This window comes from Staphylococcus sp. EG-SA-17 (assembly GCF_017151845.1).
GTDB lineage: Bacteria > Bacillota > Bacilli > Staphylococcales > Staphylococcaceae > Staphylococcus > Staphylococcus aureus.
Genome location: NZ_JACVZO010000023.1, coordinates 1 through 42,614, shown reverse-complemented (window position 1 = coordinate 42,614; position 42,614 = coordinate 1). Strand labels below are relative to the sequence as shown.

At 33.6% G+C, this 42,614-nt stretch carries 36 protein-coding genes; 28 read left to right on the top strand and 8 right to left on the bottom strand.

What is annotated here, in order from left to right:
• Positions 1–324: 324 nt before the first annotated feature.
• From capA to cap8P, 16 genes are all read left to right on the top strand, one after another.
• The gene (gene capA / locus IDG65_RS10525) at positions 325–993 is read left to right on the top strand and encodes a capsular polysaccharide type 5/8 biosynthesis protein CapA (RefSeq protein WP_000446297.1); all 669 of its coding nucleotides are present in this window, start codon (positions 325–327) and stop codon (positions 991–993) included.
• A 15-nt stretch (positions 994–1,008) separates the two neighbouring features.
• Positions 1,009–1,695 carry a type 8 capsular polysaccharide synthesis protein Cap8B gene (gene cap8B, locus IDG65_RS10520; protein WP_000037319.1) on the top strand — a complete coding sequence of 229 codons (687 nt, stop codon included), beginning with the start codon at positions 1,009–1,011 and terminating at the stop codon, positions 1,693–1,695.
• A 2-nt stretch (positions 1,696–1,697) separates the two neighbouring features.
• Positions 1,698–2,462, top strand: coding sequence for a type 8 capsular polysaccharide synthesis protein Cap8C (cap8C, locus tag IDG65_RS10515; protein ID WP_000565293.1), 765 nt, complete (start codon positions 1,698–1,700; stop codon positions 2,460–2,462).
• 19 nt (positions 2,463–2,481) lie between these two features.
• Positions 2,482–4,305, top strand: a complete 1,824-nt coding sequence (gene cap8D / locus IDG65_RS10510) for a type 8 capsular polysaccharide synthesis protein Cap8D (RefSeq protein WP_000940774.1) — start codon at positions 2,482–2,484, stop codon at positions 4,303–4,305.
• Complete coding sequence (gene cap8E, locus IDG65_RS10505) at positions 4,295–5,323, top strand: type 8 capsular polysaccharide synthesis protein Cap8E (RefSeq protein ID WP_000459060.1); 1,029 nt, start codon at positions 4,295–4,297, stop codon at positions 5,321–5,323. Before cap8D ends, cap8E begins: the two co-directional genes overlap by 11 nt.
• Before the next feature lie 12 nt (positions 5,324–5,335).
• Positions 5,336–6,445, top strand: a complete 1,110-nt coding sequence (gene cap8F / locus IDG65_RS10500) for a type 8 capsular polysaccharide synthesis protein Cap8F (RefSeq protein ID WP_001028298.1) — start codon at positions 5,336–5,338, stop codon at positions 6,443–6,445.
• Positions 6,446–6,448: 3 nt separating this feature from the next.
• A complete protein-coding gene (gene cap8G, locus IDG65_RS10495) occupies positions 6,449–7,573 on the top strand; it encodes a type 8 capsular polysaccharide synthesis protein Cap8G (protein WP_000413171.1) in 1,125 nt (374 codons plus the stop codon).
• 2 nt (positions 7,574–7,575) lie between these two features.
• Positions 7,576–8,202 (top strand): CatB-related O-acetyltransferase, encoded by a 627-nt coding sequence (locus IDG65_RS10490; protein WP_001216898.1) that lies wholly within the window; start codon positions 7,576–7,578, stop codon positions 8,200–8,202.
• Between the two features lie 4 nt (positions 8,203–8,206).
• Complete coding sequence (locus IDG65_RS10485) at positions 8,207–9,316, top strand: glycosyltransferase (RefSeq protein ID WP_001221645.1); 1,110 nt, start codon at positions 8,207–8,209, stop codon at positions 9,314–9,316.
• Between the two features lie 13 nt (positions 9,317–9,329).
• Positions 9,330–10,496 (top strand): O-antigen ligase family protein, encoded by a 1,167-nt coding sequence (locus tag IDG65_RS10480; protein ID WP_000668182.1) that lies wholly within the window; start codon positions 9,330–9,332, stop codon positions 10,494–10,496.
• Positions 10,489–11,694 (top strand): capsular polysaccharide biosynthesis protein, encoded by a 1,206-nt coding sequence (locus tag IDG65_RS10475; protein ID WP_000239645.1) that lies wholly within the window; start codon positions 10,489–10,491, stop codon positions 11,692–11,694. Before IDG65_RS10480 ends, IDG65_RS10475 begins: the two co-directional genes overlap by 8 nt.
• Complete coding sequence (gene cap8L / locus IDG65_RS10470; protein WP_001291020.1) at positions 11,695–12,900, top strand: type 8 capsular polysaccharide synthesis protein Cap8L; 1,206 nt, start codon at positions 11,695–11,697, stop codon at positions 12,898–12,900.
• 10 nt (positions 12,901–12,910) lie between these two features.
• Positions 12,911–13,468, top strand: a complete 558-nt coding sequence (gene cap8M / locus IDG65_RS10465; RefSeq protein ID WP_000825098.1) for a type 8 capsular polysaccharide synthesis protein Cap8M — start codon at positions 12,911–12,913, stop codon at positions 13,466–13,468.
• Positions 13,468–14,355 carry a capsular polysaccharide type 5/8 biosynthesis epimerase CapN gene (gene capN / locus IDG65_RS10460; protein WP_001230675.1) on the top strand — a complete coding sequence of 296 codons (888 nt, stop codon included), beginning with the start codon at positions 13,468–13,470 and terminating at the stop codon, positions 14,353–14,355. Before cap8M ends, capN begins: the two co-directional genes overlap by 1 nt.
• Positions 14,356–14,408: 53 nt before the next feature.
• Positions 14,409–15,671 (top strand): type 8 capsular polysaccharide synthesis protein Cap8O, encoded by a 1,263-nt coding sequence (gene cap8O / locus IDG65_RS10455; protein ID WP_000779499.1) that lies wholly within the window; start codon positions 14,409–14,411, stop codon positions 15,669–15,671.
• Between the two features lie 76 nt (positions 15,672–15,747).
• Complete coding sequence (cap8P, locus tag IDG65_RS10450) at positions 15,748–16,893, top strand: type 8 capsular polysaccharide synthesis protein Cap8P (RefSeq protein ID WP_000723440.1); 1,146 nt, start codon at positions 15,748–15,750, stop codon at positions 16,891–16,893.
• A gap of 64 nt (positions 16,894–16,957) precedes the next feature.
• On the opposite strand, the gene isdI is transcribed toward cap8P, so the two are convergent.
• Together isdI and IDG65_RS10440 are read right to left on the bottom strand one after the other, a co-directional pair.
• Entirely contained in the window at positions 16,958–17,284 is a 327-nt protein-coding gene (gene isdI / locus IDG65_RS10445) for a staphylobilin-forming heme oxygenase IsdI (RefSeq protein WP_000480603.1), read from the bottom strand.
• A 6-nt stretch (positions 17,285–17,290) separates the two neighbouring features.
• Positions 17,291–17,674: a YbaN family protein gene (locus IDG65_RS10440; protein ID WP_001237004.1), complete on the bottom strand. Its 384-nt coding sequence runs from the start codon at positions 17,672–17,674 to the stop codon at positions 17,291–17,293.
• A gap of 425 nt (positions 17,675–18,099) precedes the next feature.
• Here IDG65_RS10440 and IDG65_RS10435 point away from each other — a divergent pair, with 425 nt between their 5' ends.
• The gene (locus IDG65_RS10435) at positions 18,100–19,587 is read left to right on the top strand and encodes an aldehyde dehydrogenase family protein (RefSeq protein ID WP_000290404.1); all 1,488 of its coding nucleotides are present in this window, start codon (positions 18,100–18,102) and stop codon (positions 19,585–19,587) included.
• 646 nt (positions 19,588–20,233) lie between these two features.
• Positions 20,234–21,193: a cation diffusion facilitator family transporter gene (locus tag IDG65_RS10430; RefSeq protein WP_001013475.1), complete on the top strand. Its 960-nt coding sequence runs from the start codon at positions 20,234–20,236 to the stop codon at positions 21,191–21,193.
• A 61-nt stretch (positions 21,194–21,254) separates the two neighbouring features.
• Here IDG65_RS10430 and IDG65_RS10425 read toward each other — a convergent pair whose 3' ends face one another.
• Positions 21,255–21,458, bottom strand: a complete 204-nt coding sequence (locus tag IDG65_RS10425; RefSeq protein ID WP_052997581.1) for a hypothetical protein — start codon at positions 21,456–21,458, stop codon at positions 21,255–21,257.
• A gap of 178 nt (positions 21,459–21,636) precedes the next feature.
• Between IDG65_RS10425 and IDG65_RS10420 the strand changes: the two genes are divergently transcribed.
• The 10 genes from IDG65_RS10420 to ausB all read left to right on the top strand — a co-directional run bounded on the left by IDG65_RS10420 (position 21,637) and on the right by ausB (position 37,710).
• Positions 21,637–22,149 (top strand): DUF4242 domain-containing protein, encoded by a 513-nt coding sequence (locus tag IDG65_RS10420; RefSeq protein ID WP_000171919.1) that lies wholly within the window; start codon positions 21,637–21,639, stop codon positions 22,147–22,149.
• Positions 22,150–22,490: 341 nt separating this feature from the next.
• Positions 22,491–23,231 (top strand): ABC transporter ATP-binding protein, encoded by a 741-nt coding sequence (locus IDG65_RS10415; RefSeq protein WP_000590844.1) that lies wholly within the window; start codon positions 22,491–22,493, stop codon positions 23,229–23,231.
• Positions 23,232–23,244: 13 nt separating this feature from the next.
• Entirely contained in the window at positions 23,245–24,219 is a 975-nt protein-coding gene (locus IDG65_RS10410; protein WP_052997582.1) for an ABC transporter substrate-binding protein, read from the top strand.
• Entirely contained in the window at positions 24,216–24,977 is a 762-nt protein-coding gene (locus IDG65_RS10405) for an ABC transporter permease (protein WP_000197965.1), read from the top strand. Before IDG65_RS10410 ends, IDG65_RS10405 begins: the two co-directional genes overlap by 4 nt.
• Before the next feature lie 12 nt (positions 24,978–24,989).
• Entirely contained in the window at positions 24,990–26,021 is a 1,032-nt protein-coding gene (locus IDG65_RS10400; protein ID WP_000171647.1) for an acyl-CoA/acyl-ACP dehydrogenase, read from the top strand.
• Between the two features lie 216 nt (positions 26,022–26,237).
• On the top strand, positions 26,238–26,597 hold the full coding sequence (locus IDG65_RS10395) for a Na-translocating system protein MpsC family protein (protein ID WP_001092004.1): 360 nt from the start codon (positions 26,238–26,240) through the stop codon (positions 26,595–26,597).
• A 172-nt stretch (positions 26,598–26,769) separates the two neighbouring features.
• A complete protein-coding gene (locus tag IDG65_RS10390) occupies positions 26,770–27,795 on the top strand; it encodes an NAD-dependent formate dehydrogenase (RefSeq protein ID WP_000706137.1) in 1,026 nt (341 codons plus the stop codon).
• Positions 27,796–28,180: 385 nt separating this feature from the next.
• Positions 28,181–29,431, top strand: coding sequence for an MDR family MFS transporter (locus tag IDG65_RS10385; RefSeq protein ID WP_000826857.1), 1,251 nt, complete (start codon positions 28,181–28,183; stop codon positions 29,429–29,431).
• 446 nt (positions 29,432–29,877) lie between these two features.
• Positions 29,878–37,053, top strand: coding sequence for an aureusimine non-ribosomal peptide synthetase AusA (gene ausA, locus IDG65_RS10380; protein WP_061736928.1), 7,176 nt, complete (start codon positions 29,878–29,880; stop codon positions 37,051–37,053).
• Between the two features lie 12 nt (positions 37,054–37,065).
• Positions 37,066–37,710 (top strand): aureusimine biosynthesis 4'-phosphopantetheinyl transferase AusB, encoded by a 645-nt coding sequence (ausB, locus tag IDG65_RS10375; protein WP_000215724.1) that lies wholly within the window; start codon positions 37,066–37,068, stop codon positions 37,708–37,710.
• A gap of 327 nt (positions 37,711–38,037) precedes the next feature.
• On the opposite strand, the gene IDG65_RS10370 is transcribed toward ausB, so the two are convergent.
• From IDG65_RS10370 to IDG65_RS10350, 5 genes are all read right to left on the bottom strand, one after another.
• Complete coding sequence (locus IDG65_RS10370) at positions 38,038–38,517, bottom strand: YagU family protein (RefSeq protein ID WP_001802886.1); 480 nt, start codon at positions 38,515–38,517, stop codon at positions 38,038–38,040.
• A gap of 267 nt (positions 38,518–38,784) precedes the next feature.
• A complete protein-coding gene (argB, locus tag IDG65_RS10365; RefSeq protein WP_000668884.1) occupies positions 38,785–39,549 on the bottom strand; it encodes an acetylglutamate kinase in 765 nt (254 codons plus the stop codon).
• A 15-nt stretch (positions 39,550–39,564) separates the two neighbouring features.
• On the bottom strand, positions 39,565–40,806 hold the full coding sequence (gene argJ / locus IDG65_RS10360; protein WP_000682605.1) for a bifunctional glutamate N-acetyltransferase/amino-acid acetyltransferase ArgJ: 1,242 nt from the start codon (positions 40,804–40,806) through the stop codon (positions 39,565–39,567).
• A gap of 11 nt (positions 40,807–40,817) precedes the next feature.
• Positions 40,818–41,849: an N-acetyl-gamma-glutamyl-phosphate reductase gene (gene argC, locus IDG65_RS10355; protein WP_000598477.1), complete on the bottom strand. Its 1,032-nt coding sequence runs from the start codon at positions 41,847–41,849 to the stop codon at positions 40,818–40,820.
• 38 nt (positions 41,850–41,887) lie between these two features.
• Positions 41,888–42,614 (bottom strand): aminotransferase class III-fold pyridoxal phosphate-dependent enzyme (locus IDG65_RS10350; protein WP_206174099.1); only part of this gene is annotated, 727 nt, incomplete at its 5' end.

Here is a 42,614-nt window from a genome sequence, read left to right as displayed (position 1 = left end):
GTAACCCTTTAGGGTTGCTGGAATAGTAGTGCAGTTGGCTGACTTGTCAGTGCCCTTTTAGGGCTGGCCAGTAAGGAAGGCTTATAGCCGCAGAACAAACCACCCGTTCACACGGGTGGTTTTGATTAAATAAAGAAAATATTAAGATTGATACTCATTTCACAAACTATTACTACTTTAGAGTATAATTATTTTTAATTTCATATAAATGAATATGCGTAAATAATGCGATTTAAAAGTAATTAATTGTTTAAATGGTATGTAATATGTAAATACTATATATATAATACCAATTTTAATGAAAATTTTTAAGGGAGGTAAATAATGGAAAGTACATTAGAATTAACAAAAATTAAAGAAGTATTACAAAAAAACTTGAAAATTTTAATTATTTTACCGCTATTATTTTTAATAATTAGCGCTATTGTTACATTTTTCGTCTTATCACCTAAATATCAAGCTAATACTCAAATCTTAGTGAATCAAACTAAGGGTGACAATCCTCAGTTTATGGCACAAGAGGTTCAAAGTAATATTCAACTTGTAAATACGTATAAAGAAATTGTTAAAAGTCCTAGAATTTTAGATGAAGTGTCAAAGGACTTAAATGATAAGTATTCACCATCTAAATTGTCGAGCATGTTGACAATTACGAATCAAGAAAATACACAACTTATCAACATCCAAGTTAAAAGTGGTCATAAGGAAGATTCGGAAAAAATTGCGAATAGCTTTGCCAAAGTGACAAGTAAACAAATTCCGAAGATTATGAGTGTAGATAACGTATCAATTTTATCTAAAGCAGACGGTACAGCAGTTAAAGTCGCGCCAAAAACTGTAGTGAATCTAATCGGTGCATTCTTTTTAGGATTAGTTGTCGCGCTTATATATATCTTCTTCAAAGTAATTTTCGATAAGCGAATTAAAGATGAAGAAGATGTAGAGAAAGAATTAGGATTGCCTGTATTGGGTTCAATTCAAAAATTTAATTAAGGATGGTTGCTACTTATGTCAAAAAAGGAAAATACGACAACAACACTATTTGTGTATGAAAAACCAAAATCAACAATTAGTGAAAAGTTTCGGGGTATACGTTCAAACATCATGTTTTCAAAAGCAAATGGCGAAGTAAAGCGCTTATTAGTTACTTCTGAAAAACCTGGTGCAGGTAAAAGTACAGTCGTATCCAATGTAGCGATTACGTATGCACAAGCAGGTTATAAAACGTTAATTATCGATGGGGATATGCGTAAGCCAACACAAAACTATATTTTTAATGAACAAAATAATAATGGATTATCGAATTTAATCATTGGTAGAACGACTATGTCAGAAGCTATTACGACGACAGAAATTGATAATTTAGATTTACTAACAGCTGGTCCTGTACCTCCTAATCCAACAGAATTAATTGGTTCTGAAAGATTTAAAGAGTTAGTTGATCTTTTCAATAAACGTTACGACATTATTATTGTCGATACACCGCCAGTTAATACCGTGACTGATGCACAACTATATGCGCGTGCTATTAAAGATAGTCTGTTAGTCATTGATAGTGAAAAAAATGATAAAAATGAAGTTAAAAAAGCTAAAATACTTATGGAAAAAGCAGGCAGTAACATTCTGGGCGTCATTTTAAATAAGGCAAAAGTAGATAAATCTTCTAGTTATTATCACTATTATGGAGATGAATAAGTATGATTGATATTCATAATCATATATTGCCTAATATCGATGACGGTCCGACAAATGAAACAGAGATGCTAGATCTTTTAAAACAAGCGACAACACAAGGTGTTACAGAAATCATTGTAACATCACATCACTTACATCCTCGATATACCACACCTATAGAAAAAGTGAAATCATGTTTAAACCATATTGAAAGCTTAGAGGAAGTACAAGCACTGAATCTAAAGTTTTATTATGGTCAGGAAATAAGAATTACCGATCAAATCCTTAATGATATTGATCGAAAAGTTATTACCGGTATTAATGATTCACGCTATTTACTAATAGAATTTCCATCAAATGAAGTTCCACACTATACTGATCAATTATTTTTCGAATTACAAAGTAAAGGCTTTGTACCGATTATTGCACATCCAGAGCGGAATAAAGCAATAAGTCAAAACCTTGACATACTATACGATTTAATTAACAAAGGTGCTTTAAGTCAAGTGACAACGGCGTCATTAGCGGGTATTTCCGGTAAAAAAATTAGAAAATTAGCAATTCAAATGATTGAAAACAATCTGACACATTTCATCGGTTCAGATGCGCATAACACAGAAATCAGACCGTTCTTAATGAAAGACTTATTTAATGATAAGAAATTACGTGATTATTATGAAGATATGAACGGATTTATTAGTAATGCGAAGTTAGTTGTTGATGATAAAAAAATTCCTAAACGAATGCCACAACAAGATTATAAACAGAAAAGATGGTTTGGGTTATAAACAGCAAATGAGGGGTTTTATGGCACATTTATCTGTGAAATTGCGGCTTTTAATACTAGCATTAATCGATTCACTGATAGTGACATTTTCAGTATTCGTAAGTTATTACATTTTAGAACCGTATTTCAAAACATATTCTGTCAAATTATTAATATTGGCAGCTATATCACTATTCATATCGCATCATATTTCAGCATTTATTTTTAATATGTATCATCGAGCGTGGGAATATGCCAGTGTGAGTGAATTGATTTTAATTGTTAAAGCTGTGACGACATCTATCGTTATTACGATGGTGGTCGTGACAATTGTTACAGGCAATAGACCGTTTTTTAGATTGTATTTAATTACTTGGATGATGCACTTGATTTTAATAGGTGGCTCAAGGTTATTTTGGCGTATTTATCGGAAATACCTTGGAGGTAAGTCATTTAATAAGAAGCCAACTTTAGTTGTTGGTGCTGGCCAAGCAGGTTCAATGCTGATTAGACAAATGTTGAAAAGTGACGAAATGAAACTTGAACCGGTATTAGCAGTCGATGATGACGAACATAAACGCAATATCACAATTACTGAGGGTGTAAAAGTCCAAGGTGAAATTGCGGATATTCCAGAACTAGTGAGGAAATATAAGATTAAAAAAATCATCATTGCAATTCCAACTATTGGTCAAGAGCGTTTGAAAGAAATTAATAATATTTGCCATATGGATGGCGTTGAGTTATTGAAAATGCCAAATATAGAAGACGTCATGTCTGGTGAGTTAGAAGTGAACCAACTTAAAAAAGTTGAAGTAGAAGATTTACTAGGCAGAGATCCTGTTGAATTAGATATGGATATGATATCAAATGAATTGACGAATAAAACTATTTTAGTTACGGGTGCAGGTGGTTCAATAGGATCAGAAATTTGTAGACAAGTTTGTAATTTCTATCCAGAACGTATTATTCTACTTGGCCATGGTGAAAACAGTATTTATTTAATCAATCGTGAATTGCGAAATCGCTTCGGAAAAAATGTTGATATCGTTCCTATTATAGCGGATGTGCAAAATAGAGCGCGTATGTTTGAAATTTTGGAAATGTATAAACCATACGCAGTTTATCATGCAGCAGCACACAAGCACGTGCCGTTAATGGAAGACAACCCTGAAGAAGCAGTACGTAATAATATTTTAGGTACGAAAAATACTGCTGAAGCTGCTAAAAATGCAGAGGTAAAGAAATTCGTTATGATTTCGACGGATAAAGCCGTTAATCCGCCTAATGTCATGGGAGCTTCAAAGCGAATTGCAGAAATGATTATTCAAAGTTTAAATGATGAAACACATCAAACAAATTTTGTTGCAGTGAGATTTGGTAATGTACTTGGATCGAGAGGGTCTGTGATTCCACTTTTCAAAAGTCAAATTGAAGAAGGTGGGCCAGTTACTGTGACACATCCTGAAATGACACGTTACTTTATGACAATTCCTGAAGCTTCTAGACTAGTTTTGCAGGCAGGGGCATTAGCAGAAGGTGGCGAAGTATTTGTGCTAGATATGGGAGAACCAGTGAAAATTGTAGATTTGGCACGTAATTTAATTAAGCTAAGTGGTAAAAAAGAAGACGACATACGCATTACTTATACAGGGATTAGATCCGGCGAAAAAATGTTTGAAGAGCTTATGAATAAAGATGAAGTTCATCCTGAACAAGTATTTGAAAAAATTTATCGTGGCAAAGTACAACATATGAAATGTAATGAAGTTGAAGCCATTATTCAAGACATCGTCAATGACTTTAGTAAAGAAAAAATTATTAACTATGCCAATGGCAAAAAGGGAGATAATTATGTTCGATGACAAAATTTTATTAATTACTGGGGGCACAGGATCATTCGGTAATGCTGTTATGAAACGGTTTTTAGATTCTAATATTAAAGAAATTCGTATTTTTTCACGCGATGAGAAAAAACAAGATGACATTCGAAAAAAATATAATAATTCAAAATTAAAGTTCTACATTGGTGATGTGCGTGATAGTCAAAGTGTAGAAACAGCAATGCGAGATGTTGATTACGTATTCCATGCAGCAGCTTTAAAACAAGTGCCGTCATGTGAATTCTTTCCAGTTGAGGCAGTGAAGACAAATATTATTGGTACAGAAAATGTCTTACAAAGTGCTATTCATCAAAATGTTAAAAAAGTCATATGTTTATCTACAGATAAGGCAGCGTATCCTATTAATGCTATGGGTATTTCGAAAGCAATGATGGAAAAAGTATTCATAGCCAAATCAAGAAATATTCGTAGTGAACAAACGCTTATTTGTGGTACAAGATACGGTAATGTGATGGCTTCAAGAGGATCAGTAATTCCTTTGTTTATCGACAAAATCAAAGCTGGAGAACCTTTAACGATTACAGATCCTGATATGACAAGATTTTTAATGAGTTTAGAAGATGCCGTGGAACTAGTTGTTCATGCATTTAAGCATGCAGAGACAGGCGATATCATGGTTCAAAAAGCACCAAGCTCAACAGTAGGGGATCTTGCGACCGCATTATTAGAATTGTTTGAAGCTGATAATGCAATTGAAATCATTGGTACGCGACATGGAGAGAAAAAAGCAGAAACATTGTTGACGAGAGAAGAATACGCACAATGTGAAGATATGGGTGATTATTTTAGAGTGCCGGCAGACTCCAGAGATTTAAATTATAGTAATTATGTTGAAACCGGTAACGAAAAGATTACGCAATCTTATGAATATAACTCCGATAATACACATATTTTAACGGTGGAAGAGATAAAAGAAAAACTTTTAACACTAGAATATGTTAGAAACGAATTGAACGATTATAAAGCTTCAATGAGATAGGAGAGATTGACGTTGAATATTGTAATTACAGGAGCAAAGGGTTTTGTAGGAAAAAACTTGAAAGCAGATTTAACATCAACGACAGATTATCATATTTTCGAAGTACATCGACAAACTAAAGAGGAAGAATTAGAGTCAGCGTTGTTGAAAGCAGACTTTGTCGTGCATTTAGCAGGTGTTAATCGACCTGAACACGACAAAGAATTCAGCTTAGGAAACGTGAGTTATTTAGATCATGTACTTGATATATTAACTAGAAATAAGAAAAAGCCGGCGATATTATTATCGTCTTCAATACAAGCAACACAAGATAATCCTTATGGTGAGAGTAAGTTGCAAGGGGAACAGCTATTAAGAGAGTATTCCGAAGAGTATGGCAATACGGTTTATATTTATCGATGGCCAAATTTATTCGGTAAGTGGTGTAAGCCGAATTATAACTCAGTGATTGCAACATTTTGTTACAAAATTGCACGTAACGAAGAGATTCAAGTTAATGATCGGAATGTTGAACTGACGCTAAACTACGTGGATGATATCGTCGCTGAAATAAAACGTGCTATTGAAGGAACTCCAACGATTGAAAATGGTGTACCTACAGTACCAAACGTATTTAAAGTGACATTGGGAGAAATTGTAGATTTATTATACAAGTTCAAACAGTCACGTCTCGATCGAACATTGCCGAAATTAGATAACTTGTTTGAAAAAGATTTGTATAGTACGTATTTAAGCTATCTACCTAGTACAGACTTTAGTTATCCCTTACTTATGAATGTGGATGATAGGGGTTCTTTTACAGAATTTATAAAAACACCGGATCGTGGTCAAGTTTCTGTAAATATTTCTAAACCAGGTATTACTAAAGGTAATCACTGGCATCATACTAAAAACGAAAAATTTCTAGTCGTATCAGGTAAAGGGGTAATTCGTTTTAGACATGTTAATGATGATGAAATCATTGAATATTACGTTTCTGGCGACAAATTAGAAGTTGTAGACATACCAGTAGGATACACACATAATATTGAAAATTTAGGCGACACAGATATGGTAACTATTATGTGGGTGAATGAAATGTTTGATCCAAATCAGCCAGATACGTATTTCTTGGAGGTATAGCGCATGGAAAAACTGAAATTAATGACAATAGTTGGTACAAGGCCTGAAATCATTCGTTTATCATCAACGATTAAAGCATGTGATCAATATTTTAATCAGATATTAGTACACACTGGTCAAAATTATGATTATACATTGAATCAAATTTTCTTTGATGATTTGGAATTAAGACAACCGGACCACTACTTAGAGGCAGTTGGAAGTAACCTTGGAGAAACGATGGGGAATATTATTGCGAAGACATATGACGTTTTATTACGCGAACAACCAGATGCACTTTTAATTCTTGGTGATACAAATAGTTGTTTAGCAGCAGTATCTGCTAAACGATTAAAAATTCCTGTATTCCACATGGAAGCGGGTAATAGATGCTTTGATCAGAATGTACCTGAAGAAATCAATCGTAAAATTGTTGACCATGTCAGTGATGTGAATCTACCTTATACGGAACATAGCAGACGTTATCTATTAGATGAAGGCTTCAATAAAGCGAATATCTTTGTGACAGGATCACCGATGACAGAAGTGATAGAAGCGCATCGAGATAAAATTAATCACAGTGACGTTTTAAATAAACTAGGATTAGAACCGCAACAATACATTTTAGTATCTGCGCATAGAGAAGAGAATATCGATAATGAAAAGAATTTTAAATCATTAATGAATGCGATAAATGATATTGCCAAAAAGTATAAAATGCCTGTGATTTATTCAACGCATCCAAGAAGTTGGAAGAAAATTGAAGAAAGTAAATTTGAATTTGATCCACTAGTTAAACAGTTAAAGCCATTTGGTTTCTTTGATTATAATGCATTGCAAAAAGATGCATTTGTTGTGCTATCAGATAGTGGAACATTGTCAGAAGAGTCGTCTATTTTGAAGTTCCCTGGTGTCCTTATTCGAACTTCCACAGAAAGACCGGAAGTACTAGATAAAGGTACGGTTATTGTAGGTGGTATTACCTATAACAATCTAATCCAATCCGTTGAACTAGCAAGAGAGATGCAAAACAATAACGAACCGATGATTGATGCTATTGATTATAAAGACACTAATGTTTCGACAAAGGTAGTTAAAATTATTCAAAGCTATAAAGATATTATCAATCGAAATACTTGGAGGAAATGACGATGAGGATAGCGATTGAAAAGATAATTGGTTTGCTGAAAAACCAGTCCTCTAAAGAATCGAATGTTAAGATTCATCGCTTGGCGTATATTACAAACTCAAAATTTGATGGCAATAACTATATAGATAGATGGTGTAAAATCAGGAATTCTCACATTGGTGAATACAGTTATATTGGATTTGGTAGTGATTTTAATAATGTAGAAGTAGGAAGATATTGTTCGATATCTTCGGATGTAAAAATTGGGTTAGGAAAACATCCTACACACTTTTTTAGCTCATCACCGATTTTTTATTCTAATAATAATCCATTTAACATAAAGCAAAAGTTTATAGACTTTAATGACCAACCAAGCCGTACAACAATTAAAAATGATGTGTGGATTGGTGCAAATGTAATTATTATGGATGGATTAACAATAAATACTGGTGCAGTCATAGCAGCCGGCTCAGTTGTTACTAAAAATGTAGGAGCATATGAGGTTGTTGGTGGGGTTCCTGCAAAAGTGATTAAGAAGCGATTTGACAATAAAACAATTGAAAAACTTTTGGAAAGCAAGTGGTGGGAGAAAACGCCTGACAAACTAAAAGGATTTTCGGTTGAATATTTAAATAAAAAGGATACTTAATGATATGAGAATTTTAAATATTGTATCGAGTAATATTGTTCAAGACCCAAGGGTACTTAAACAAATAGAAACAATTAAAGGCGTTACGAATGATTATAAAATTGTTGGAATGAATAATTCACAAGCTACTAATAAGCGATTGGAAAATTTAGATTGTAATTATCGTTTGTTAGGTAGCAAGGTAGATCCAAAAAATATTCTTTCTAAATTAATTAAGCGTATAAGATTTGCAACAGGTGTTATCCGAGAAATTAAAGCTTATAAACCTGACGTGATACATGCAAATGATTTCGACGTATTATTAATGGTCTATTTAAGCAATTATAAAAAAGCTAATATTGTTTATGATGCGCATGAAATATATGCGAAAAATGCCTTTATTAATAAAGTTCCACTTATTTCAAAGTTTGTAGAAAGTATAGAAAAACACATTGTAAAACATCGTGTTAATGCCTTCGTAACAGTAAGTCATGCAGCAAAAGAATATTATCAATCTAAAGGATATAAGAAGGAAGCGAATGTTATTACGAATGCACCTATTTTAAATGATAGCAGAGAATTTAAAGAAATCGAAAACTTTAAATCAATCGTATATCAAGGTCAAATTGTAATGGACAGAGGATATGAAGAGTTTATTATAGCTTCATCAGCTTTTAAACAAAATGCCCCTTCATTCATAATTCGAGGGTTTGGTCCGCATGAAGAAGTGATAAAAGAACTGATTAGTTATAACCCGGAAAATATTAGGTTGGATAAACCAGTTGAAGTAAAAGAATTGGTTGATAAGTTAGCAGAAAGTAATGTTGGTGTTGTCTTGACGAAACCTGTATCTATTAATTTTGAATATACAGTATCTAATAAAATTTTTGAATGTATACATGCTGGTTTACCAGTAATTTTATCTCCTGTCAAAGAGCATATTTATCTCAATGAAAAATATAAATTTGGCATTGTTCTAAAGGAAGTTACGCCGTTAGAAATTGAAAAGGCGGTTAGAAAATTAAGAGATAATCACGATTTGTTTAATCATTTACGTCAAAATGCAATTAAGGCGTCTAAAATTTTGAATTGGCAAATAGAAAGTGAACGATTAGTAAAATTATATAAATTTTAAAGAGAGGTAAACTATGAAATTTTTTGTACTTTGTGCAATTATCAGCATGAACATATTTATAGTAATCTCTACATTTACTAAAGAAGTATTAGGGTTCCCTATAGAGCCGGTGTATTACTCAACCATGGTTGGTATAGCATTAATTACTACGGTGTTTGCTATTTATAAGATAATTGTCACGCAAGAAATTCCGCGAGGGTTAATATTATTAATTGCTATATGTTTGCTTTATCTAGCTTTTTATTATTTTTCACCAGATAAGGAAGAGAAACTAGCTAAAAATAATATTCTATTCTTTTTAACATGGGCAGTTCCAGCGGCAATTAGTGGTATTTATATTAAATATATAAACAAGGCTACGGTAGAAAGATTTTTTAAATTAGTATTTTTCATATTTTCTGTTTCATTTATTTTTGTAATTTTAATACCAAAACTTACAGGTGAGATACCTAGCTATATCAATTTTGGACTTATGAACTATCAAAACGCTTCGTACCTTTCAGCATTTACTGCCGGATTAGGCATTTATTTCATTATGAAAGGTTCAGTGAAACATAAGTGGATATATGTTCTATTTACAATAATTGATATCCCTATTGTGTTTATACCAGGAGGGCGTGGAGGTGCTATTTTATTAATTCTTTACGGCTTATTTGCATTTATACTTATTACGTTTAAAAGAGGAATACCTATTGCAGTAAAAAGCATTATGTATATTTCTGCATTAAGCATATCTAGTGTATTGATTTACTTTCTTTTTACAAAAGGTTCGAATACTAGAACATTTTCATATCTACAAGGTGGAACACTTAATTTAGAAGGTACTTCTGGAAGAGGACCGATTTATGAAAAAGGTATTTACTTTATTCAACAAAGTCCGTTATTAGGCTATGGGCCATTTAACTATTATAAACTAATCGGAAATATACCACATAACATCATTATTGAGTTGATTCTATCATTTGGCTTATTAGGGTTTTTTATCATAATGATTTGCATTTTGCTACTAGTTTATAAAATGATTAGGAACTATGATCCAAACACTATAGATTTACTCGTTATGTTTATAGCAATCTATCCAATCACATTATTAATGTTTAGTTCAAATTATTTAGTTGTAAGTGAATTTTGGTTTGTGTTGTTCTATTTTATTACAAAAGGACGGCGTCATCATGGTTAAGAAAGTTTTTATTATGGATAGTGTAAAGACAATAATTGGTACGTTGCTTATAGCTTTAGGATTACAATTTTTAGCTTATCCAATTATTAATCAACGAGTAGGTAATGAAGCGTTTGGTTCTATTTTAACGATTTATACAATAATAACAATCACGAGTGTTGTATTAGGCAATACGCTTAACAATATACGATTGATTAATATGAATCTATACAAATCCAATCATTACTACTGGAAATTTGTGTTGATACTTTTAATTTCAATTCTGATTGAGAGTATAGCTTTAATTATTGTATTTCTTTACTTTTTTAATTTGAACACCATCGATATTATCTTTTTAATTCTACTTAATATTTTAATGTGCTTAAGGATTTATCTGAATGTATTTTTTAGGATGACTTTAAAATATAATCAGATTTTGTATATTGCTCTTATTCAATTTTTAGGTTTGTTGATAGGACTACTTCTATATTATTTAACCCAAAACTGGATTGTTTGTTTTATTACCAGTGAATTGTTTGCAACGATATATACATTGGTTAAATTACGGGGATTAACTATAGGCGCGTATCAAAGTGAAGATAATAATGTGGTAAAAGATTATGTGATGCTACTGAGTACAAATAGCCTTAATAATTTGAATCTCTACTTAGATAGATTAATCTTATTACCAATTATAGGTGGAACAGCTGTAACTATATCATTTCTTTCAACATTTATTGGGAAAATGTTAGCTACATTTCTGTATCCGATTAATAATGTAGTGCTTTCACATATTTCTGTAAATGAAAGTGACAATATAAAGAAACAATATTTGAAAACTAATCTATTTGCTATAGCTGCCCTATGTTTAGTCATGATTATATGTTATCCAATTACAATAATTATTGTCTCTTTACTGTATAACATTGATTCAAGTTTATATTCGAAGTTTATTATTTTAGGTAATATAGGTGTTTTATTCAATGCAGTGAGTATTATGATCCAAACTTTAAATACAAAACACGCATCAATAACATTACAAGCGAATTATATGACGTTTCACACGATTACATTTATATTCATAACTATTTTAATGACAATTGCGTTTGGTCTAAATGGATTCTTTTGGACAACGCTGTTCAGCAACATTATTAAGTATGTGATTTTAAATATTATAGGTTTAAAGTCTAAATTCATTAATAAAAAGGACGTCGATTAGATGAGTGAAAAAAAGATTTTGATTTTATGTCAGTATTTTTATCCGGAATATGTATCTTCTGCGACGTTACCAACTCAATTGGCGGAAGATTTAATTGCGAATCACATTAATGTCGATGTCATGTGTGGATGGCCATATGAATATAGTAATCATAAACAGGTTTCTAAAACCGAGATGCATCGTGGTATTCGCATTCGACGTCTCAAGTATTCGAGGTTTAATAACAAAAGTAAGGTTGGAAGGATCATCAATTTCTTTAGTTTATTTTCAAAATTCGTGATTAATATACCTAAAATGTTGAAATATGATCAGATTCTTGTTTACTCTAATCCACCAATCTTGCCATTAATACCAGACGTTTTACACAGACTGCTTAAGAAAAAATATTCTTTTGTGGTGTATGATATAGCACCTGATAATGCGATTAAGACAGGTGCAACTCGTCCAGGTAGCATGATTGATAAGCTGATGCGTTACATTAATAGACATGTCTACAAGAATGCTGAAAATGTCATTGTCCTTGGTACGGAAATGAAAAACTACTTACTAAATCATCAAATTTCTAAAAATGCTGACAATATCCATGTGATTCCTAACTGGTATGACATGCGTCAATTACAAGACAATCGTATCTATAATGACACATTTAAAGCTTACCGTGAGCAATACGACAAAATTTTATTGTATAGCGGTAATATGGGGCAGTTACAGGATATGGAGACACTTATCTCATTTTTAAAATTAAATAAGGATCAGCCTCAAACGTTAACAATACTTTGTGGTCATGGTAAGAAATTTGCAGATGTCAAAACGGCAATAGAAGACCATCGTATTGAAAATGTTAAAATGTTTGAGTTTTTAACAGGTACAGACTATGCTGACGTATTAAAAATTGCGGATGTATGTATTGCATCGCTGATTAAAGAAGGCGTCGGTTTAGGCGTGCCGAGCAAGAATTATGGCTACCTTGCAGCTAAGAAACCGTTGGTACTCATCATGGATAAGCAATCTGATATCGTTCAACATGTTGAACAATATGATGCGGGTATCCAAATTGATAATGGCGATGCACATGCCATTTATAACTTCATCAACACTCACTCGAGTAAGGAATTGCACGAGATGGGTGAGCGCGCACATCAACTGTTTAAAGATAAATATACGAGAGAAATTAATACTATGAAGTATTACAATCTGTTGAAGTGAGGAGATAATTATGAAGCGATTATTCGATGTAGTGAGTTCAATATATGGTTTAGTAGTTTTAAGTCCGATTCTGTTAATTACAGCATTACTAATTAAAATGGAATCACCTGGACCAGCCATTTTCAAACAAAAAAGACCGACGATTAATAATGAATTGTTTAATATTTATAAGTTTAGATCAATGAAAATAGACACACCTAATGTTGCAACTGATTTAATGGATTCAACATCGTATATAACAAAGACAGGGAAGGTCATTCGTAAGACCTCTATTGATGAATTGCCACAATTATTGAATGTTTTAAAAGGAGAAATGTCAATTGTAGGTCCTAGACCAGCGCTTTATAATCAATACGAATTAATCGAAAAACGTACAAAAGCGAACGTGCATACGATTAGACCAGGTGTGACAGGACTAGCTCAAGTGATGGGGAGAGATGATATTACTGATGATCAAAAAGTAGCGTATGATCATTATTACTTAACACATCAATCTATGATGCTTGATATGTATATCATATATAAAACAATTAAAAATATCGTTACTTCAGAAGGTGTGCATCACTAATGAGAAAAAATATTTTAATTACAGGCGTACATGGATATATCGGTAATGCTTTAAAAGATAAGCTTATTGAACAAGGACATCAAGTAGATCAAATTAATGTTAGGAATCAATTATGGAAGTCGACCTCGTTCAAAGATTATGATGTTTTAATTCATACAGCAGCTTTGGTTCACAACAATTCACCTCAAGCAAGGCTATCTGATTATATGCAAGTGAATATGTTGCTTACGAAACAATTGGCACAAAAGGCTAAAGCTGAAGACGTTAAACAATTTATTTTTATGAGTACTATGGCAGTTTATGGAAAAGAAGGTCAGGTTGGTAAATCAGATCAAATTGATACACAAACACCAATGAACCCTACGACCAATTATGGTATTTCCAAAAAGTTCGCTGAACAAGCATTACAAGAGTTGATTAGTGATTCGTTTAAAGTAGCAATTGTGAGACCACCAATGATTTATGGTGCACATTGCCCAGGAAATTTCCAACGGTTAATGCAATTGTCAAAGCGATTGCCAATCATTCCAAATATTAACAATCAGCGCAGTGCATTATATATTAAACATCTGACAGCATTTATTGATCAATTAATATCATTAGAAGTGACAGGCGTGTATCATCCTCAAGATAGTTTTTACTTTGATACATCGTCAGTAATGTATGAAATACGTCGCCAATCACATCATAAAACGGTATTGATCAACATGCCTTCAATGCTAAATAAGTATTTTAATAAGTTGTTGGTCTTTAGAAAATTATTCGGCAATTTAATATACAGCAATACGTTATATGAAAATAATAATGCACTTGAAGTTATTCCTGGAAAAATGTCACTTGTTATTGCGGACATCATGGATGAAACGACAACCAAAGATAAGGCATAAGTCATCTATTAAATAAAATCAACATACAAATCGTTTTATTTGGAGGTTATAGTATGAAGTTAACAGTAGTTGGCTTAGGTTATATTGGTTTACCAACATCAATTATGTTTGCAAAGCATGGCGTCGATGTGCTTGGTGTTGATATTAATCAGCAAACGATTGATAAGTTACAAAGTGGTCAAATTAGTATTGAAGAACCTGGATTACAAGAGGTTTATGAAGAGGTACTGTCATCGGGAAAATTGAAGGTATCTACAACGCCAGAAGCATCTGATGTTTTTATCATTGCCGTTCCGACGCCGAATAATGATGATCAGTACCGGTCATGTGACATTTCGCTAGTTATGCATGCATTAGATAGTATTTTACCATTTTTAGAAAAAGGAAATACCATTATTGTAGAGTCGACAATTGCGCCTAAAACGATGGATGATTTTGTAAAACCGGTCATTGAAAATTTAGGGTTTACAATAGGTGAAGATATTTATTTAGTACATTGTCCAGAACGTGTACTGCCAGGAAAAATTTTAGAAGAATTAGTTCATAACAATCGCATCATTGGCGGTGTGACTAAAGCTTGTATTGAAGCGGGTAAACGTGTCTATCGCACATTCGTTCAGGGAGAAATGATTGAAACAGATGCACGTACTGCTGAAATGAGTAAGCTAATGGAAAACACATATAGAGACGTGAACATTTCTTTAGCTAATGAATTAACAAAAATTTGCAATAACTTAAATATTAATGTATTAGATGTGATTGAAATGGCAAACAAACATCCGCGTGTTAATATCCATCAACCTGGTCCAGGTGTAGGCGGTCATTGTTTAGCTGTTGATCCGTACTTTATTATTGCTAAAGACCCTGAAAATGCAAAGTTAATTCAAACTGGACGTGAAATTAATAATTCAATGCCGGCCTATGTTGTTGATACAACGAAACAAATCATTAAAGCGTTGAGCGGGAATAAAGTCACAGTATTTGGTTTAACTTATAAAGGTGATGTTGATGATATAAGAGAATCACCAGCATTTGATATTTATGAGCTATTAAATCAAGAACCAGACATAGAAGTATGTGCTTATGATCCACATGTTGCATTAGATTTTGTAGAACATGATATGTCACATGCTGTCAAAGACGCATCGCTAGTATTGATTTTAAGTGACCACTCAGAATTTAAAAATTTATCGGACAGTCATTTTGATAAAATGAAGCATAAAGTGATTTTTGATACAAAAAATGTTGTGAAATCATCATTTGAAGATGTATCGTATTATAATTATGGCAATATATTTAATTTTATCGACAAATAAAATGTGTCAAACTAGGGCATACATGATTAAGGAAAGATAAGCTGTTATGTGTTTGAACTTCAGAGAGGATAATGTTATGAAAAAAATTATGGTTATTTTCGGTACGAGACCCGAAGCAATAAAAATGGCACCATTAGTAAAAGAAATTGATCATAATGGGAACTTTGAAGCGAACATTGTGATTACAGCACAACATAGAGATATGTTAGATAGTGTGTTAAGTATATTTGATATTCAAGCTGATCATGATTTAAATATTATGCAAGATCAACAAACGTTAGCGGACCTTACCGCGAATACGCTTGCTAAACTTGATAGCATCATTAATGAGGAACAGCCGGATATGATTTTAGTACATGGTGATACTACAACGACTTTTGTAGGAAGTTTGGCAGCATTTTATCATCAAATTCCGGTCGGACATGTAGAAGCCGGACTTCGAACACATCAGAAATACTCGCCATTTCCTGAAGAGTTAAATCGAGTCATGGTAAGTAATATTGCTGAATTGAATTTTGCACCAACAGTAATTGCAGCTAAAAATTTACTTTTTGAAAACAAAGACAAAGAGAGTATCTTTATTACTGGAAATACAGTTATTGACGCATTGTCAACAACAGTTCAAAATGATTTTGTTTCAACGATTATTAATAAACATAAAGGCAAGAAAGTTATTTTACTAACAGCGCATCGTCGTGAAAATATTGGGGAACCGATGCATCAGATTTTTAAAGCAGTAAGAGATTTGGCAGATGAATATAAAGATGTTGTCTTCATTTATCCAATGCATCGTAATCCAAAGGTAAGAGCGATTGCCGAAAAATATTTATCTGGGAGAAATCGGATTGAATTAATTGAGCCATTAGATGCGATTGAGTTCCATAATTTTACAAATCAATCGTACCTCGTGCTGACAGATTCTGGTGGTATTCAAGAGGAGGCTCCTACATTTGGAAAACCTGTGTTGGTATTAAGGAATCATACAGAGCGTCCCGAAGGCGTTGAGGCGGGAACATCGAGAGTAATTGGCACAGATTATGACAATATTGTTCGAAATGTGAAACAATTGATTGAGGATGATGAAGCGTATCAACGTATGAGTCAAGCGAATAATCCATATGGTGATGGACAAGCATCACAACGTATTTGTGAAGCAATAGAATATTATTTTGGATTGCGCTCAGACAAGCCGGATGAATTCATACCTTTACGTCACAAATAATAAAAAACCCCTAATCATGAAGTTGGTTTAGACAACCAGCGGTGACTAGGGGTTTTTAATATATTTATTTTTGATAGTGGTAGCCAATATCATATTTGAATACTTTATTTGATAATATTGGACTTTGCTGTCCATCGTCATCACTTTTTAAACGTACATTTTTATGAGCTTCTTTAAATACATCGGAATTCAACCAATTATTAAAGCTATCTTCAGATTCCCAAATAGTTAAGATTTTAACTTCGTCTGTATCCTCGGTATTTAATGTTTTAGTGACAAACATTTGTTGGAAGCCTTCAATAGTTTCAATACCTTGTCTATTGTAAAAACGTTCAATCGTTTCTTCCGCACTGCCTTTTTGTAATTGTAATCTATTTTCTGCCATAAACATGGGCAATCACTCCTCTATTTTATGATTTGATTTGGGTAATGTTTTTACAAATGTAAAGAGTACAGCGGTCTGTATGATAACCATGATGATTAATCCTACACGGACTGCAAGAACATCCACCATATAAATTGAAAAACCTATTACAATGTATAAGCTAATTAAAATTTTAATTTTCTGTTGTAGCGTGTAGCCTCGATGTAAATAAAAGTTTTCTACATATTCTTTATAAATTTTTTGATTAATAAGCCAATTGTAAAAGCGATCTGAACTTCGAGCAAAACAAAAAACTGCTACGAGTAAAAAAGGGGTCGTTGGCAGTAAAGGTAATACGGCACCTGCAATACCAAGCGCTGTAAATATTAAGCCAATGACGATTAAAATAAGTCGCATTGAAAAAACTCCATTCTAGTACTATTGCGCATGTAATATTATTTTAGTAATATAACTCATGCTAAATATAATGTGTATGATAAGTGCAATGACTCAGTAAAATGAAACGTTGTTGAATTATCCTTGTCCCATTAACGCGTTTTAAGCGCGCTTTCATAACAACTAAACTATTTAATGAGAATTATTCTCAAGTATTATAGTTATATTATGTGTTTTATTTTTGAAAAGTGCAATATGTTTTCGAAAATAAGATTATTTTTATGTGCAAAAACGACGCAAAAGTTTTAAAAATGAGACTTCTGTGAGCTGATTATTTTATAAAATGTAAACGCTTACTATATAATGTGAATCATATCGTTTAAAAGCATTATTAAATATGATGCTAAGAGATTTATATTATAGCCAATAAACAAAGGAGAGATAATATGGCAGTAAACGTTCGAGATTATATAGCAGAGAATTATGGTTTATTTATCAATGGGGAATTTGTTAAAGGTAGCAGTGACGAAACAATCGAAGTGACTAATCCAGCAACTGGAGAAACACTATCACATATTACAAGAGCAAAAGATAAAGATGTCGATTATGCAGTCGAAGTGGCGCAAGAGGCATTTGAATCATGGTCATTAACTTCTAAATCAGAACGTGCACAAATGTTGCGTGATATTTGTGATAAATTAATGGCACAAAAAGATAAAATTGCAATGATTGAAACATTAAATAATGGTAAACCGATTCGTGAGACAACAGCAATTGATATTCCATTTGCTGCAAGACATTTCCATTATTTCGCAAGTGTTATTGAAACAGAAGAAGGTACAGTGAATGATATCGATAAAGACACAATGAGTATCGTACGACATGAGCCGATTGGCGTCGTAGGTGCTGTTGTTGCTTGGAACTTCCCAATGCTATTAGCTGCATGGAAGATTGCGCCAGCCATTGCTGCAGGTAATACAATTGTGATTCAACCTTCGTCTTCAACACCATTAAGTTTATTGGAAGTTGCTAAAATTTTCCAAGAGGTATTACCTAAAGGTGTTGTCAATATACTAACGGGTAAAGGTTCAGAATCAGGTAATGCAATTTTCAATCATGATGGTGTAGATAAATTATCATTTACGGGCTCAACTGATGTAGGTTATCAAGTTGCCGAAGCTGCAGCAAAACATCTAGTACCCGCTACATTAGAACTTGGTGGTAAAAGCGCCAATATCATATTAGATGATGCTAATTTAGACCTTGCAGTTGAAGGCATTCAGTTAGGTATTTTATTCAACCAAGGTGAAGTATGTAGTGCAGGTTCTCGATTATTAGTTCATGAAAAAATTTATGATCAATTGGTGCCACGTTTACAAGAGGCATTTTCAAATATTAAAGTTGGAGATCCACAAGATGAAGCTACACAAATGGGTAGTCAAACTGGTAAGGATCAATTAGATAAAATTCAATCATATATTGATGCAGCAAAAGAATCAGATGCACAAATTTTAGCAGGCGGTCATCGTTTAACTGAAAATGGGTTAGATAAAGGATTCTTCTTTGAACCGACATTAATTGCTGTGCCAGATAATCATCACAAATTAGCGCAAGAAGAAATATTTGGACCAGTGTTAACAGTGATTAAAGTGAAGGACGATCAAGAAGCAATTGATATAGCTAATGATTCAGAGTATGGTTTAGCAGGCGGCGTATTTTCTCAAAATATCACACGTGCATTAAATATTGCTAAAGCTGTTCGTACAGGACGTATTTGGATTAACACTTACAACCAAGTACCAGAAGGCGCACCATTTGGTGGTTATAAAAAATCAGGTATCGGTCGAGAAACTTATAAAGGTGCGTTAAGTAACTATCAACAAGTTAAAAATATTTATATTGATACAAGCAATGCTTTAAAAGGTTTGTACTAGAATAAATATCGTTTCTGAAGCGTGTTTGCAGGCAGTCTAGCGGTAAGTCTTAGCATGTTTACGGAGTTGTTTAGATTTTAAGCGAAACAAAATATTTAGGAACACGTATCATGATATTAGGATATAATGACTAAAATAATAGCAGTAGGATGGTTTTTAATTGCAAATCATCTTACTGCTGTTTTTAATTATGCTAATTTGCGATGCGGCTATTATAAGGACAGAGTTGTTTATGAATTATGGTGATTTAGAAATATGAAGTTCAATATGCAAAGTCATCGTTTGTTTTAATATGTGGAACAATCATAAAAGTTATTGCGATTTTTTGAACTTAATGAAACTAAACAATAAATTTGAGATACTTTTTTGTCATTTTTATGTAACTCACACAATAATCTCGTACATTATTAAAAATTTCTATATGCTAGGGTTAAAGCAAAGAGCGAGTGTGCTGCAAAATTTTTTCCAAGGTGATATTACATAAAGGTATAAAGGGTAAAGATTAATGAGTTGTCATGAGAAGAACGATGGTGTATAAATTATGGTTAATTCCGGAAGCATTAATATTAATCTGAGAAGCTATAAAGAATTATTTTTAAAAGCGACAATATTAAATACGACGCATTTATTTAGGAGTGGCAAACGTATGAATGGGAAAAAGGCGAATACGATAAACAGATACAAATATTTTCATCATGTCGATCATCAAAAAATTCAACAAAGTTCTAAAAAGACGCTATGGGCATCACTTATCATCACACTATTATTTACAGTGATTGAATTTGTTGGAGGTTTAGTATCTAATTCATTAGCATTGCTGTCAGACTCATTTCATATGCTTAGTGATGTATTAGCACTCGGTTTGTCAATGTTGGCAATTTATTTTGCTAGTAAGAAGCCGACTGCACGCTACACATTCGGATATTTAAGATTTGAGATATTAGCGGCATTTTTAAATGGATTAGCATTAATTGTGATTTCAATTTGGATTTTATATGAAGCTATTGTACGTATTATTTATCCGCAACCCATTGAAAGTGGCATTATGTTTATGATTGCTAGTATTGGTTTACTCGTCAATATTATTTTGACTGTTATCCTTGTAAGGTCTTTAAAACAAGAAGACAATATCAATATTCAAAGTGCATTATGGCATTTCATGGGAGACTTATTGAACTCTATTGGTGTCATCGTTGCAGTTGTATTGATTTACTTTACAGGATGGCGCATCATCGACCCAATCATTAGTATTGTAATTTCACTCATCATTTTACGTGGTGGTTATAAAATTACGCGTAATGCGTGGTTAATTTTAATGGAAAGTGTGCCTCAACATTTGGATACTGATCAAATTATGGCAGATATTAAAAACATAGATGGCATATTAGATGTACATGAATTTCATTTGTGGAGTATTACAACAGAGCATTATTCATTAAGCGCCCATGTTGTGTTAGATAAAAAATATGAGGGTGATGATTATCAAGCGATTGATCAAGTATCATCATTGTTGAAAGAAAAATATGGCATTGCACATTCAACGTTGCAAATTGAAAACTTGCAATTGAATCCATTAGATGAGCCATACTTCGACAAATTAACATAAATAAAACATTGTAGCGCCTAAAACATTAATCTATGTCATAGGCGCACGTTTCGTTTTATACTTATGTTGCATCATCTAAATGATTTTCGTCGATGTCTTTGATGGTATCTACATCTAACACGACATTTTTAGGTTTCAAAATATGAATATGTTTTTCATCATTTGTATGTAAAATGCGTTCTATGATGTACCTTTGACCGGTCATTGTTTCTACAGCAATCTTTTTGTTTCTTGCTAAACTTGCTACGACAGATTCTTTATCCATAATGATAGCCCCCTATATATATGTTTATTTACTTATACCCTAACATTATTTTTATACTCTTTGAAAATATATTTTACAGAATTTTATCTAAATATTTAAAAAAATAGCTTAATATCCTTGTAATCTGATAAGAATTATAGTAATATTTTTTCAACCATTGTTATAGGAGGTCTTATTAATGACATTATTTTTATTAGAAGCTAACAATCTTGATTTTGCATCAACGAAAGAAGAACTAGAAGCAAAGGCAGCATCACTATCTACGAAGACAATTCCAACATTAATTGAAGTACAAGCTACTGAAAATTTAACTCATGGTTATTTTATTGTGGAAGCAAATGACGAAGCAGAAGCTAAACAATTTTTAACAGAAGCAGATATTAGTATTCAATTAGTCAAAGAAGTACGCTTAGTTGGTAAAGATTTAGATGAAGTTAAAAATGGTGATGCACATGTTGATTACCTTGTAACTTGGAACATTCCGGAAGGCATTACGATGGATCAATATTTAGCACGTAAAAAGAAAAATTCTGTTCATTATGAAGAAGTGCCAGAAGTTGAATTTAAACGCACATATGTATGTGAAGATATGTCTAAATGTATTTGTTTATACAACGCACCTGATGAAGAAGCGGTACGTCGCGCGCGCAAAGCAGTTGATACACCGATTGATGGCATCGAAAAACTTTAATAAGACAACAAGTTGATGAGATATATGTATATAGGTTTGACGTGGATTTCGATTGCAGTTAATTAGAATAGCTCAATGCTATAAATGTAAGTAGTTGATATGAAGAAACTAATGAACTAAATGCAAGTATTGTCTAAAACAATCATTTTATTGAAATTTAGTAGAGCTGAAATTAATATAACGTCGTTAATTGAATAACGCTTATGTTATAAGAGCACTCATACCAAACCATAATCATCTATAGATATAACAATTCACGATATAAGGGCTGTGTTTGGCATAGCCCTTTAGATATACACTTAATTCCTATTAAAATAGTAGGGATTAAAAGGGGGCTTGTCATGATTAAAATTCAACAATTACAACATCACTTTGGATCACATAAAGTAATTCATAACTTTAATTTGGACATTAGCAAGGGAGAAATAGTCACTTTCATAGGAAAAAGTGGTTGCGGAAAGTCTACTTTACTCAATATCATCGGTGGATTTATTCATCCATCATCTGGTCGTGTCATTATTGATAACGAAATTAAACAACAGCCGTCTCCAGATTGTTTAATGCTATTTCAACATCATAATCTGCTGCCATGGAAAACGATTAATGACAACATTAGGATTGGATTCCAACAGAAAATTAGTGATGAAGAGATTAACGCACAGCTTAAATTAGTTGATTTAGAAGGCAGGGGAAAGCATTTTCCCGAGCAACTGTCCGGGGGTATGAAACAACGTGTGGCACTATGTCGAGCGCATGTGCATAAGCCTAACGTTATATTGATGGATGAGCCATTAGGTGCATTAGATGCATTTACACGTTATAAACTTCAGGATCAACTAGTGCAACTAAAACATAAAACGCAATCAACTATTATTTTAGTGACGCATGACATTGATGAAGCTATTTATCTTTCCGACCGCATTGTTCTGTTAGGTGAAGGGTGCAATATTATTTCTCAATATGAAATTACAGCATCACATCCACGCAGTCGTAATGATAGCCACCTACTTAAGATTCGTAATGAAATTATGGAAACATTTGCATTGAATCATCATCAAGTTGAACCTGAATATTATTTATAAGGAGTGAGTGACGATGAAAAGGTTAAGCATAATCGTCATCATTGGAATCTTTATAATTACAGGATGCGATTGGCAAAGGACGTCTAAAGAACCGTCTAAAAATGCCCAAAATCAGCAAGTGATTAAAATTGGATATTTGCCGATTACACATTCAGCTAATTTGATGATGACTAAAAAATTATTATCACAATACAATCATCCGAAATATAAACTAGAATTAGTTAAATTCAATAATTGGCCAGATTTAATGGACGCATTAAACAGTGGTCGTATTGATGGTGCATCAACTTTAATAGAGCTAGCGATGAAATCAAAACAGAAGAGCTCAAATATAAAGGCTGTGGCATTGGGCCATCATGAAGGCAATGTCATTATGGGACAAAAAGGTATGCACTTAAATGAATTTAATAATAATGGCGATGATTACCATTTTGGTATACCACATCGTTATTCAACACATTATCTTTTACTTGAGGAATTACGTAAACAATTAAAGATTAAACCGGGGCATTTTAGCTATCATGAAATGTCGCCAGCAGAAATGCCAGCCGCATTGAGTGAACACAGAATTACAGGGTATTCTGTAGCCGAACCATTCGGTGCACTGGGTGAAAAGTTAGGCAAAGGTAAGACTTTGAAACATGGTGATGACGTTATACCTGATGCGTATTGCTGTGTGCTAGTACTGAGAGGGGAATTGCTTGATCAACACAAGGATGTAGCGCAAGCATTTGTACAAGATTATAAAAAGTCTGGCTTTAAAATGAATGATCGCAAGCAAAGTGTAGACATTATGACGCATCATTTTAAACAAAGTCGTGACGTTTTAACACAGTCAGCGGCATGGACATCCTATGGTGATTTAACAATTAAGCCATCCGGCTATCAAGAAATTACGACATTGGTAAAACAACATCATTTGTTTAATCCACCTGCATATGATGACTTTGTTGAACCGTCATTGTATAAGGAGGCATCGCGTTCATGACACGTCCCACAAATAACAAATTTATATTACCTATTATCACATTTATTATTTTCTTAGGCATTTGGGAAATGGTCATTATTATTGGGCATTACCAACCTGTATTGTTACCTGGTCCTGTTCTTGTAGGAAAAAGTATATGGACTTTCATTGTTACTGGAGAAATTTTCCAACATTTAGCAATTAGTTTATGGAGATTTGTAGCGGGCTTTGTTGTCGCATTGTTGGTTGCTATTCCATTGGGCTTCTTGCTTGGAAGGAATCGTTGGCTATACAACGCTATCGAACCGCTATTTCAATTGATTAGGCCGATATCTCCGATAGCATGGGCACCATTTGTTGTTCTATGGTTTGGTATTGGTAGTTTGCCAGCGATTGCGATTATTTTTATCGCTGCTTTTTTCCCAATTGTGTTCAATACTATTAAAGGCGTTAGAGACATTGAACCTCAATATTTAAAAATAGCGGCAAATTTAAATTTAACTGGGTGGTCATTGTATCGCAATATATTATTTCCCGGGGCATTTAAACAAATCATGGCTGGGATACATATGGCGGTAGGAACAAGTTGGATATTTTTAGTTTCTGGTGAAATGATTGGTGCACAATCGGGATTAGGTTTTTTAATCGTTGATGCACGAAATATGTTGAACTTAGAAGATGTTTTAGCAGCAATATTCTTTATCGGATTATTTGGTTTTATTATTGATCGATTCATTAGTTATATTGAGCAGTTTATACTTAGAAGATTTGGTGAATAAGGAGAGATGATGATGACTTTAGAAACGCTTATCAAAGAACAATTAGATCCTCATTTAGTAGAAGTTGATGAAGGGACGTATTATCCGAGAACATTTATTCAACAATTATTTGTAGATGGTTATTTCGGTGAGGCGGCATTGAGAAAAAATGCTGAAGTAATCGAAGCTGTATCGCAGTCTTGTTTGACAACAGGATTTTGTTTATGGTGCCAATTAGCTTTTTCAACGTATTTAGAAAATGCCACGCAGCCACATTTAAATAATGACTTACAACAGCAATTGTTATCTGGAGAAATATTAGGTGCTACCGGATTGTCTAATCCGATGAAGTCATTTAATGATTTAGAAAAGTTGAACCTTGAACACACTTATGTTGATGGACAATTGGTTGTCAGTGGACGTATGCCAGCTGTAAGTAATATTCAAGAAGACCATTATTTTGGTGCGATTTCGAAACATGAATCATCAGATGAATTTGTCATGTTCATTCTACGTGCCAATCAAGATGGTATCACTCTCGTTGAAAAAACAAATTTTTTAGGGGTCAACGGGTCAGCAACGTATCAAATCACATTGAATCAAGTCGTAGTGCCACAATCACAAATCATCACGCATGATGCGAAGCAGTTTGCGGCAACTATTCGCCCGCAATTTATTGCTTACCAAATTCCAATAGGATTAGGCTCAATTAAAAGTTCTTTAGAGTTAATTGATGCATTTTCAAATGCGCAAAACGGAATAAATCAATATTTAGAGTATGATGTTGAAGCTTTTAAAAAACGTTATCGTCAACTTAGAGAGGAATATTATGCAATATTAGATGACGGTAACTTAACTTCACATTTAAGTGAATTAATATCATTGAAGAAGAACATTGGCTATTTATTGTTAGATGTAAATCAAGCTTCTGTTGTCAATGGTGGTTCAAGAGCGTACACACCATATTCGCCACAAGTTCGCAAGTTAAAAGAAGGATTCTTCTTCGCAGCATTGACACCAACATTAAGACATTTAGGTAAACTTGAGGCAGAGTTGAAGGGGTAAGTATGATATGCTGATCTGTTGTTTAGATGCGTTTGTTGAAACATTTTTTAAAATAATATAAATCTTAGTTTATAAACATTTTCTGTTTATTTGTTATATCCTTTTAACTAGGAAAATATACATTTCGTAATAATAATAATCGTTATCATTGAAAAAGTGTTTATAAGGTGTATAATGAAAATGTGAACAATTAATGAACTTCTTATTTTAAAGAAGGTGAATACTATAGATACGCATACTAAAGAACAACAATTCTCGAATCTAGTAAGATCTTATCGTAAAGAATACGTGGGTAAAGGACCCAATAGTATTCGAGTGTCGTTTAAAGATAATTGGGCGATTGCACATATGACAGGTGTTTTGAGTAAAGTTGAGAGTTTTTACCTAAACGACAAACGCAATGAATCGATGCTCCATTATACACGCACAGAGAAGATTAAACAGATGTATAAAGAAATAGATGTAAATGAGATGGAAAGTCTTGTAGGCGCTAAGTTCGTAAAATTATTTACAGATATTGATTTGAATGATGATGAAGTCATTTCAATATTTGTTTTCGATAAGTCAATAGAATAAGTGTTGCTGGTGTAAGGTACACGGTGCTGTTTGCTAACTTCGCTTTGAATTTAACAATAATTCAAGGGGGTGGTATGTCAAACGGTGCCGTTTTTTTGTCATATTTTTAAAACAAGCAACATGCAACACGTACTTTAAGGAAGTCAAAATTTATCATTTAGGAGAGATGGATATGAAAATCGTAGCGTTATTTCCAGAAGCAGTAGAAGGTCAAGAAAATCAATTACTTAATACTAAAAAAGCATTAGGATTAAAAACATTTTTAGAGGAAAGAGGACATGAGTTCATTATATTAGCAGATAATGGTGAAGACTTAGATAAACATTTACCAGATATGGATGTGATTATTAGTGCGCCATTTTATCCTGCATATATGACTCGTGAACGTATTGAAAAAGCACCGAACTTGAAATTAGCAATTACAGCAGGTGTAGGATCTGACCATGTAGATTTAGCGGCAGCAAGTGAACACAATATTGGTGTCGTTGAAGTTACAGGAAGTAATACAGTTAGTGTGGCAGAACATGCGGTTATGGATTTATTAATACTTCTTAGAAACTATGAAGAAGGTCATCGTCAATCAGTAGAAGGTGAATGGAACTTGTCTCAAGTAGGTAATCATGCGCATGAATTACAACACAAAACAATTGGTATTTTTGGATTTGGTCGAATTGGACAACTTGTTGCTGAAAGATTAGCGCCATTTAATGTAACATTACAACACTATGATCCAATCAATCAACAAGACCATAAATTGTCTAAATTTGTAAGCTTTGATGAACTTGTTTCAACAAGTGATGCGATTACAATTCATGCACCATTAACACCAGAAACTGATAACTTATTTGATAAAGATGTTTTAAGTCGTATGAAAAAACACAGTTATTTAGTGAATACTGCACGTGGTAAAATTGTAAATCGCGATGCGTTAGTTGAAGCGTTAGCATCCGAGCATTTACAAGGATATGCTGGTGATGTTTGGTATCCACAACCTGCACCTGCTGATCATCCATGGAGAACAATGCCTAGAAATGCTATGACAGTTCACTATTCAGGTATGACTTTAGAAGCACAAAAACGTATTGAAGATGGAGTTAAAGATATTTTAGAGCGTTTCTTCAATCATGAACCTTTCCAAGATAAAGATATTATTGTTGCAAGTGGTCGTATTGCTAGTAAAAGTTATACAGCTAAATAGAATAAGGATGCTGGGCTAGCGATTAACGCTTTCAATTTTATATAAATGAATTATATAAGCACTACTGCTGTTGTAAAGATGGCAGTAGTTTTTTTATGATTACATCTAAGTATAGTCACGGCTATGTTAGGACAATGATTTAACATTTACGCACATATGTGTTCACTTACGCAATTATTGATAAATTTCATTCATTTGGAATAATATATAGTCATATAGTGCTAATTTTTTTGAGGCATTATATGCAAGATGCATTGTAAAGTCGATGCATTTGTTTGTTAAATAACTTTGTATAACTAAAAATTCTTTGTTTCAACGTATAATCTAATAATAGATTTTATATAAATGGTAGTGTGTATATATGTGGATAGGGGTGTAGTTATTAATGAAACGCTTAAGTACGACTTTGAAAGTACGATTGATTAGCAATTTTTTACAGCTAATTATTACGACAGCATTTATACCGTTTATAGCACTATATTTAACAGATATGTTAAGTCAATCAATTGTCGGTATATATCTTGTTGGTTTAGTGGTTCTAAAATTTCCATTGTCCATTATATCTGGTTACCTTATTGAGATATTTCCGAAAAAGTTGCTAGTACTTATTTATCAAGCGACGATGGTGATAATGCTTGTGTTCATGGGCATATTTGGGTCACATCAATTGTGGCAAATTATTGGTTTTTGTGTTGCATATGCCATATTTACAATCGTTTGGGGATTACAATTTCCAGTTATGGACACATTAATTATGGATGCAATTACCGAAGACGTGGAACATTATATTTACAAGATTAGCTATTGGATGACGAACTTATCGGTAGCTATTGGGGCATTGTTAGGCGGCTTGATGTATGGCTACAGTATGTTACTACTTTTCTTAATAGCAGCTTGTATATTTTTAATTGTACTCTTTATTTTATATATTTGGTTACCTCAAGACCGAAATCAAGTAAAGCAAAGTGATGACAAGAGGCATGCAAGTCGTTATCAAAAATTACAAATAATGAATATATTTCGCAGTTATAAATTAGTTTTGAAAGACCGTAATTATATGTTATTGATTTCGGGGTTCAGTATCATCATGATGGGTGAATTTTCAATCTCCTCATATATTGCTATTAGACTAAAGAATCAGTTTGAAACAATAAGTATAGGTTCATATGATATTACAGGTGCTAAGATGTTAGCAATCTTGCTAATGATTAATACGGTCGTCGTCATTTTACTCACGTATTCAATCTCGAAAGTTGTATTGAAAATAGATTTTAAAAAAGCTTTAATCACTGGTTTGCTGATTTATATTGTTGGCTATAGTGGTCTAACCTATCTTAATCAGTTTGGCTTATTAGTTGTTTTTATGATAATTGCGACTGTAGGTGAAATTATTTATTCGCCTATAGTTTCAGAACAACGCTTTAAAATTATTCCTAAAGCTAAAAGAGGAACATATAGTGCAGTTAATGCATTAGGTATTCATTTTTCAGAAACACTAGCTAGGTTAGGGATTGTGTTGGGTGCTTTCTTAACGTCATTACAAATGGGACTGTATATGTTTATCGTTTTAACAATTGGTGCTAGCATGCTTGTTGCTGGTGTATTCGGGGGACAAAAACAAGTGAATACAAATTGAATTTATTTAAATATTTATTTTATGCATCTTTTTATATTGAAAACCTATTAATTCGGTCGTAATTAAAATAGAGATAAATTTATTAAGAATTTGTTAAAATTTAAGGATAACAATTGTTTTATGCGAGTTGTTTGTTTAATATAAACTTGCTTCATGGATATTTTGTAACAACAATATTGAATTTGCAATGAGATGTGAACAACAGAAAGTGATTAACGAGTTGTAGTGTACTATTTATCGAAGATGTATGTAATTTACATTGAAAAATATACCAATTGTAACGATGATACAAGATGTATTTTAGGGTAGAATATATCGCTCATATGTTGCGAATGGTGTTTTATATTAATCATTACATAACGAGTTAATTAACATTTCGTCGGTTATCATATCATCATGCAATTTCAGTAAGTAATGAGTATTATGATATGAAAGAAGGACTTTTTATGATTATGGGTAATTTGAGATTTCAGCAGGAATATTTTCGTATATACAAAAATAATACAGAATCAACGACACACCGTAATGCGTATTGGGTTAAACTCGCTAAAAATGTTGAAGCTACTAAAATGATGTATGCATTATCGACAATTGTGCAACAACATGCATCTATAAGACATTTTTTTGATGTTACTACCGATGACAATTTAACAATGATACTTCATGAATTTCTGCCTTTTATTGAGATAAAACAAGTTCCAACTTCTTCCGCAAACTATGATTTAGAAGCTTTTTTTAAGCAAGAATTAAGTACTTACCATTTTAATGATTCACCTTTATTCAAATTTAAATTGTTTCAGTTCGCTGATGCTGCATATATACTATTAGATTTTCATGTGTCCATTTTCGATGATAGTCAAATTGATATTTTTCTTGATGATTTATGCAATGCATATCGTGGCAATACTGTTATTAACAATACTCGACAGCATGCACATTTAAATAGAAATGATGATAAGCACAATCAAGATGCATCGCATATAGCATTAGACTCAAACTATTTTCGGTTAGAGAATAACTCTGACATCCATATTGATAGTTATTTACCAATTAAGCATCCATTTGAGCAAGCTTTATATCAAACGTATTTGATTGATGATATGACATCAATAGATATGGCATCGTTGGCTGTTAGTGTGTATTTAGCTAATCATATAATGAGTCAACAACATGATGTCACATTAGGTATACATGTACCATCACATTTACCAAATGATTTACACGGAAATATTGTGCCGTTAACGTTAACAATCGATGCAAAAGATGTATGTCAACGTTTTACAACAGATTTTAATAAATGTGTGTTGCAAAATATGTCGCAATTACAGTGCGCGAATTCTTCGCTTTCACTAGAGACTATTTTTCATTGTTATCATCATATGATGTCTTGTTGTAATGATGTTATTGAGGATGTACATCAAATACATGATGCACATACATCTTTAGCGGATATTGAAATTTTTCCACATCAACACGGGTTCAAAATTATATATAACAGTACAGCATATGATTTGCTCTCAATCGAGACGCTGAGTGACTTAGTTCGAAATATTTATTTGCAAATTACTGAAGAAAATGGAAATAAACGAACAACTGTAGATGAACTTAATTTGATGACAGAACGTGATATTCAATTATATGACGATATCAATGTAAGTTTGCCTGAGATAGATGATGCGCAAACAGTTGTTACCTTATTTGAGCAACAAGTTGAAGCAACGCCGAATCATGTCGCTGTGCAATTTGACGGAGTGTTTATAACATATCAAACATTGAATGCACGCGCGAATGATTTAGCACACCGTTTGAGAAACCAGTATGGTGTTGAACCTAATGATCGTGTCGCTGTCATAGCTGAAAAAAGTATTGAGATGATAATAGCGATGATAGGTGTGTTGAAAGCTGGTGGGGCTTACGTGCCAATTGATCCGAACTATCCAAGTGATCGTCAGGAGTACATTTTAAAAGATGCAACGCCTAAAGTTGTAATAACGTACCAAGCTTTATATGAAAATGGTAAACAAAATATTAATCACATTGATTTGAATAAGATAGCGTGGAAAAATATTGATAATCTTTCTAAATGTAACACGTTAGAAGATCATGCTTATGTTATTTACACGTCGGGGACAACTGGTAACCCAAAAGGTACACTAATTCCGCACCGAGGTATTGTTCGCTTGGTCCATCAAAATCATTATGTACCATTAAATGAAGAGACGACGATTTTGTTATCAGGAACTATAGCCTTTGATGCTGCAACATTTGAAATATATGGTGCATTGCTCAATGGTGGAAAGCTGATTGTTGCTAAAAAAGAACAATTATTAAATCCAATAGCGTTAGAACAATTAATCAATGAAAATGACGTTAATACTATGTGGTTAACCTCCTCATTATTTAATCAGATTGCTAGTGAACGAATAGAAGTATTGGTACCGTTAAAGTACTTATTAATTGGTGGAGAAGTATTGAATGCTAAGTGGGTGGATTTGCTTAATCAAAAACCGAAGCATCCTCAAATTATTAATGGTTATGGACCAACTGAAAATACAACATTTACAACGACGTATAATATACCTAACAAAGTTCCAAATCGTATTCCTATTGGTAAACCGATTCTTGGTACTCATGTTTATATCATGCAAGGCGAGTGTCGATGTGGCGTTGGTATTCCTGGAGAATTATGTACAAGTGGCTTTGGGTTAGCTGCAGGTTATTTAAATCAGCCAGAATTGACAGCAGATAAATTTATCAAAGATTCAAATATAAATCAGCTGATGTATAGAAGTGGTGATATCGTTCGTCTATTACCCGATGGCAACATAGATTATTTATATCGAAAGGACAAACAAGTTAAGATTCGAGGGTTTAGGATTGAGTTGTCAGAGGTTGAGCATGCGCTCGAGCGTATACAAGGTATTAATAAAGCAGTTGTTATTGTTCAAAATCATGATCAAGATCAGTATATCGTTGCTTATTATGAAGCGATGCATACATTATCACATAATAAGATTAAATCACAATTACGTATGACCTTACCGGAGTACATGATACCAGTTAATTTCATGCATATTGAGCAAATTCCTATTACTATTAATGGGAAATTAGATAAGAAGGCATTGCCTATCATGGACTATGTCGATACGGATGCCTATGTAGCACCGAGTACAGATACCGAACACTTGCTATGCCAAATTTTTGCAGATATTTTACATGTGAATCAAGTAGGTATTCATGATAATTTCTTTGAATTAGGTGGCCATTCATTAAAAGCAACGTTAGTGGTGAATCGGATAGAGGCATCTACTGGGAAACGATTACAAATTGGTGATTTATTACAAAAGCCAACTGTATTTGAACTAGCACAAGCGATTGCTAAGGTTCAAGAACAAAACTATGAAGTGATGCCAGAAGCTATAGTTAAAGATGATTATGTGCTGAGCTCTGCACAAAAGCGTATGTATTTATTATGGAAATCAAACCATAAAGATACGGTGTATAACGTACCTTTTTTATGGCGGTTATCATCAGGACTTAATGTAGCTCAATTGCAACAAGCAGTTCAGCATTTGATAGCGCGACATGAGATTCTACGAACACAATATATTGTTGTAGATGATGAGGTTCGACAACGTATTGTGGCAGATGTTGTAGCTGACTTTGAAGAAGTTAACACGCATTTTACGGATGAACAAGAAATCATGCGCCAATTTGTGGCACCTTTTAATTTGGAAAAGCCAAGTCAAATTAGAGTGAGATACATTAGAAGTCCCTTACATGCATACCTGTTTATAGATACACATCATATCATTAATGACGGTATGAGTAATATACAATTAATGAATGATCTTAACGCACTTTATCAACATAAATTATTGTTACCACTTAAATTGCAATATAAAGACTATAGTGAGTGGATGTCGCATCGTGATATGACGAAACATAGACAATATTGGTTATCTCAATTCAAAGATGAAGTACCTATTTTAAGCTTACCGACAGACTATGTTAGACCAAATATTAAAACGACAAATGGAGCAATGATGTCATTTACAATGAATCAACAAATGAGACAGCTACTTCAAAAGTATGTAGAAAAGCATCAAATTACTGATTTTATGTTCTTTATGAGTGTGGTCATGACGTTGTTAAGCAGATATGCTCGAAAAGATGATGTTGTTGTCGGTAGTGTGATGAGTGCGCGTATGCATAAAGGCACGGAGCAAATGCTAGGCATGTTTGCTAATACGTTGGTATATAGAGGGCAACCGTCACCTGATAAAATGTGGACACAGTTTTTACAAGAGGTTAAGGAAATGAGTTTGGAGGCATACGAGCATCAAGAATACCCATTCGAATGTTTAGTAAATGACTTAGATCAATCACATGATGCCTCACGGAATCCATTATTTGATGTCATGTTAGTACTACAAAACAATGAAACGAATCATGCTCATTTTGGGCATAGTAAATTAACACACATTCAACCCAAATCAGTGACGGCGAAATTTGATTTATCTTTCATCATTGAAGAAGATCGCGATGACTATATAATCAATATCGAGTATAATACCGATTTATATCACTCAGAAACAGTTCGTCACATGGGTAATCAATGTATGATTATGATTGATTATATTTTGAAGCATCAAGATACACTACAAATTTGTGATATACCAAACGGCACGGAGGAACTTCTAAATTGGGTCAATACGCATGTTAACGATCGAATGCTTAATGTCCCGGGAAATAAATCTATCATAAGTTACTTTAATGAAGCTGTCTCACGACAAGGTAATCATGTTGCGCTAGTCATGAATGATTTGACAATGACGTATGAAACATTACACAACTATGTGGATGCCATTGCGCACATGCTCCTATCAAATGGTGTGGGCAATGGTCAACGGGTTGCCTTGTTTACAGAACGTAGTTTTGAAATGATTGCGGCGATGTTGGCGACAGTTAAAGTAGGTGCATCTTATATACCTATCGATATTGATTTTCCGAATAAACGACAAGGTGCAATTTTGGAGGATGCTAAAGTAACTGCAGTCATGTCTTATGGCGTTGAAATTGAAACGACATTACCAGTCATTCAATTGGAAAATGCTAAAGGCTTTGTTGAATCAAAGGAAAATGAACAATATGATGATTTACATGGCAATCAACTTGAAAACACAGCGATGTTAGATAATGAGATGTATGCTATTTACACATCTGGTACGACCGGGATGCCTAAAGGGGTTGCCATACGACAACGAAATTTGTTGAATTTAGTGCATGCATGGTCAACTGAATTGCAATTAGGCAACAATGAAGTATTTTTGCAACATGCAAATATTGTTTTTGATGCATCAGTTATGGAGATTTATTGTTGTTTGTTAAATGGTCATACGCTTGTGATTCCAGATAGAGAGGAACGTGTTAATCCAGCACAGTTACAACAACTCATTAATAAGCATCGTGTGACGGTGGCGTCGATTCCGTTACAGATGTGTAGTGTTATGGAAGACTTTTATATTGAAAAGTTGATTACAGGCGGGGCAACTAGTACGGCATCCTTTGTTAAATATATTGAGAAGCATTGTGGCACGTATTTCAATGCCTATGGACCATCTGAGTCAACAGTCATCACATCGTATTGGTCACATCATTGTGGTGATTTGATACCTGAGACGATTCCAATTGGCAAACCCTTATCTAACATCCAAGTGTATATTATGTCAGATGGTTTGTTATGCGGTATTGGTATGCCAGGCGAGTTGTGTATTGCAGGTGATAGTTTAGCGATAGGATATATTAACCGTCCAGAATTAATGGCTGATAAATGGCAAAATAATCCATTTGGTAAAGGAAAGTTGTATCATAGTGGTGATTTAGCACGTTATACATCTGATGGTCAAATTGAATTTTTAGGAAGAATAGATAAACAAGTGAAAGTTAACGGGTACCGTATTGAACTTGATGAAATTGAAAATGCAATATTAGCTATTCGTGGTATATCTGATTGTGTTGTAACAGTAAGTCACTTTGATACGCATGATATATTGAATGCTTATTATGTCGGAGAGCAACAAGTGGAGCAGGATTTGAAGCAATATTTAAATGATCATCTGCCTAAGTATATGATTCCTAAGACTATAACGCATATCGATTGTATGCCATTAACCACGAATGACAAGGTGGATACTACGCGTTTGCCAAATCCATCACCTATACAACAGTCTAATAAAGTGTATAGCGAACCCTCTAATGAAATTGAGCAGACATTTGTTGATGTATTTGGAGAGGTATTGAAACAAAATGATGTCGGTGTTGACGATGATTTCTTTGAACTTGGTGGTAACTCATTAGAGGCGATGTTAGTTGTCTCGCATTTAAAACGATTTGGCCATCATATTTCAATGCAGACATTATACCAATATAAAACCGTGCGACAGATTGTTAATTATATGTACCAAAATCAACAATCATTAGTTGCATTACCGGATAATCTTTCGGAATTACAAAAGATTGTTATGTCTCGTTATAACTTGGGTATTTTAGAGGATAGTCTAAGTCATCGACCTCTAGGAAATACACTATTGACTGGCGTGACAGGTTTTTTAGGTGCTTATCTGATTGAAGCACTACAAGGATACAGTCATCGCATTTATTGTTTCATACGTGCTGATAATGAGGAAATAGCATGGTATAAGTTGATGACGAATTTAAATGATTATTTTTCAGAAGAGACGGTTGAAATGATGTTATCAAACATTGAAGTCATTGTTGGTGATTTCGAGTGTATGGATGATGTTGTTTTACCAGAAAACATGGATACGATTATTCATGCAGGTGCTCGTACAGATCATTTTGGTGATGATGATGAATTTGAAAAAGTAAATGTTCAAGGTACTGTTGATGCCATACGTTTGGCACAACAACATCATGCAAGGTTAATATATGTGTCTACGATAAGTGTGGGAACTTATTTTGATATAGACACAGAAGATGTGACATTTTCAGAAGCGGATGTCTATAAAGGACAACTACTAACATCACCATATACACGGAGTAAATTTTATAGTGAATTAAAAGTATTAGAAGCTGTAAATAATGGCTTAGATGGTCGGATTGTACGTGTTGGTAATTTGACGAGTCCTTACAATGGAAGATGGCATATGAGAAATATAAAGACTAACCGTTTTTCAATGGTAATGAATGATTTGTTACAACTGGATTGTATCGGGGTTAGCCTGGCTGAAATGCCTGTAGATTTTTCTTTTGTGGATACGACTGCAAGACAAATTGTCGCATTAGCACAGGTCAACACACCACAAATCATTTACCATGTGCTATCACCTAATAAAATGCCGGTGAAATCTTTGTTAGAATGCGTTAAGCGCAAAGAAATTGAACTCGTCAGCGATGAATCATTTAATGAAATTTTACAGAAACAAGACATGTACGAAACGATTGGATTAACTAGTGTTGACCGTGAACAACAACTAGCAATGATAGATACAACATTAACATTAAAAATAATGAATCACATCAGTGAAAAATGGCCAACGATAACTAACAATTGGCTGCATCATTGGGCGCAATATATCAAAACAATATTCAATAAGTAAGTAGGGAAAGTTATGACAGTATTTGTAATGCAATTACAGAGTAACTTGAAAAGTATTGAAGAATTAATATCACAAAGTCGTTGGTCATATAAAAAACCACGTACAGTCAACTATAGATACAATCAAGATAAACTCATGCACAGATTGGGAGATATTTTAGTGCAATATGGAATTCAACATGACACAGGTTTATTACCACATGAATGGCATTATCACATTTCGCCACGAGGTAAGGCAGATATTGTTCAACACAATCGTGATGGACAGCCCATCTATGTGAGCTTATCATATAGTTATCCTTATATCGTGTGTGTTGTCGATAAAGAACCAGTTGGTATAGATATCGAAAAGATATCACAACGTTTAGACTGGCGTACGTTAGTGACGTGTTTCTCTACAAACGAAGCACATCAAATATGTAGTTTAAATGATTTTTATCAAATATGGACACAAAAAGAAAGTTTTACAAAATTGATTGGTGAAGGTTTAATCAAAGGATTGGACATTTATGATATGACACAATCACACTTTTATCAATCACGTGAAGTGAAGTTCAAACAATTTATTTTTGATCAGTTTATGGTACAGGTATGTTTCTTAGGACAGGCACCCTGGGGTTATAAAAAAGTGTCTGTATTTCAGTTATTGAGTAGTTAATATGACGTCTGACAGTATCATTGCGCAGTGATTTTAAACTATACTGCCTAAATGTTTACTGTTAGATGTTTTTTTATTGGAAAAATGAAAGGTGAATACACGATGGCATCATTCAAAATCATGACGAGATTAAAGTAAGTGATAAGGTGAAAATATACTGAGCAATATTGAAATTACCGAAAATAATAGTTTGTTACGACGCATTTGAGACTTTAATGCTCACGTAAGTTGGCTGGAATCATATCATGTCAGTTAATAAAATAACGTGAGCATCAATCATCATACTCAAACGATGATTTAAAACTCACGTTAATGTTAGTCAGTGTATTAATTTAATTTATAGCGATAGACAAAATGTTGTCGCACTAATTCAATTGTCATCATCCAGACGATATGGCCAAAGAATTCTGACAGATGCTCTTGGAATGGTTGATCCCACACAGCAGGTACAGTATGCATGATTGGCATAATGATAAGGTGGAATAATACCCAAATAGCAATACCAAATACAGCACCTTGTCCCATCGCTAAGTAAGCGTATTTTTTAACTAATATGCAGTAAATAATTGCAATGACGATAGAAAAACTAAAGTGGACAATAAAGCTTACCCAAGGCAATTCCATATTTGAAAATGTATATGTTTGATGCGTAAACTCACTACTAAATCCTAATTGTTGCAATAACTCTTGAGGTGGGTTTGTTGCATTACGTTCTGGTGTGCGAGGTGGAAACATGACCTCCCAACCTAATTTTACAATTCCAGATAACAAGCCACCGATAATTCCAGCATAAATGAATATACCCATTTGTCGTTTCGTCAACTTAAGGACTCCTCTCTATTTACTATCCTCATTATAGTATTTTGTGAAAATAATCACAATGAAAAGCTTTGCAAAACTTAAAATATTTTGATAAACAAATTTGTAAAAGGTTATTAGTTTTTTACATCTCATATTGTATCATACTGTATTCGGAATTATTGACGAGATGAACGGTAAATAAATGTTTCAGCGCAATGGATAAACGAACTGGAATCATCGCGTGTCAAAACTTGTTAGTCCTTAATTTCATGGTTATGAATTAAGGATTGTTGTGCCAACAAAATCATTATTGTAAATAGATTCGATAATATTTGGCTTGTTTCCTGATGCAATGATAACTTTAGGACAGCCATTTTCAATCGCATTTTTAGCATCAAGCACTTTGGGAATCATACCTCCATAAATATCACCATGCTCAATATACTGATTAATATCACCTAATGGTAGATGAGGTATAACAACATCATTGATGAGTACACCTGCAATATTACTTAATACATAAATAGGTGCTTTTAATGATGATGCAATAAAATAGGCAAGCGTGTCAGCATTAATATTGTAAAATTCTCCATCATGGTTATTGAAACCAATCGAATTAATGATAGGTACAAATTTATCACATATATACTGTAAAGCATCCTTATTTAAAGCGGTCGGAACTCCGACATATCCATATTGTTGATCAAAAGATGTAATTTCAAACAGCTGTGCATCTACACCACATAAGCCTATTGCAGAACATTGGTGCTGGTTAAATTGAGCTACTAATGCCGTGTTAACGTCTGCAATGAGCGTGCGTTTAGTAATCGTCATGGTTGCTTTATCAGTCACTCTTAGGCCATTAACAAAGTGTGGCTCGATTTGCTGGTTTGATAATGCATCATTAATAAAAGGGCCACCGCCATGAACGATAATAGGGTAGATGTTGTTTGATCGTAAATGCTTAATATTGTTAATAATTGATGGATGCATGTCACTAAGTGTACTGCCACCAATTTTAATGACAATAAATTTCATCTAACCAACACCACCTTATGTTCGATATGATGCGTTAATACGCACATAATCATAGGATAAATCACAACCGTATGCAGTCGCTGTAGCGTTACCTAAACCAAGCTGAACGTCAATTGTGACATGTTCGTGAGTTAATGTATTCGACATAGCTTGCTCATCAAATAGTACAGCCATACCTTTATCAACGACAGGTATTTGGTTCAGTTGAACATATGTGCAGTTAGGATCAATTTCACATCCGCTATAGCCAATAGCTGTAATGATTCGACCAAAATTGGCATCTTCGCCAAAAATAGCTGATTTTACTAGATTTGAACTTACGATAGTTTTACCGATTTTTCTTGCATCTGATATTGACTTAGCACCTGACACATTGACGCTGATTAACTTTGTTGCGCCTTCGCCATCTCTAGCTATAGCTTTAGCTAAAAATGTACAGACAAAATTGAATGCATCAACAAATGTTTCCCATTGTGGATGGTCTTGATTAAGTATTTGGTGTTCAACTTGGTGATTTGCCATGACTAATACCATGTCATTTGTACTTGTATCGCCATCAACAGTAATCATATTAAATGTATGGTCAGTCGAAGATTTTAATAATTGATGAAGTGTATTCGATTCAATCGCTGCATCGGTTGTTATAAAAGCAAGCATGGTAGCCATATTTGGGTGAATCATACCTGAACCTTTGGCGCTACCACCAATTGTAACGGTTTTACCATCGATTTTTAGTGATACAGCGATATGTTTTGTACATGTATCAGTTGTTAAAATTGCCTCGTTAAACGCACCTGGCGTTGTGTACTTAGTATCCTTAATATGATCGGTCCCATTCTTAATTTTATCCATAGGCAAATATTCACCAATAACCCCAGTTGAAGCAACAGCAACATGCTCAGATGGTATTTGAAGTTGTTGAGCAACCCATGTTTGTGTTTGTCGTGCATCATCTATGCCTTGTTGACCGGTACAAGAATTTGCATTAGCTGAATTAACAACAAGTGCTTGTAATTTTCCTTTAGACTTTTGTAAAGTGTCTTCAGTGACAATAAGTGGTGCAGCTTTAAACTGATTTAAAGTATATACGGCAGCTGCACTTGCCAAAGACGATGAGTAAATCCAGCCAAAGTCTTTTTTGTTAGCGCGTAAACCGATGTGCATACCACCAGCCGTGAAGCCTTGAGGTGTACTAATATCGCCATGTTTAATAATTGAAAAGTTATATTGTTGTGATGTCGTTTCTTGATGTTTCATTCTAACACCCCTTATGGATAAACTGGTGATTGTTTTAGGCCAGTCGTAACTTCAAAATTATATAATATATTTAAGTTTTGAATGGCTTGACCACTTGCCCCTTTGACAAGGTTATCAATCACTGATACTAAAATTGCTGTTTGCGTTGTTTCATCTACATAGATACCGATATCGCAGTAGTTACTACCGAGTACTTCTTTTGTGGTTGGAAAAGTCCCAATATCTCTAATTCTGACAAATGGCTGATTAGCATAATAAGAGGTCATTAATTTATGTAATGATTCAGTTGTATATTCAGATGATAATTTGACATAAATTGTTGATAAAATACCTCGTGTCATTGGTACGAGATGTGGTGTAAATATGACTGATACATCTTGACCCGCAACGATAGATAAATATTGCTCGATTTCCGGTTTGTGTTTATGGTTTCCGATTGCATAAGCGCTTAGATTTTCATTCATTTCTGAAAAATGAACACGTTGTGATAATGAACGACCAGCACCTGACACGCCGGTCTTAGCATCAATAATAATAGATGACAAATCTACTATTTTTTCGCTAATAAGTGGATGTAATGCTAATAATGTTGCTGTAGGGAAACAGCCAGGATTAGAAATGAGCTTCGTTCCATTGTTATCAAACGATTGCCATTCTGAAATGCTGTAAATAGCATGATTCAAATCATCTTGTGCTGCAGCAGTTTCTTTGTAATATGCTTCATATATTTCACGATTCTTAATTCTAAATGCGCCAGATAAATCGATAACATGAATACCTTTTTCTACTAAGGGAGGGATACATGTTTTACTTACGGGTGCTGGTGTCGCAAAGAAAATTACATCACAGTCATTATTGTCCACTGTAAGTGCTTCGAAATGTTGCATAATATGTTGTAAATGTGGAAATGTTAATTTCAACGGTTCATCTACTTTTGAATGTGAGTAGATGTGTGCAATCGTTATATGAGGATGTGTTTGTAATAATCGAATTAATTCAATTGCGCCATAACCGCTACCGCCAACGATACCTACTTTAATCATCATGAATCCCTCCTATGTCATATATAAATGATTAATTGTTAATTTTTAAAAACGTCTTGAAAAGCTGCAACAATTTGATTGATTTCCTCTCTATCAATGACTAGAGGTGGAGACAATCGAATGATAGTACGATGCGTGTCTTTGCATAAGATTCCACGTTGAATCAGTTGATCCACAAAAGGTGCAGCATCTGTGTTAAGCTCTATGCCTATAAATAAACCACGACCTCTAATTTCTTTAATACTAGGATGTTTAAGTTGTAGCAACGCTTTTAATAAAAATGAACCTAAGCGTTCTGATCGTTCAACCAGTTGTTCATCTTTAAGTACATCAAGCGCTGCCGTCGATATTGCAATGGCTAAAGGGTTACCACCAAATGTTGAACCATGTGTACCTGGTGTTAGAACACGCATGACATCATTATTTGCAAGTACAGCAGATACAGGGTATAAGCCGCCACCCAATGCCTTACCTAAAATATAAATGTCTGGAACGACTTGCTCCCATTCCATAGCAAACCATTTCCCAGTTCTACCAAGACCAACTTGAATTTCATCTGCAATCAATAATATTTGATGTTTATCACATAGTTGACGCACAGCTTGAATATATCCTTTCGGTGGTATATTAACGCCACCTTCACCTTGAATTGGTTCCAAAATAATTGCTGCTGTATTCGGTGAAATAGCTTGTGTTAATTGTTCAATGTCTCCAAAATCTACTGTTGTAGTGCCTTGAAGTAGGGGGTGAAATCCTGCTTTATAT

Bases quoted from the DNA above. Each gene is read 5' to 3' on its own strand.
- capA (WP_000446297.1), top strand. From the start codon at position 325: ATGGAAAGTACATTAGAATTAACAAAAATTAAAGAAGTATTACAAAAA.
- cap8B (WP_000037319.1), top strand. From the start codon at position 1,009: ATGTCAAAAAAGGAAAATACGACAACAACACTATTTGTGTATGAAAAA.
- cap8C (WP_000565293.1), top strand. From the start codon at position 1,698: ATGATTGATATTCATAATCATATATTGCCTAATATCGATGACGGTCCG.
- cap8D (WP_000940774.1), top strand. From the start codon at position 2,482: ATGGCACATTTATCTGTGAAATTGCGGCTTTTAATACTAGCATTAATC.
- cap8E (WP_000459060.1), top strand. From the start codon at position 4,295: ATGTTCGATGACAAAATTTTATTAATTACTGGGGGCACAGGATCATTC.
- cap8G (WP_000413171.1), top strand. From the start codon at position 6,449: ATGGAAAAACTGAAATTAATGACAATAGTTGGTACAAGGCCTGAAATC.
- IDG65_RS10490 (WP_001216898.1), top strand. From the start codon at position 7,576: ATGAGGATAGCGATTGAAAAGATAATTGGTTTGCTGAAAAACCAGTCC.
- IDG65_RS10485 (WP_001221645.1), top strand. From the start codon at position 8,207: ATGAGAATTTTAAATATTGTATCGAGTAATATTGTTCAAGACCCAAGG.
- IDG65_RS10480 (WP_000668182.1), top strand. From the start codon at position 9,330: ATGAAATTTTTTGTACTTTGTGCAATTATCAGCATGAACATATTTATA.
- IDG65_RS10475 (WP_000239645.1), top strand. From the start codon at position 10,489: ATGGTTAAGAAAGTTTTTATTATGGATAGTGTAAAGACAATAATTGGT.
- cap8L (WP_001291020.1), top strand. From the start codon at position 11,695: ATGAGTGAAAAAAAGATTTTGATTTTATGTCAGTATTTTTATCCGGAA.
- cap8M (WP_000825098.1), top strand. From the start codon at position 12,911: ATGAAGCGATTATTCGATGTAGTGAGTTCAATATATGGTTTAGTAGTT.
- capN (WP_001230675.1), top strand. From the start codon at position 13,468: ATGAGAAAAAATATTTTAATTACAGGCGTACATGGATATATCGGTAAT.
- cap8O (WP_000779499.1), top strand. From the start codon at position 14,409: ATGAAGTTAACAGTAGTTGGCTTAGGTTATATTGGTTTACCAACATCA.
- cap8P (WP_000723440.1), top strand. From the start codon at position 15,748: ATGAAAAAAATTATGGTTATTTTCGGTACGAGACCCGAAGCAATAAAA.
- isdI (WP_000480603.1), bottom strand. From the start codon at position 17,284: ATGTTTATGGCAGAAAATAGATTACAATTACAAAAAGGCAGTGCGGAA.
- IDG65_RS10440 (WP_001237004.1), bottom strand. From the start codon at position 17,674: ATGCGACTTATTTTAATCGTCATTGGCTTAATATTTACAGCGCTTGGT.
- IDG65_RS10435 (WP_000290404.1), top strand. From the start codon at position 18,100: ATGGCAGTAAACGTTCGAGATTATATAGCAGAGAATTATGGTTTATTT.
- IDG65_RS10430 (WP_001013475.1), top strand. From the start codon at position 20,234: ATGAATGGGAAAAAGGCGAATACGATAAACAGATACAAATATTTTCAT.
- IDG65_RS10425 (WP_052997581.1), bottom strand. From the start codon at position 21,458: ATGGATAAAGAATCTGTCGTAGCAAGTTTAGCAAGAAACAAAAAGATT.
- IDG65_RS10420 (WP_000171919.1), top strand. From the start codon at position 21,637: ATGACATTATTTTTATTAGAAGCTAACAATCTTGATTTTGCATCAACG.
- IDG65_RS10415 (WP_000590844.1), top strand. From the start codon at position 22,491: ATGATTAAAATTCAACAATTACAACATCACTTTGGATCACATAAAGTA.
- IDG65_RS10410 (WP_052997582.1), top strand. From the start codon at position 23,245: ATGAAAAGGTTAAGCATAATCGTCATCATTGGAATCTTTATAATTACA.
- IDG65_RS10405 (WP_000197965.1), top strand. From the start codon at position 24,216: ATGACACGTCCCACAAATAACAAATTTATATTACCTATTATCACATTT.
- IDG65_RS10400 (WP_000171647.1), top strand. From the start codon at position 24,990: ATGACTTTAGAAACGCTTATCAAAGAACAATTAGATCCTCATTTAGTA.
- IDG65_RS10390 (WP_000706137.1), top strand. From the start codon at position 26,770: ATGAAAATCGTAGCGTTATTTCCAGAAGCAGTAGAAGGTCAAGAAAAT.
- IDG65_RS10385 (WP_000826857.1), top strand. From the start codon at position 28,181: ATGAAACGCTTAAGTACGACTTTGAAAGTACGATTGATTAGCAATTTT.
- ausA (WP_061736928.1), top strand. From the start codon at position 29,878: ATGATTATGGGTAATTTGAGATTTCAGCAGGAATATTTTCGTATATAC.
- ausB (WP_000215724.1), top strand. From the start codon at position 37,066: ATGACAGTATTTGTAATGCAATTACAGAGTAACTTGAAAAGTATTGAA.
- IDG65_RS10370 (WP_001802886.1), bottom strand. From the start codon at position 38,517: ATGGGTATATTCATTTATGCTGGAATTATCGGTGGCTTGTTATCTGGA.
- argB (WP_000668884.1), bottom strand. From the start codon at position 39,549: ATGAAATTTATTGTCATTAAAATTGGTGGCAGTACACTTAGTGACATG.
- argJ (WP_000682605.1), bottom strand. From the start codon at position 40,806: ATGAAACATCAAGAAACGACATCACAACAATATAACTTTTCAATTATT.
- argC (WP_000598477.1), bottom strand. From the start codon at position 41,849: ATGATTAAAGTAGGTATCGTTGGCGGTAGCGGTTATGGCGCAATTGAA.